This is a genomic window from Ruegeria arenilitoris (genome assembly GCF_013032445.1).
GTDB lineage: Bacteria > Pseudomonadota > Alphaproteobacteria > Rhodobacterales > Rhodobacteraceae > Ruegeria > Ruegeria arenilitoris_F.
The window spans coordinates 229,017-286,687 of the sequence record NZ_WQCA01000004.1 but is presented as its reverse complement, the minus strand read 5'-3'; the positions used below and the strand labels follow the sequence as shown (position 1 = coordinate 286,687).

At 58.4% G+C, this 57,671-nt stretch carries 48 protein-coding genes (1 of these 48 only partly in view); 20 read left to right on the top strand and 28 right to left on the bottom strand.

Going from position 1 to position 57,671, the window contains the following annotated elements; genetic code table 11:
* The 3 genes in view from napA to napF are tightly spaced (each overlapping or abutting the next) and all read right to left on the bottom strand, a layout consistent with a single transcriptional unit that may run on beyond the window.
* Window positions 1–1,835, bottom strand: the 5' portion of a protein-coding gene (gene napA, locus GOW98_RS07575; RefSeq protein WP_170330585.1) for a nitrate reductase catalytic subunit NapA. The gene continues 658 nt to the left of window position 1, outside the view; only the first 1,835 of its 2,493 coding nucleotides appear in the window; the start codon lies at window positions 1,833–1,835; its stop codon lies off the left edge, out of view.
* Entirely contained in the window at window positions 1,832–2,125 is a 294-nt protein-coding gene (locus GOW98_RS07570; protein ID WP_170330583.1) for a chaperone NapD, read from the bottom strand. Before GOW98_RS07570 ends, napA begins: the two co-directional genes overlap by 4 nt.
* On the bottom strand, window positions 2,122–2,637 hold the full coding sequence (gene napF, locus GOW98_RS07565) for a ferredoxin-type protein NapF (RefSeq protein ID WP_170330581.1): 516 nt from the start codon (window positions 2,635–2,637) through the stop codon (window positions 2,122–2,124). Before napF ends, GOW98_RS07570 begins: the two co-directional genes overlap by 4 nt.
* Window positions 2,638–2,969: 332 nt before the next feature.
* Here napF and fabI point away from each other — a divergent pair, with 332 nt between their 5' ends.
* The 4 genes from fabI to GOW98_RS07545 are packed head-to-tail and all read left to right on the top strand — an operon-like array spanning window position 2,970 to window position 8,722.
* Window positions 2,970–3,734, top strand: coding sequence for an enoyl-ACP reductase FabI (gene fabI / locus GOW98_RS07560; protein WP_170330579.1), 765 nt, complete (start codon window positions 2,970–2,972; stop codon window positions 3,732–3,734).
* 11 nt (window positions 3,735–3,745) lie between these two features.
* Entirely contained in the window at window positions 3,746–6,169 is a 2,424-nt protein-coding gene (locus GOW98_RS07555; protein ID WP_170330577.1) for a DUF3141 domain-containing protein, read from the top strand.
* Window positions 6,166–7,560: a bifunctional enoyl-CoA hydratase/phosphate acetyltransferase gene (locus tag GOW98_RS07550; RefSeq protein WP_170330575.1), complete on the top strand. Its 1,395-nt coding sequence runs from the start codon at window positions 6,166–6,168 to the stop codon at window positions 7,558–7,560. The genes GOW98_RS07555 and GOW98_RS07550 overlap by 4 nt, the downstream gene beginning before the upstream one ends.
* Complete coding sequence (locus GOW98_RS07545) at window positions 7,553–8,722, top strand: acetate/propionate family kinase (RefSeq protein WP_170330573.1); 1,170 nt, start codon at window positions 7,553–7,555, stop codon at window positions 8,720–8,722. The genes GOW98_RS07550 and GOW98_RS07545 overlap by 8 nt, the downstream gene beginning before the upstream one ends.
* Before the next feature lie 6 nt (window positions 8,723–8,728).
* Here the strand turns inward: GOW98_RS07545 and GOW98_RS07540 are convergent, their stop codons facing one another.
* The 5 genes from GOW98_RS07540 to GOW98_RS07520 are packed head-to-tail and all read right to left on the bottom strand — an operon-like array spanning window position 8,729 to window position 13,318.
* Entirely contained in the window at window positions 8,729–9,202 is a 474-nt protein-coding gene (locus tag GOW98_RS07540; protein WP_170330571.1) for a hypothetical protein, read from the bottom strand.
* A 10-nt stretch (window positions 9,203–9,212) separates the two neighbouring features.
* The gene (locus tag GOW98_RS07535) at window positions 9,213–9,539 is read right to left on the bottom strand and encodes a hypothetical protein (RefSeq protein ID WP_217359444.1); all 327 of its coding nucleotides are present in this window, start codon (window positions 9,537–9,539) and stop codon (window positions 9,213–9,215) included.
* Between the two features lie 43 nt (window positions 9,540–9,582).
* Window positions 9,583–10,254 (bottom strand): D-lyxose/D-mannose family sugar isomerase, encoded by a 672-nt coding sequence (locus GOW98_RS07530; RefSeq protein WP_170330567.1) that lies wholly within the window; start codon window positions 10,252–10,254, stop codon window positions 9,583–9,585.
* Window positions 10,255–10,270: 16 nt separating this feature from the next.
* Window positions 10,271–11,197, bottom strand: coding sequence for a carbohydrate kinase family protein (locus GOW98_RS07525; protein ID WP_170330565.1), 927 nt, complete (start codon window positions 11,195–11,197; stop codon window positions 10,271–10,273).
* Window positions 11,198–11,236: 39 nt separating this feature from the next.
* Window positions 11,237–13,318 carry a family 1 glycosylhydrolase gene (locus GOW98_RS07520; RefSeq protein ID WP_170330563.1) on the bottom strand — a complete coding sequence of 694 codons (2,082 nt, stop codon included), beginning with the start codon at window positions 13,316–13,318 and terminating at the stop codon, window positions 11,237–11,239.
* A gap of 305 nt (window positions 13,319–13,623) precedes the next feature.
* On the opposite strand from GOW98_RS07520, the gene GOW98_RS07515 reads away from it, so the two are divergent.
* The 9 genes from GOW98_RS07515 (at window position 13,624) to GOW98_RS07475 (ending at window position 24,620) form a co-directional block, all read left to right on the top strand.
* Entirely contained in the window at window positions 13,624–14,388 is a 765-nt protein-coding gene (locus tag GOW98_RS07515) for a sugar phosphate isomerase/epimerase family protein (RefSeq protein ID WP_217359443.1), read from the top strand.
* The gene (locus GOW98_RS07510) at window positions 14,388–15,434 is read left to right on the top strand and encodes a LacI family DNA-binding transcriptional regulator (protein ID WP_170330557.1); all 1,047 of its coding nucleotides are present in this window, start codon (window positions 14,388–14,390) and stop codon (window positions 15,432–15,434) included. The genes GOW98_RS07515 and GOW98_RS07510 overlap by 1 nt, the downstream gene beginning before the upstream one ends.
* A gap of 22 nt (window positions 15,435–15,456) precedes the next feature.
* Window positions 15,457–16,206, top strand: a complete 750-nt coding sequence (locus tag GOW98_RS07505; RefSeq protein ID WP_254437932.1) for a basic amino acid ABC transporter substrate-binding protein — start codon at window positions 15,457–15,459, stop codon at window positions 16,204–16,206.
* Between the two features lie 66 nt (window positions 16,207–16,272).
* Window positions 16,273–17,919: an amino acid ABC transporter permease gene (locus GOW98_RS07500; protein WP_170330553.1), complete on the top strand. Its 1,647-nt coding sequence runs from the start codon at window positions 16,273–16,275 to the stop codon at window positions 17,917–17,919.
* A complete protein-coding gene (locus tag GOW98_RS07495) occupies window positions 17,916–19,880 on the top strand; it encodes a beta-galactosidase (RefSeq protein ID WP_170330550.1) in 1,965 nt (654 codons plus the stop codon). Before GOW98_RS07500 ends, GOW98_RS07495 begins: the two co-directional genes overlap by 4 nt.
* Window positions 19,881–20,028: 148 nt before the next feature.
* Entirely contained in the window at window positions 20,029–21,153 is a 1,125-nt protein-coding gene (locus GOW98_RS07490) for an extracellular solute-binding protein (protein ID WP_170330548.1), read from the top strand.
* A gap of 118 nt (window positions 21,154–21,271) precedes the next feature.
* The gene (locus tag GOW98_RS07485) at window positions 21,272–22,384 is read left to right on the top strand and encodes an ABC transporter ATP-binding protein (protein WP_170330546.1); all 1,113 of its coding nucleotides are present in this window, start codon (window positions 21,272–21,274) and stop codon (window positions 22,382–22,384) included.
* An 11-nt stretch (window positions 22,385–22,395) separates the two neighbouring features.
* Window positions 22,396–23,316, top strand: a complete 921-nt coding sequence (locus tag GOW98_RS07480; RefSeq protein ID WP_170330544.1) for an ABC transporter permease — start codon at window positions 22,396–22,398, stop codon at window positions 23,314–23,316.
* A complete protein-coding gene (locus tag GOW98_RS07475) occupies window positions 23,313–24,620 on the top strand; it encodes an ABC transporter permease (RefSeq protein WP_170330542.1) in 1,308 nt (435 codons plus the stop codon). Before GOW98_RS07480 ends, GOW98_RS07475 begins: the two co-directional genes overlap by 4 nt.
* Window positions 24,621–24,656: 36 nt before the next feature.
* Here the strand turns inward: GOW98_RS07475 and GOW98_RS07470 are convergent, their stop codons facing one another.
* The 10 genes from GOW98_RS07470 to GOW98_RS07425 form a co-directional block, all read right to left on the bottom strand.
* Window positions 24,657–26,564 carry a beta-galactosidase gene (locus GOW98_RS07470; protein WP_170330539.1) on the bottom strand — a complete coding sequence of 636 codons (1,908 nt, stop codon included), beginning with the start codon at window positions 26,562–26,564 and terminating at the stop codon, window positions 24,657–24,659.
* Window positions 26,561–27,421 carry an SMP-30/gluconolactonase/LRE family protein gene (locus tag GOW98_RS07465; protein WP_170330537.1) on the bottom strand — a complete coding sequence of 287 codons (861 nt, stop codon included), beginning with the start codon at window positions 27,419–27,421 and terminating at the stop codon, window positions 26,561–26,563. Before GOW98_RS07465 ends, GOW98_RS07470 begins: the two co-directional genes overlap by 4 nt.
* Window positions 27,418–28,023, bottom strand: coding sequence for a 2-dehydro-3-deoxy-6-phosphogalactonate aldolase (locus GOW98_RS07460; RefSeq protein ID WP_170330535.1), 606 nt, complete (start codon window positions 28,021–28,023; stop codon window positions 27,418–27,420). Before GOW98_RS07460 ends, GOW98_RS07465 begins: the two co-directional genes overlap by 4 nt.
* Window positions 28,020–28,913 (bottom strand): 2-dehydro-3-deoxygalactonokinase, encoded by an 894-nt coding sequence (locus GOW98_RS07455; protein ID WP_170330533.1) that lies wholly within the window; start codon window positions 28,911–28,913, stop codon window positions 28,020–28,022. The genes GOW98_RS07460 and GOW98_RS07455 overlap by 4 nt, the downstream gene beginning before the upstream one ends.
* Window positions 28,914–28,917: 4 nt before the next feature.
* Window positions 28,918–29,685 (bottom strand): SDR family NAD(P)-dependent oxidoreductase, encoded by a 768-nt coding sequence (locus GOW98_RS07450; RefSeq protein WP_170330531.1) that lies wholly within the window; start codon window positions 29,683–29,685, stop codon window positions 28,918–28,920.
* Window positions 29,685–31,394, bottom strand: coding sequence for an IlvD/Edd family dehydratase (locus GOW98_RS07445; RefSeq protein ID WP_170330529.1), 1,710 nt, complete (start codon window positions 31,392–31,394; stop codon window positions 29,685–29,687). Before GOW98_RS07445 ends, GOW98_RS07450 begins: the two co-directional genes overlap by 1 nt.
* 13 nt (window positions 31,395–31,407) lie before the next feature.
* Window positions 31,408–32,748 carry an alpha-glucosidase/alpha-galactosidase gene (locus GOW98_RS07440; RefSeq protein ID WP_170330527.1) on the bottom strand — a complete coding sequence of 447 codons (1,341 nt, stop codon included), beginning with the start codon at window positions 32,746–32,748 and terminating at the stop codon, window positions 31,408–31,410.
* Window positions 32,745–33,593 carry a carbohydrate ABC transporter permease gene (locus tag GOW98_RS07435; protein WP_170326544.1) on the bottom strand — a complete coding sequence of 283 codons (849 nt, stop codon included), beginning with the start codon at window positions 33,591–33,593 and terminating at the stop codon, window positions 32,745–32,747. Before GOW98_RS07435 ends, GOW98_RS07440 begins: the two co-directional genes overlap by 4 nt.
* Window position 33,594: 1 nt before the next feature.
* Entirely contained in the window at window positions 33,595–34,518 is a 924-nt protein-coding gene (locus GOW98_RS07430; RefSeq protein WP_170330525.1) for a carbohydrate ABC transporter permease, read from the bottom strand.
* 98 nt (window positions 34,519–34,616) lie between these two features.
* Window positions 34,617–35,876: an ABC transporter substrate-binding protein gene (locus GOW98_RS07425; RefSeq protein WP_170330523.1), complete on the bottom strand. Its 1,260-nt coding sequence runs from the start codon at window positions 35,874–35,876 to the stop codon at window positions 34,617–34,619.
* 153 nt (window positions 35,877–36,029) lie between these two features.
* Here GOW98_RS07425 and GOW98_RS07420 point away from each other — a divergent pair, with 153 nt between their 5' ends.
* The 7 genes from GOW98_RS07420 (at window position 36,030) to GOW98_RS07390 (ending at window position 44,644) form a co-directional block, all read left to right on the top strand.
* A complete protein-coding gene (locus tag GOW98_RS07420) occupies window positions 36,030–36,836 on the top strand; it encodes an IclR family transcriptional regulator (protein WP_170330737.1) in 807 nt (268 codons plus the stop codon).
* Window positions 36,833–37,891: an ABC transporter ATP-binding protein gene (locus GOW98_RS07415; RefSeq protein ID WP_170330521.1), complete on the top strand. Its 1,059-nt coding sequence runs from the start codon at window positions 36,833–36,835 to the stop codon at window positions 37,889–37,891. Before GOW98_RS07420 ends, GOW98_RS07415 begins: the two co-directional genes overlap by 4 nt.
* A 159-nt stretch (window positions 37,892–38,050) precedes the next feature.
* Window positions 38,051–39,010 (top strand): dihydrodipicolinate synthase family protein, encoded by a 960-nt coding sequence (locus tag GOW98_RS07410; RefSeq protein WP_170330518.1) that lies wholly within the window; start codon window positions 38,051–38,053, stop codon window positions 39,008–39,010.
* Window positions 39,001–39,933 carry a proline racemase family protein gene (locus tag GOW98_RS07405; RefSeq protein ID WP_170330516.1) on the top strand — a complete coding sequence of 311 codons (933 nt, stop codon included), beginning with the start codon at window positions 39,001–39,003 and terminating at the stop codon, window positions 39,931–39,933. Before GOW98_RS07410 ends, GOW98_RS07405 begins: the two co-directional genes overlap by 10 nt.
* Window positions 39,930–41,168: an NAD(P)/FAD-dependent oxidoreductase gene (locus GOW98_RS07400; RefSeq protein WP_170330514.1), complete on the top strand. Its 1,239-nt coding sequence runs from the start codon at window positions 39,930–39,932 to the stop codon at window positions 41,166–41,168. Before GOW98_RS07405 ends, GOW98_RS07400 begins: the two co-directional genes overlap by 4 nt.
* A 9-nt stretch (window positions 41,169–41,177) precedes the next feature.
* Complete coding sequence (locus GOW98_RS07395) at window positions 41,178–42,203, top strand: trans-3-hydroxy-L-proline dehydratase (protein WP_170330511.1); 1,026 nt, start codon at window positions 41,178–41,180, stop codon at window positions 42,201–42,203.
* A 227-nt stretch (window positions 42,204–42,430) separates the two neighbouring features.
* Entirely contained in the window at window positions 42,431–44,644 is a 2,214-nt protein-coding gene (locus tag GOW98_RS07390; protein WP_170330509.1) for an NADP-dependent isocitrate dehydrogenase, read from the top strand.
* A 276-nt stretch (window positions 44,645–44,920) separates the two neighbouring features.
* Here GOW98_RS07390 and GOW98_RS07385 read toward each other — a convergent pair whose 3' ends face one another.
* The 10 genes from GOW98_RS07385 to GOW98_RS07340 form a co-directional block, all read right to left on the bottom strand.
* Complete coding sequence (locus GOW98_RS07385) at window positions 44,921–46,027, bottom strand: transporter substrate-binding domain-containing protein (protein WP_170330507.1); 1,107 nt, start codon at window positions 46,025–46,027, stop codon at window positions 44,921–44,923.
* Window positions 46,028–46,067: 40 nt separating this feature from the next.
* Window positions 46,068–47,177, bottom strand: a complete 1,110-nt coding sequence (locus tag GOW98_RS07380) for a LysM peptidoglycan-binding domain-containing protein (RefSeq protein ID WP_170330505.1) — start codon at window positions 47,175–47,177, stop codon at window positions 46,068–46,070.
* A gap of 44 nt (window positions 47,178–47,221) precedes the next feature.
* Entirely contained in the window at window positions 47,222–48,484 is a 1,263-nt protein-coding gene (locus tag GOW98_RS07375) for a transporter substrate-binding domain-containing protein (protein ID WP_170330503.1), read from the bottom strand.
* Window positions 48,485–48,506: 22 nt separating this feature from the next.
* Complete coding sequence (locus GOW98_RS07370) at window positions 48,507–49,292, bottom strand: PP2C family protein-serine/threonine phosphatase (RefSeq protein WP_170330501.1); 786 nt, start codon at window positions 49,290–49,292, stop codon at window positions 48,507–48,509.
* Between the two features lie 3 nt (window positions 49,293–49,295).
* Window positions 49,296–50,333, bottom strand: coding sequence for an FHA domain-containing protein (locus GOW98_RS07365; protein ID WP_367646821.1), 1,038 nt, complete (start codon window positions 50,331–50,333; stop codon window positions 49,296–49,298).
* 176 nt (window positions 50,334–50,509) lie between these two features.
* Window positions 50,510–52,633: a serine/threonine protein kinase gene (locus GOW98_RS07360; protein ID WP_170330499.1), complete on the bottom strand. Its 2,124-nt coding sequence runs from the start codon at window positions 52,631–52,633 to the stop codon at window positions 50,510–50,512.
* A gap of 338 nt (window positions 52,634–52,971) precedes the next feature.
* Window positions 52,972–54,258, bottom strand: a complete 1,287-nt coding sequence (locus tag GOW98_RS07355) for a dynamin family protein (protein WP_170330496.1) — start codon at window positions 54,256–54,258, stop codon at window positions 52,972–52,974.
* Entirely contained in the window at window positions 54,255–56,297 is a 2,043-nt protein-coding gene (locus GOW98_RS07350; RefSeq protein WP_170330494.1) for a dynamin family protein, read from the bottom strand. The genes GOW98_RS07355 and GOW98_RS07350 overlap by 4 nt, the downstream gene beginning before the upstream one ends.
* Window positions 56,298–56,364: 67 nt before the next feature.
* Window positions 56,365–57,234: a hypothetical protein gene (locus tag GOW98_RS07345; RefSeq protein WP_170330492.1), complete on the bottom strand. Its 870-nt coding sequence runs from the start codon at window positions 57,232–57,234 to the stop codon at window positions 56,365–56,367.
* Between the two features lie 24 nt (window positions 57,235–57,258).
* Window positions 57,259–57,660 (bottom strand): hypothetical protein, encoded by a 402-nt coding sequence (locus GOW98_RS07340; RefSeq protein WP_170330490.1) that lies wholly within the window; start codon window positions 57,658–57,660, stop codon window positions 57,259–57,261.
* Window positions 57,661–57,671: the final 11 nt, after the last annotated feature.

Sequence of the window (57,671 nt, the reverse complement as noted above, 5' to 3'; positions counted from 1 at the left end):
GCTGTTTCCGACAGCGGGAACTTGTCGATCTTGCCGTTGGCATAGAGCACGTCATACATGGTCTTGCCGCGATGTTCCGGCATGGTGGCCAGCAGCTCTTCGCCCCAGACCTCTTCAACGGTGAAGCGCTTGGAGAATTCCATTAGCTGCCACAGGTCCGACTTCGCCTCGCCTGGCGCTTGCACCTGTTGCCGCCAGAACTGAGTGCGGCGCTCGGCGTTGCCATAGGCACCTTCTTTCTCGACCCACATGGCAGTGGGCAAGATCAGGTCGGCAGACACGGCCGTGACTGTCGGATAGGGGTCCGACACGGTGATGAAGTTTTCTGGGTTGCGATAGCCGGGATAGCCTTCCTCGTTGATGTTGGGCGCGGCCTGCATGTTGTTGTTGCACTGCACCCAATAGGCGTTCAGATCGCCGTCTTTCAGCTTGCGGTGCTGCAGCACGGCGTGGAAGCCGGGCTTGGCCGGGATGGTGCCAGCGGGCACGTTCCAGGCGGTTTCGCAAATCTCGCGGTGCTTGTCGTTCATGACGACCATGTCGGCGGGCAGGCGGTGGGCAAAGGTGCCGACTTCACGCGCGGTGCCGCAGGCCGACGGCTGGCCGGTCAGAGAGAAGGGCGAGTTGCCCGGTTCCGAAATCTTACCAACCAGCAGGTGCACGTTGTACATTAGCGAGTTCACCCACGATCCGCGTGTGTGCTGGTTGAAGCCCATGGTCCACAGGCTCATGACCTTGCGGTTCGGGTCGGCATATTGCTTGGCCAGTTTTTCCAGCTTGTCGGCGGGCACGCCCGACAGTTCAGCGGTGTATTCCAGCGTGTAGGGCTCGACCGCTTTGGCATAGTCCTCAAAGCTGATCGGTTCCATCTTACCCGCATTGGGGTTTGCGGCCTCTTGCTGCAGCGGGTGGCTGTCGCGCAGGCCATAGCCGATATCGGTGGCGGTCTTGGTGATGTTGACGTGGTTTTTGACGAACTCTTCGTTCACCGCGCCGGTCTGGATGATGTGGTTGGCGATGTAGTTCAGGATCGCCAGATCGGTCTGCGGTTCGAAAACCATACCATTGTCGGCCAGCTCGAACGAGCGGTGTTCGAAGGTGGACAGTACGTGCACCTCACAGCCCGGCTTGGTCAGGCGGGTGTCGGTCAGGCGTGACCACAGGATCGGGTGCATCTCGGCCATGTTCGAGCCCCACAGCACGAAGGTGTCCGCGTGCTCGAGGTCGTCATAGCAGCCCATCGGCTCGTCAATGCCGAAGGTGCGGATAAAGCCCACCACAGCCGATGCCATGCAGTGCCGCGCGTTGGGGTCGATGTTGTTAGAACGGAACCCGGCTTTCATCAACTTGGCAGCGGCATAGCCTTCCCAGACGGTCCACTGGCCCGAGCCGAACATGCCAACGCTGGTCGGGCCTTTTTTGGCCAGCGACTCTTTCCATTTCTCGGCCATGACGTCGAAGGCTTCGTCCCAGCTGACCGGCTCGAATTCACCGTTCTTGTCATAGACGCCGTTCGATTTACGCAGCAGCGGCGTGGTCAGACGGTCTTTGCCGTACATGATTTTGGACAGGAAATAGCCCTTGATGCAGTTCAGGCCGCGGTTGACCGGCGCATCCGGGTCGCCCTGAGTGGCAACAACCCGGCCGTCCTTGGTGCCGACCAGAACCGAGCAGCCGGTGCCGCAGAACCGGCAGGCGGCCTTGTCCCAGCGGATATCGGGGGCACCGGCCTGCGCATTGGCCTGACCTGTGGCCAGAGGGATGCCTGCGGCTGACGCAGTGGCAGCGGCCGCTGAGGCCTTGAGAAAAGTCCGGCGAGATTCTGAAGTAGTCATAGCGTGAGCCTCCGGCTGGTGGTTTGGCTTGGGGCCTCGGGATGCGGAGCGCTTTCCGCGAGATCCTCGAAATGGTGATAAGTCAGCGTCAGAGAAATCACTCCGGGGATCTGATGCAGATCCATGATGATCTCGGACGCAAGGCGGTCGGGTGTGTCTTCAACAACGACGACGAAACGGCCGTCTTCGGCTTGAGCGTGAATTTCGACGCCCGGCGTGTCCCGCATGGTTTGTGCCGCGGCTTCGGTCTGGTCTTGTGCAACATGTGCAAGGCAACCGCAGATATTCATTGAACCGTTTCCGTTTTGGTTAGGGGCTGGCGTTCAAGCGCGACGGCATCGACAGGGCAGAGCGCCACGCAGGCACCGCATCCGGTGCAGCTATCGGTATCTAGCGTGGGTTCGGCGCGTCCGCCCAACTGCAGCTTGAATCGGATTGCGTTTTGCTCGCAATTGTCCTGACAGACGCGGCAGCTGACACCGGTCATGGACAGGCACGAGGTATCCTGAATGGCCGCGCGCCACGGCCAGTCGGCCAGACGTTCGATCAACAGGGCGTCCGTCGGGCAAGCCTTGGCGCAATCGCCACAAAAAGTGCAGGGATCGTCGCCGGGTTGAAACACCGGAAAACCATCCTGATCAATCGCAATCACATTTTCGGGGCAGGCCTCGGCACAGTCACCGCATTTGGTGCACTGATCCACAAAGCCCGGCACAACCGAACCCGGAGGGCGGACAGTATTACTGTCCTCCCGGAACATGCTGGCGCTTAGAAACGCCCTGCGGCTCGTCATCTGGCTCATATGGCTGGACTGTTCGCGTCTGATTCCTCTTCTAGGTTACCCCAATACAGATTTTGAATGTGATGAATTTTGATCCAGATCATAAACAAGAGCATTATTTTTCATCAATTTTTGAACATTTGACGATTCAAAGCTGTTGCCAAAGTTGCGCGGAGTGGATGGGGCTTCGGTTCGGCGAGATTTTTAGGCGCAGAAGCAACCACAATTCCCTGTTCGGCTGGTCAATGTGCGTTTGTTACATTTCCTTGCTATGCGGCGTTGCAGCATTGAAATTGAGTCCCATATTGAAATTCAGTATGCTGCACCGCAGAATGCGTGAAAGGATCGGCTGAATGTTCAGACTGGACGGAACCAAAGCGGTTGTCTTGGGCGTGGCCAATCACCAGTCGATCGCCTGGGGCATTGCCCGTGCACTTCATGCGCAGGGGGCCGAGGTGGCGCTGACCTATCTGAACGAAAAAGCGGAACCGCATGTTCGGGCACTGGCCAAACAGATCGACGCCCCGATTGTAATGCCGCTGGACGTGCGTGACCCGAACCAATCCAAGGCCTTGTTTGATGAAATTGCCCTTCAGTGGGGGCGGCTGGATACGCTGGTGCATTCCATCGCTTTTGCGCCGCATGATGATCTGCATGGGCGCGTGGTTGACAGCTCGGCCGAGGGATTCGGGCTGGCCATGGATATCTCGGTGCATTCCTTCCTGCGGATGATCCGTCTGGCCGAGCCGCTGATGACGCAGGGCGGCACCTGTATGACGGTTTCTTTTCTGGGTTCGACCCGGGTTATCGAACATTACAACGTGATGGGCCCGGTCAAGGCTGCGCTGGAGGCTTCGGTGCGATCGGCAGCGGCCGAACTGGGGTCGCAGGGTATATCCGTTCACGCGCTGTCGCCGGGGCCGATGCAGACGCGGGCGGCGTCGGGGTTGCCCGAGTTTGACGCGTTGCTGCAAGACGCCGCCGCGCGGGCACCAACCCACCATCTGGCAACGATCGAGGATGTCGGCGCCTACGCTGCATTTCTGGCCAGCCGCGAGGCGTTCAACGTCACCGGCGGCATTCACCTTATTGACGGCGGCTACAACATCGTCGGGTAAAGGACAGGCTCATGTTTTCCAACGTGCAAGAGAACTCGCTGAAACTCGGATCCGAAATGGCGCAGGATGCGGCCGCGGTTCAGGACCGAACCTTTGATATCGTAACCCGTGCGCTGGATCAGTCGGGCGTGCAGTGGCACTTGCTGGCGCAATCCACTCGGTTGCAATCGACAAAGATTGCCGAAGCCCACGCGGAGCGTACCCGCGACCTGATGCAGGGATTTTCCGATGTGTCGCAGCGCCTTATGCGTTCGCAATCCATGGCAAAGGACTGGGCTGAATATCTGAAAGACGCCTCGCAGCGAGTGGTGCTGACCATGGACGCGCTGCGTGAACGTGGCGATGTATTTCTGGAGCATGAGACCGCAGGCTGCCCTCCAGTTTTGGTCTATGATTACGAGGTCATCGTTGATGGGAAGACCCTAAAACGTGCCTGCAATTACCAACTGTTACGTATCCTGCCGCCTGAAGGCGTGACTGTGGATGACAAAAAACGCCCCTATATCATTATCGATCCGCGTGCGGGTCATGGTGGTGGGATCGGGGGGTTTAAACCGGACAGTCAGGTGGGCGTTGCCCTGTCCAAAGGGCATCCGGTGTATTTTGTCAGTTTCGGGCGTGATCCTGTGCCCGGCCAAACCCTTGCCGATATCATGCACGCTGAAGCTGGGTTCGTCCGCACCGTGCGGGCGCGACATCCCGACAGTCCTCAGCCCGTGGTGACCGGGAATTGTCAGGGCGGGTGGGCGACCTTGCTGATGGCTGCCTGCGACCCGGACCTGACCGGACCGCTGATCCTGAACGGAGCCCCGGTCGCGCCGTGGTCGGGTGAGGTGGGTGAAAACCCGATGCGCTACAATGCAGGCGTTCTGGGGGGCACGTGGCAGCCGATGCTCTGGTCCGATCTGGGCGCAGGCAAGTTCGACGGTGCCAATCTGGTGATGAACTTCGAACAGCTTAACCCCAGCCGGAACTATTTCGGTAAGTACTTCGACCTTTACCGCGACCCCGAAGCGGGCTGGAAACGCTTCATCGATTTCGAACGCTGGTGGGGTGGCTATTTCATTCTGAACGAAGAGGAAATCCACTGGATCGTCGAGCAGCTGTTTGTCGGCAACCGGCTGGTCAAGAACACCGCACAGCTGGAACCCGGCGTGCCGGTGGATATCAAGGCCATCAAAGGCCCGATCTTTGTATTCGCTAGTCAGGGCGACAACATCACGCCGCCGCAGCAGGCGCTGAACTGGATTGCCGCCACTTATGCGGATGAAGAGGAAATCCGCCTGCGCGGGCAGAGGATCATCTATATGCTGCATGACGAGGTCGGGCATCTGGGCATCTTCGTCTCGTCCAAAGTGGCGCGCAAGGAACATACCGAGCTGGCCTCGACCCTGGAAACGGTCGAGGCGATGGCACCGGGCCTCTATGAGATGGTGATCGAAAACACCGAAGGCGAGGGCCAGGACAAGCGGTTCGAAGTCCGGCTCTACGACCGAAACCTCGAAGACCTGGCGGCGTTGGACGACGGGCAGGAGGACGAAGCCAGCTTTGCCGCCGTGGCGCATATGTCCGAGGTTCAGGCCAACGTCTATGAAACCTTCGGGCGCCCTGTTGTACGGTCCATGTCAACGCCGATGGGCGCGAAAGCCCTGCGCGATCTGCATCCGCTGCGGGTTCAGCGGGCTGCGATGTCATCCGCGAATCCGATGATGAAAGGCGTGGAGCATCTGGCTGACACAGTGCGCGAGCAACGTGAACCCGCCGCGCCGGATAATCCTTTCCTTGAGCTTGAGAAACTGACCGCCGACTGGATCGAACAGGCCATGGACCTGAACCGGGACCTGCGCGATGCGTGGTACGAGGCCACGTTCTTCACGCTCTGGGGAGGGCCGCTGGCCGCTTGGTTTGGTAAGAAATACGCGGCGCATCGCACCTTGCCCGATCCCGAAAACCTACGTTCCCTGCCGCAGGTGGAGGCTGCGCTGGCGCATATGAATCAGGGAGGTCTGCCTGAGGCTGTGATCCGCCTGCTGCTTCTGCTGGGTGTTAGCAATCAGAGCTTCCGGGCCGAGATTCTTCACCGCTGGGCGCATGTGTTCCGGAATGAGGCGCCGTTTAAGAACCTGACCGTCGACCAACGCCAGCGGATGCTGCGCGAACAGACTGTGATCGTGACCTTTGATGAACAAGGTGCGATTGAAACGCTGCCCGATCTGCTGCCGCGCGCCGCGGACAAAAAGCAGGCCGTCGATCTAATCAAGCGTATTTTGGGCGATATCCCGAACCCGTCGCCCGAGCTTGTAGAGATGGCGCAGGCGCTGTACGAGACACTCGATCTTGCTGAGATCGAAAAGAAATCCGATGCCCCGGCCAAACCTGCCCCCAGATCCCGGGCACGCAAGGCTGCCGCTGTGAACAAGGCCAATCCGCAATGAAGATAGAAGAAAACCGTACTTACGCGCAGGTGAAGGTCGGGGACGAAGCACAGGTGATGCGCCTGTGCACAATCGACGATCTTTATGCCTTTGCCTCAGCCTCGGGCGATCACAACCCGCTGCATCTTGCGGGCTATGACGGCGATGGCGATGGCCGCCCCGAGGCGGTCGCTCCGGCCCTGTGGCCTGCTGGTCTGATTGCGGCGGTTCTGGGTAACATTCTACCCGGTGCTGGCACGCAAACCCGATGGGCGAACCTGTCCTTCCACCTTCCCGTTGTGGCGGGTGATGAAGTTACCGCATTTGTCACTGTACTTGAAAAGCGCGAGGATGGTGACTTGCTCTGTGCCGCCGAGGTGCGCCGCGTTGGCGATAACGCTTTGGTCCTCAGCGGAGAGGTGCAGGTCACGCCACCGGCAAAGCATATGGCCTTCGACTCGGTCGAGGTTCCGGGCCTGATCGTCCAACGCCACCGTCATTTCGACGCGTTGATCGCAAAGGCCGAACCGATGGACCCGATGCCCACTGCGGTGGTCGCCCCGGAAGAGCCGAACTCGCTGGGCGGTGCGCTGCTGGGCAAGGCCAAGGGCATCATCACGCCGATCCTGTTGGGTAATCCGGACAAGATTGCGGCAGCAGCAGCGGAACTGGGCGCCGATCTGTCGGCTATCGAAATCATCGAGGCCAACAGCCACGAAATCGCCGCCCACCGTGCCGTGGACCTTGTGGTTGAAGGCAAGGCAGAGACCTTGATGAAGGGGCATCTGCATACTGATGTGTTGCTGCATGCGGTTTTGCGCCGGGACCGGGGGTTGCGGACCGGGCGGCGTCTGTCCCATGTGTTCGTGATGGACGTGCCGGGTATGTCACGACCGATCATGGTGACGGATGCGGCGGTCAACATCGCCCCCGATTTGGAAACCAAGGCCGATATCGTCCAGAACGCCATTCATCTGGCGCAATCCATCGGGATCGAAACACCCAAAGTTGGCGTGTTGTCGGCAGTTGAGACGATCAACCCGCATATGCCCTCGTCCGTCGATGCGGCGCTGCTGTCGAAAATGGCCGAGCGCGGCCAGATCACAGGCGGTCTGGTCGATGGCCCCTTGGCGATGGACAACGCGGTGGACCTGAACGCAGCCCGGACCAAGGGGATCACCTCTGAGGTTGCCGGGGCGGCGGACATTCTGGTGGCGCCGAATATCGAGGCGGGCAATATGGTGGCAAAGCAGCTTACATTTATCTCGCATGCCGAGGCAGCTGGGATCGTTGTTGGCGCCACCGTGCCGATCATTCTGACATCGCGGTCGGATGATGATGCGTCGCGGTTGGCATCTTGCGCGGTGGCGGCGCTGCACGCGCAGGCGAACAAAGGTAAAATCCATGGCTGACTACGTTCTGGCGCTGAATGCCGGTTCTTCTTCGTTGAAGTTCGGACTGTATGAATTGGTCGAAGGCAACCGACCCAGTATGCGCTGGCATGGCCAGATCGAACGTCTGGGCGACGCGCCCCGGCTGCTGGCGCAATCCGCCGGAGGGCGCTCGGTCGACCGGCCGCTCGTCAATGCCAAGAACCACGATGAGGCTATTCAGGCCTTTTTGGACATGGCCCGAGAGTATCTGCCGAGCTTCAATATCCGTGCTATCGGTCACCGGGTCGTGCATGGCGGGACAGTTTATTCTGAACCCGTTCTGATCGATGATAAGGTCATTGAAACCCTGACCGGGTTCATCCCCTTTGCGCCTCTGCACCAACCCTACAGCCTGGCTGGTATCCGCGCCGCCAGCGCTGCGTTTCCCGACACCGTGCAGGTCGCCTGTTTCGACACCGCGTTTCACCGGACGCATCCATGGGTCAACGATACCTTCGCTCTGCCGCAGAGCTACTATGAAAAGGGCGTGCGCCGATATGGCTTTCATGGTCTGAGCTACGACTATATCTCGCAGAAGTTGAAAGAGATCGCCCCGGGTCTGCACGATGGCCGCGTGGTCATCGCGCATCTGGGCAACGGCGCTTCGATGTGTGCGATATCGGGCGGCCGGGCCGTGGCGTCGACCATGGGCTTTTCGGCGCTGGACGGGTTGCCGATGGGCACCCGCAGCGGTCAGCTGGACCCCGGCGTCGTGCTGTACATGATGCAGCAGGAAGGCATGTCCGCGGACGAAATTGCAGACATGCTCTATCGTAAATCGGGCTTGCTTGGCTTGTCGGGCATCTCATCGGATATGCGCACCTTGCTGGCCGCCGACACGCCTGACGCGCGCAAGGCCATCGACTATTACGTGTTTCGCATTCGCCGCGAACTGGGCGCGCTCTCTGCCGCGCTGGAGGGGATCGACGCGCTGGTCTTTACCGGCGGAATAGGAGAGAATTCGGCCCAGATCCGTCAGCAGGTGTGCGACGGGATGCGCTGGATCGGGATTGACATGGACCACAACAGAAATGCCGATGGCGGCACAGTTCTGTCGACCGACTTCAGTCGTGTGCGTATCCTGACGATCCCCACGAACGAAGAGATGGTGATCGCCCGCGCCGCAGCGCAGATGACGTAACCGCCGCTATTTGTCCGGCTTGTTTTTCCGCCGCCGGGCATATCGGACTAGAGTCCCCAGAATCGCGCTGATGACATCGGGCGTCAGCGCGCCCAGCGGGTCGCGTCGAAGGCCTGCCACGGTGCCGCGCGCCTCTGACAGGGTGTCTTTGATGTCGGTTTCAATGTCCTGCAAGGCCATATCGCGCAACTCGACCGCCGCCGTGGTATCGGCCTGCGCGTTCTGTGTGTTGGCCAGCAGGGCCAGGATAAGCGCCAGCAGCAGGTTGGCCCCGGCTATGATCAGCGCCGCCAACGGTTTCGACAGGCTCGCCGACAACCAGAAAAACCCGGCCACATTCAGCATGATGACCGCCAGCCCGACGGCCAGTCCTGCTGCGGCGTAGAACCCGGTGCGACGGGCCGCCACCGCGACATGGCGTTGGGCGATCAGCCGTTCGGCGCGCAGAATGATTGAAATATTGCGGGAAATGCGGCTCATGATCGGGCTCCTACCGGGACCGGCCTAGCAGATAGCCAAGCGTGAAGATACCAAGTGCAAACAGGATTGGCCGTTTGTGCGGCAGGTCCTCCAACTCGGTCAAAGCTTCTTCCAACTGGCCGGACCAGTTGTCGAAGTTTTCCGCAATCCTGTCGGCAACCGTGTCATGTGGCTCGGGCTCGGGTGGCTGTTGGCTGGCCGCGGATTGCTCGGCCAGTTGGCGGCGCAAATCAGCGACCTGGGCTTCAAGCTCGGCTTTCGTGACCATGGAACCGGTCCTCTTGCAATTGGTGCGCGGGCTGAGGCTTACACCTTCAACCCCGGCTTCAAGGACCATGTTAATGCGCTTTTCCGTTTTTGGAAAAGGGACTTATCCTTTTTCAGGAATAGTAATCCGCGACCAGCAGGAAATCGGCTGCGGTATCTTCCTCGATGGTGGCGAAGCGGGGGATCGGGTCTTCGAACACGTTATCGGTGCGATCATCATTGACGGTTGAGACCTCTCCGATCAGACAATCTCCCTTTTCGGCCCAGAAGGCGTGCCAGATGCCGGGCATCAGGGTGACACTTTCGCCCGGTTTCAGGCGCAGCAGTTCGCCGGGTTTGATCGTGACCGGGCAGCCATCGCTGGGCACGACAACGGGATTGTTGCGGTCGATGCCACCTTCGGCGTCCGAGGCGTAAATCTCCATCACCAGATCGCCGCCGCCCCGGTTGATGATATCCTCGGCCTTGATGATATGACGGTGCATCGGTGATAGCTGTTTGTCGCGCGAGACAAGTAGTTTTTCGGCATAAAGCATACCGCGACCGCTGTTCAGATCGCCCACATCGCCGTTGCGCAGGGTGAATAGAAACAGGCCCAACTCATCAAAGCGCCCCTGCCCATAATCGGTGATGTCCCAACCCAGCCCGCGCTCGCGAATGCCTGCAGCTTTTTCACTGCGCATCTGTTCCGGGGACCAGTTGGCAAAGGGTGGCAGCACAGCACCGAACGAACGGATGAAGGCTTCGGCCTCGGTCTTGATAACGTTGATGTCAGATCTTTTCATGTCTGTCTCTTTAAGGTCAAAGCTCGTGCGCCCAGGGCGGGTTTGCCCCGGCGCGGGATACGGTGACAGCGGCGACCTCGGCCCCCTTGGCAAGGGCTGCGCGCAATTGGTCGGGGGTCAGGGCGCGAAGGGCGGGTTTGCTCAGGTGACCCGCCTGTTCCAGCTCAGCCAGAACGCCGGCGTTGAAAGTGTCGCCTGCACCGACTGTATCGACCACCTCGACCGGCGGAACCGGGACGGAGGTTTCGGACTCATCCGCCAGATAGCCCGACGCACCATCGCTGCCCCGGGTGACGATGACAACCGCCGGACCAGCCTGAAGCAAAAGCGGCACTTTCTCAGCGATGGTTTCGGGGCCGGGGACGATCCAGTCCAGATCCTCGTCTGACACCTTCACGATATCCGCCTGCGCAATCATCAGGTTCAGCCGGGTGCGATAGCGGGTCTGGTCCTTGATGAAATCGGGCCGGATATTCGGATCGATCATTACGGCTCGATCCGCCCCATGCTTGTCCAGCAGCGCAGCATAGGCATCCGCGCAGGGTTCGCAGGCCAGACTGATCCCACCGAAATACAGCGCCGACACGGCGGGCAACTGGTCGGGCATGTCCTCGGGCGTCAACATCCGCCCGGCCGAGTTTTCATCCACAAAGCTGTAGGTTGCGTGCCCGTCCTTCAGCTGCACAAAGGCCAGTGTGGTCGGTCGATTCGAGCGGATCACATGGCTGCCGTCCACATGGCTGGCCTGCAGGGCATCGGCCAATTGCTCCCCGAACATATCCGAAGACAGCCCCGTCAGCAGCCCGACCGGAGCCCCCAACCGCCCCAGCGCAATCGCCGTATTAAAAATGGCGCCGCCGGAATGGGGCACAAACCCTTCACCGCCCGAAACGGTCGGGGTGGGGATCATGTCGATCAGGGCTTCACCGCAGCAAAGGATCATGCCGTGGTCCTTTCTGTTTCATGAGGTCAGGTGCGTATTCTACCGCGCGAGCGCACTTTTGCAGAAATTGTTAGCGCCAACAATGCCAAATTCGTCCTGTTCCGAAACATACAAGTTGAATGAGCGCCGCAAATCGCTAAACCGCCCACCTGCGTTGAATGCATCGCGGAACGCGTCCTTGAACAGCCAGCGGTTCTTTTCGGCGACGCCACCCAAAAGAAACACTCCGCCCGAGGGAATAAGCACGACGGCCAAATCGCCCATCACCGCACCCAGATGGGTGGTGAACATATGCGCCGCTTTCACCGCAATCGGGTCGGTTTGTGCGCGGGCGTCCTCCAGAATGTCTCGGGCGCTGCGCACTGGTGTATTGGCTTGACCGGCGGCCATCCCGGCGGCTTGGTACAGGATCGGCAGGCCAGTACCGCTGAGGAACATTTCAGCCTCAAGCACCAAGGTATCGTCAAAAAAGCAATCTGGTGAGATGTGACGGGCGGCGCGGAAAACCTCGACCTCATCGACATGGCGGGGCGACAGGCCTACATGGCCTCCTTCTCCCGAAGCTGTGTGGTAGCGACCTTCTGAATAGAGCAGGGCACCAACGCCAAGACCGGTGCCCGGCCCTACGACCAGCCTTGTTCCGCGGGGCGGTGTCGCGGCGCCCTGCAAAACCTCGACGTCATCACCGGTGATCTCTGCCACGGACCAGGCGGCAGCGGTGAAGTCATTAATGACAAAGGTGTGCTGTGCACCGGTTGCTTTGCCGATATCATGTTCGGACAGATCGAGATTGGCATTGGTCAGGCGGATCGTTCCGTCCTTAACCGGTCCGGCCCCGGCGGCCACCACGGCGCGCGGATCGGTTCCGATCTCATCACGCAGGCTGTGAAACGCCTCAAGCAACTCGGGCAGGGTGCCCGTCGGGTATTTCCGCAGATCGGTCAGCTTGCCATTCGAGATCACGCCCAACCGCGTATTGGTGCCGCCAATATCGGCGACCAGATTCCAATGTTCGTGCATGGCGCCGGCGGGCTGCGCGAGGGGCAGCGAGACCGAGCTTCCTGCTAACATGGTTTCCAGAGCGGGCAGGTTATCTTTCCCAGATGTTCGGATGAAGTAGCCTTTCACTGGCGTGCCGAGTTCCAGAGTTTTTTGCACGACTTTCAGGTTCTGATTGAGGCCTTTGTCATCGTGCGGGGGTTCAGAGCCATTTTCGCCGTTTTCCATGAGATAGATAGGCAGCTCCTTCGTATAAGCCTGCTGGATGGAGGTCAGGGCATTGGGATCAATCGGCTTGAGTGAGTTGAAACGTAGGCCGCACCAATCAATCGGCGTGCCAATGGCTTCGAAATCATCCCGCCATGCCGTCGGCAGGATAGGTTCAAGAATCTCCAGCAAAACGTCCGGGTAGGCGTTGTTGAATACGCCGCCCAGAAAGCACTGGCTTAAGATATCGTCCAACTCAACGGCAATGTCAGGGCTGGAAGCAGCGGAGGAGGTAAGGTCCAGACTGAACACCGCGCCCAGATTGGTCATCCCCAAACCACGCATTGCCGCGATTGCTTTTCCATGGGCCACCAAAAGGTGATGCATCATACGTGCTTTGGCCCGGTTCTCGTTCAAACCTGATGTTTGAGCTTCGCCTAGCATGCTGAAAGATGAGGGCATTTCAATTGGCGCAACACTATAAATGCGGTCACCGATGTTGCTCATGACAATCTCAGTGAAGTCGGAAAACCAACCAGCACAATCGCGGTTCCGCCATCCGCCCAGGTCTGCCAGTGCCTCAGGAAGGGTGTTGTCATAAAGCGTCGCACAAGGTCGAAGCTCGCGCTCTAACAAGGCATCGGCCAGACTGTCGTAATAGTCCAACCCTTTCTGGCTTACCACGCCACGACCATTGGGCATGACATGCGCCCATTTGACCGAAAAGCGGTAGCAGTCAAACCCGGCTTCGCGAACCAGATCCAGTTCCCGCGGATTAAAGCCTCCATGTCCACAGGCCTGATTGCCATTCGCGCCCGGTAACACGTCGCCCAGAGTAGAGCCTTCGTGCTGCCCACCAAGGACGGTACTGCCAAAGAGGAAATCTTTGGGGAAATCTGCGCGTTTAAATAGCATGATCAGTTCCTGTTTTGGCCGGGCACGATTGCGCGGCCAACTATCAACTTGGCCTGTGGTATTCCAGTTTCATGGCTCCTTTCGGTACATTGCCACCTTGAATGGGCACTTTGCCACAACTCCATAAGGGGCGATGATATGGGAAAATGATAGCGCTAACAACAGAAAAACCGACTGCTTATTCGATGGGGAAGTCAACGCAACTCGAATTACACGGAGTTTCGTGACGAGGATGCGCGTCGAAACCCTATGCTTGACAAGTGGCGTATTGCTGTTTCAACCTAATTGAAACGTTTCAATATGGTTTGACCGGGGATATGCGGATTGCAGCGCAGTTATATACGGTTCGGCAGATTGGGGGGCTAGCCTCTCAACTGGATCTCGTTAGCGCCTGCGGATTCACGGATATTGAGACGATTGGTTTTCACGATCTGACCCCTCAGGACATGGTGCGCCGGGTGGAACGATCAGGCTTGAACGTGCGTTCAGCACATTTCGACTGGGAGGAGTTTGAGACTCGCTTTGACGAAATTCTCGATCTGCTAAGGTTGTTAAGATGCCGGGTGGCCGTCATGCCGTGGCTGACGCCCGAGGCGAGGCCCGACACGTCCGAGGGATGGATGGACGTGTCGGGCCAGTTGGCAGATTGGGGTGCCCAGCTGGCAGAACATGACATTCACCTTGCCTACCACAATCATGATTATGACCTTACCGAACTTTCTGACGAAACGCCGTTGGACTTGATCCTGGCGCAGGAGAATCTGTACTGGCAACCCGATATCGGGTGGTTGGCGGTGTCTCAAAAGGATCCGACACGACTGTTGCAGCGCTATGCGGACCGGATCGTTTCGGTTCATGCCAAGGATGCCGAACCCTCGGCAGGCCAAGGCGATGAGCGCTGGCGCAACCTGGGGCAGGGCGTGGTGGATTGGCCCCGCGTACTGCACATTTTGGAATCAAGCCCATGCACTGATCTGTTTGTCGAACATGATGAAACGACCAAACATGCCGAAACCCTTCAGACCGGGCACAGATTTCTTGAACGTCATCTCTCGGCAGAGGTCGGATAGTGGCGCGCGCGACGATCAAGTCGATTGCCAAAGAGACCGGCTATTCCGTCGGCACCGTCTCAAATGCGCTGCGCGGGGCAGCATCTGTCAAGTCAGAGACACGCCAAGAGATTCAGGCCGTTGCGACCCGATTAGGTTATCGCGTCAACATGGATGGGTTGAAGTTGCGCACCAACAAGTCCTATCGCATCGCAGTTTTGGTCAGCGTGTCGCCGGACGCGGCAGAGGAATGGGAAGGGGTGGAGTTCACGCGTATTCTGGCCGGAATTTCAGCGGCCTTGCAGGGGTCACGTTATGAAATGAGTGTGTTCAATGTGGCCGATATCCCGGATGCCATGACGACATTGGCGCGGATCGTTCAGGATGGGCTGGCGGATGGCGTTATATTCTCGGGCACCCTCCATGATGACCCTCGCATTGCTTTTCTACAGCAACATGCCTTCCCGTTTGTCACCATGGGGATGAGCGATAGCAAAATGGAGCACGCCTATGTGGACTTCGACAGTCAGGCGGCAGCGTTCGACGCCACCGCGCGGTTGGTGCGTCTGGGACACCGTCGTATTGCCTTGGTGAACCCTCCGGCTGAGCTGATCTACGCCACCCAGCGCCAAACCGGATACGAACAGGCCCTGACTGATGGTGGAATTCCGATCGACTCGGCCCTGATTTTCAATGGCTCTACTACGGCACGCACGGGGCAGAATAGCTTTGACGCGCTGATGCGGCTGCCGGATCGCCCGACGGCCTGTATCTGCGCGAATGAGGCTATGACCTTGGGCGTGTTGTCCGCCGCCCATGCCGCCGGGGTTCGGATCGGCAGGGATTTAGTGGTGATTTCGACCGATGATTTGCAACTCAGCCGCTATTTCGTGCCACCGACCAGCACTTATTATGTGCCGATCGAAGAGACCAGCCGCCTTCTAGGCGAATACATGTTGAAAGCTTTGGACGGGGCCAACCCGTCCGAGACCCAGAAAAAGATCAGGGCCACACTCATCGAGCGCCAACCTGACACCCCTGCGCTGCACACAGCGCCCACAAAATAGACCAACAGAAGGAGTAATGAAGATGTTCAAGAATCTACTGGCCGCAGCCGCTCTGACTGCGATGGCCGCCCCAGCGGCTTTTGCCGCCGATCTGGAAGGGCGCGTTCTTAAAATCGGAACCGACGCCACCTATCCGCCGATGGAGACAGTCGATGAGACGACTGGTGAGATCGTGGGCTTTGACGTGGATGTGATGAACGCGATTTGCGAAAAGGTGAATTGTGTTCCGAATTTCGTCAATACTGCATGGGATGGCATCTTTGCAGCGCTCCAGCAGGGAGAGTTTGATCTGGTGATTTCGGGCGTGTCAATCACACCGGAACGCGAAGAAACGATGGACTTCTCCGAGCCCTACATCGTGGTGAGCCAAGCCATTATTTTGCAAGTTGATAACGCCGACCTGACGCTGGACGATTTCAAGGCTGGTGGCCTGAAACTGGCCGCACAGACCGGCACCACCAATGCGCAACTGGCCGAGGAACTGGTCGGGCGTGAGAATGTCAGCCTTTATGACAACTTTTCAGCCGCGATCCTGGCACTGCAGAACGCCGATGTTCAGGGTGTGATCATCGACGGCACTTCGGCCTCTGCTTACGAGCAGGAATTCGCGGGCGAACTGACGGTCGGCATCACCGGATTGCAATCCGATCCGCTGGGCATTGTTTTCCAGGAGGGCGACGCCACGGTTGACGCGATCAACGCAGGGCTTGAGGCGATCAAGGCCGACGGCACTCTGGACACGTTGATAGGCAAGTACTGGAGCACCGAGTAACACCGGTCTTTCCCGTAACGGCCCGGCGCAAGTAGCGACCGGGCCGCATATCTGCAGAGAGGTCCCATGTCGCGCCTAAGCTCGATCCGCCCGAGCAACCTTGTGTTGCTCGCCGCTGCTCCGTTCATCATCTACTTGTTTGCCACTTCGTCGAAATACCTGCGGTCACTGATTGCGATCTTAGGGATCGGCAATAACGCAGGGCCGATTTTTGTTGGGTTTCTGATCATTATCGCGGTGGCAATTCTGGGGTATCTCTGTGCTCGATACGCGCGCTTTCACGACGCCGCGCCGGGCTGGCTGCGGGTTGCGGCGCTAGTGGCATTGCCATCAGCGTTGGTGTTGGCGGTTTTGGGGCTCGCGGCGCCGCAGGTACTGATGCCCTTTGCCGAGTCTGTCTTTTTTCACGCCCTCAGCGAAAACACATCGACTCTGATCGACAGATCCTCGCAAACGTGGGTGCTGTTCCCCGAGGTGGTCGATAAGGTTCAGACCGGGCTGCAAATCGTGCTGGTAATTTACGCTCTTGTCGTTGCCGCGATCCTGATGTCCTCTCGTCTACCAAACGGGTCGCGGGCCTATGTGCGTCTGGGGTTTGAAATCCTGACAGGCGCGGTTCTGTTCTATCTGATGTTCATGGCGCATTGGCAATTCGCCACCGGGGTGGCGATCACGTTCCGGGCGGCTATCTTCGCCTATATCTTCGCAGCCATTCTGGGCCTGATCTGGGTCGGGCTGCAATCGTTCAAACCCAAGGCCCGCACGACCGTCACCTATGGCTGCATCAGTCTGGCCTTGCTGGCCATCTCGGCGTTTTTCTTCATGCAGCCACAGGTCAAATATGAGCTCATCGGTACGCTGGACGCCCGCATCGCCATCGTACGCGGCACTCCGCAAGCGCAGGCCGACATGATCCGCTTTGGTGAGTTTCAGGAAGGTGAAAGCCCGCAATATCGTATCCGCAGCGCCCCGGATGCGGCCAGCGCGCTGGAGCAGATCGAAACCGTAGACAGTGTCTCGGGTGCATTTGTTCCGGTTGGCACCAACACCAAGGGGTATCCGGTGATCTGGCGGACACAGTTCCTGCCGGACAAATACCGTAACCCGGCGCTGGCTTTTGCCGTCTTTGGCTTTCTGCTGCTGACGCTGACCGTTGGCGGGGCACAACACAAACTGCACCCGCTGGCCGTGGGGGCCGAGTTCTTTGTCGACACGATCCGCGGCATTCCGATGCTGGTGATCATTCTCTATATCGGCCTGCCTCTGGCGGGGGCGGTCAAGGACGCCACCGGCGGCGGCATCGACATGACCAATATGACGCGCGGGATCATCGCCATATCTGTGGGTTATTCTGCCTATATGGCCGAGATTTTCCGGTCCGGCATCGAGGCCATCCCTCGTGGACAGATCGAAGCGGGTGGCTCGCTCGGCCTGTCCCGCTGGCAAACCGCGCGGTTGATCATCCTGCCGCAGGCGTTGCGGATCGTGACGCCGCCCTTGGGCAATGAATTCATTGCGATGATCAAGGATACTTCGCTGCTGTCGATCCTGTCGGTCCGCGATATGACCCAGCGGATGCGCGAGTTTCAGGCCGCCAGTTTCCTGCCCTTTGCACCGTTTAACACCGCGGCGATCCTCTATGTCGTGATCACGCTGGGCTGCGCCAGCTTCCTGAAATGGATCGAACGCCGCACGGCAAGGGAAAACCGATGAGCAAGCTTGAACTGGGGGTTTGCTACTATCCCGAACAATGGGATCAGTCGCTTTGGCGCGAGGATGCACGCCGGATGGTCGAGATGGGCCTCGACTGGGTGCGCCTTGCAGAATTTACCTGGAGTCTGATTGAACCCGAGCGGGGGCAGTTCAACTGGGGCTGGCTGGACGAGGTGATAGACATTCTGGGTGATGCGGGCCTGCGCGTGATGATGTCCACGCCGACGGCCGCGCCGCCGAAATGGCTGATCAATGAGTACCCGGAAATCCTGCCGGTTGGTCCGGATGGGCGCGTCAGGGGGTTCGGGTCCCGCAGGCATTATTGTTTTTCCAGCGACGTTTATCTGGCCGAGTCGCGCCGGATCGCAACCGAATACGCCCGCCGTTATGGAGAAAACCGTCATGTCCACGCCTGGCAGATCGACAATGAGTATAACGACCATGACACGGTGCTCAGCTACTCGGATGCGGCGCGCGACGGGTTCCGCCGCTGGTTGGAGCAGCGTTACGGCACCATCTACAATCTGAACCGGACATGGGGCACCGTGTTCTGGGCATCCGGCTATACAAGCTTTGACCAGATCGAGCTGCCCAATGGGCTGGTGGCCAATCCCAACCCGACCCATGCGCTTGATTTCGCGCGCTATTCTTCGGAACGGGTGCGGTTGTTCAACCGGGCGCAGGTGTACATCGTTCGGCAATTTTCCCCAGGCCGGGATATCACTCATAACTTCATGGCGGGCAGTTTCGAATTCGATCATCACGCCGTCGCGACCGATCTGGATATCGTCGGCTTCGACAGCTATCCGTTGGGCAACCTGCTGGGCTCGACCCTGTCCGATGAGGACAAGCACCGATACCTGCGCACAGGTGCGCCGGATTATCAGGGGTTTCACTGCGATCTCTACAGGTCACAGGGCAACGGGCGCATGTGGGTGCTGGAACAGCAGCCCGGCCCCGTGGACTGGGCGGAAAAGAACCCATCCCCGGCAGATGGCATGGTTCGGCTGTGGACGTGGGCAGCCTATGCCCACGGCGCGCAGGCGGTGATGTTCTTCCGCTGGCGACAGGCCAAATTCGCGCAAGAGCAGTTTCACACCGCCCTGTTGCGCTCGGACGGCAGTCCAGATCAGGCCGCGCTGGAACTGGCGCAGGTGGTTCAGGAGCGAGCTGTATTGCCTTCGGCAACACGCCAACGGGCGTCGGTTGCCATTCTGCTGGATTATCCGTCCATCTGGGCCGCCGATATCCTTCCCCACGATGACGCGTTCCCGAATGCACAGATTTTCCGAGAATGGTATGCGGGGCTGCGATCTCTTGGCGTTGATCTGGATTTTGTCGGGCCAGAGGATGACCTGACCGGCTATGCAATGATCGTTTTGCCGCAAAGCATGATCGTCTCTAAAGATCTGGCGAAACGGTTGCGGGACAGTCAGGCAAAGCTGCTGATCGGTGCCCGCGCGGGCAGTAAGACCGCCGACATGCACACACCCCAAAACCTCGCCCCGGGTGAGTTGGCCGATTTGGTGGGTGTCCGGGTTCTGAGGGTCGAATCATTGCCCGATCTGGCGCGGGAATCGGTGCGTCTGCAGGACGGCACACAGCACGAATTCACCGGATGGCGCGAAATCATCGAGACTGAACATTCGATAGCAGCCTGTTTTTCAAGCGCTTACCGGGATGGCAGCCCGGCAATTGTGCAGTCGGATCGGGCGATGTACCTGGCGATGATCCCGCGCGGGCCGCTGTTGCAGACTATTCTGACCGAGGCGCTGAACTGGGCGGGAATCCCAGTAACGGAAAACAACAGGGATGTGCGCCTCGCGCGCCGGGGCGCTTTGGTCTTTGCCTTCAATTTCGGCGCAACGCCGCAGATATTGTCCGACCCCGAGGATCGCCAATATCTTGTTGGTACTTCTGAAATCCCGCCCTATGGTGTCTCAGTCTGGATAGAGCCGTGACGCGATCCCGGTTCTGACAGATTCGATCGCAAACTGGACCTATGAAAACTGGAAACTGTCACTTTTGGACTGACAGCACTGCCGCAAAGGTCTAGCCTGCACTAACAAAACAAAAAAACTACAAAGTCCAACAACGGGAGAAACGAAAATGGCTGAACGGAAAACGCTTTCCAGACGCTCTGTCCTGAAAGGCGCAGGTGCTGCTGCGCTGGCGGCACCGCTTTATAGCAAAAGCGCGCTGGCGTCCTCGGGTGAGATCAACATTCTGATGTGGTCGGATTACCTGCCGCCCAGCTTCATTCAGGAATTCGAGACCCTGACCGGTATCAAGGTGAATTACACCGGTATCGGGTCGAACGAGGAAATCATCAACAAGATGAAGGCGACCAAGGGTCAGGGTTTTGACATCGTGTCGCCGACCAACAACCGCTCGCTGCAGTGGGAACCGCTGGAACTGTTGCAGCCCTTCGACATGAGCAAGGTGCCGATCGATCTGGTGAACCCGGCGATGGCCGCGATTGGTACGGATGCATGGAACTTCGGTGACAGCGGCGTACATTGGCTGCCGCATATCTGGGGTACCGAAGGCATCGCCTATCGCACCGACCTGTGGCTGCCCGAAGGCGACGCGCCCTCTTATGGCGATGTCTGGTCCGAAGAAAACGCCGGTAAGACAATGGGCCGGGCACATTCGATGATGCTGGGCGCAGGCCTTTATATGGAACGCGCTGGTGAGATGGAGCCGGGCTCGGTCTGGGCCGCGTATGGCGATGAAGAGACCATGCGCAAGGTCTGGGGTCAGATCACCGACTGGTGCATCGAGCGCAAGAACCGGATCAAGCTGATCTGGAATGACGCCGATACGCAGAAAAATGGCCTGCTGAACGAAGGTGTTGTGGTCGGTCAGACATGGGACGGCCCGCCGCTGGCGCTGAAATCGGCAGGTGAGCCGGTACACTATCAGGCCCCGATCGAAGGTGCGATGGCTTGGGTTGACGGTATGGCAATGCCGACGGGCGCGGCCAATATCGATCAGGTCTATGCCTTCATCGACTTCGCCTTCCAGGCGAAACCGGCCGGTGTTGCAATTGACAGCCACGGCTATAACTCGCCGGTTCTGGGCGCCGATCAGTATTCCGGCGACACCTACAAAAAGAACTTTGCCGAGGCCTATCCGGGCGACTCGCTGGCGAACCTGAACCCGTGGCCGGCCGAAGCCCCGTGGTATGCGGAAACCCGCACCGAGTTCGTCAACAAGTTCAAAAGCGCCTGATTGCTTTGAAACGCTGCCCTCCGCCATTGCGCGGGGGGCAATTTACCCGCACGCCGTTTCGGCGTGACGGAGGCTTTTTTGGTGCGGTTAGCAAACGCACCTGACGGAGATACCAAAAATGAGTGCAGGGGTCGGTGTAGATCTTGAAAACCTGTGGATCCGTTTCGGTGACTTTGTCGCCGTGCGGGACGCCAATGTGAACATCAACGGGGGCGATTTCTTTTCGTTTCTGGGCCCCTCGGGCTGCGGCAAGACGACGATCCTGCGTGCGGTCTCGGGCTTTCTGGATCCAAGTGAGGGCCGGGTTTTGATCGGTGGCAACGATATGCAGGGCATCGGCCCGAACAAGCGTCCGACGGCCCTGATTTTTCAAAACCTGGCGTTGTTCCCGCTGATGAAAGTTTGGGAGAACATTACGTTTTCCATGGAGATCAAAGGCGCCAGTGCCAAGGAACGCCGCAAGCGTGCCGACGAATTGCTGGACATGATTGCTCTGCCGGGGCAGGGCGACAAGCTACCCAGCGAATTGTCCGGTGGTCAACGTCAGCGGGTTGCGATTGCCCGCGCCCTTTGCGCCGAGCCGGATGTGCTGCTGCTGGATGAACCACTGTCGGCACTGGACCTTAAGTTGCGTCAACACATGCGGACCGAGTTGCGGGAAATTCAGCAGCGTGTCGGCATCACCTTCATCTATATCACTCATGATCAGGGCGAAGCGCTTACTATGTCGGACAACATCGCCGTCATGCGGGCCGGGGTGATTGACCAGATTGCCGATGGCAAGACGATCTATAATGACCCGAATACGGCCTTTGCGGCCTCATTCGTGGGCGAAAACAACGTGTTCCGCGGCAAGATCAAGCAGGTCATGGGGGCCGAGGCACTGATCGAGACCAACCGCTCTGGCGATCTGGTCGCGCGGATCTCATCCGCCAATCAGGGCAAGATGAAAGAGGGTGACGACGCGATGATGTTCATCCGCCCCGAGGCCTTTGCCATCGCACCCGATGGTGCCACCGGCGATCACTTTGTCACCGCGCGGGTGAACCACGAAGAATTCGAAGGCAATGTCTTCAACATCTTCACCGAAGGCGAGGGCGGCAAAGAGATCAAAGTGTCGATCCCGAACCACGGGCAGTCCTTTCAGGATCACACCGGGCAGAACATCACGCTGGAATATGAAACCCAGAACGCGGTTCTGGTTCCGGCGGGTGAGCTGGCCGCGGAATAGGGGGAAAACACATGCCCCGCTTTCTGAAAGAGTTTTTCAACCGCAACGGCACCGGCATGGGGCTGGCGATACTGGGTCTGGTCCTGTTCTGGACCATCGGTCTGATTATTCTGCCACAGCTGTCGATGCTCGATTTCTCATTCCGTCCGAACCTGCCACCGCCTGAGATTGGCGGGCCTAAGGACGTCTATACGCTAGAGAACTACAAATACTTGATCTACGGCCCCGAGGGCGGCAGTCAGGACTATAACGCCGTCGATCTGCGTGTGTTCTTCCGCACGCTGCTCGCGGCGGTCTGTGTGACGATCTTCAACCTGATCATCTGCTACCCGATCGCCTATTATCTGGGTCAGTCCAAGGGCAGCCATATCCGCATCTTTGCGATCATGCTGATCATCCCTTACTGGATCAATGAAATCCTGCGGGCCTTTGCACTTCGGATTATCTTTGGCGAGACCGGTGTGCTGAACACCCTGTTCATGGGTCTGGGCATCTGGGACACGCCGTTTGACTTCATCCGCAACGACATCGCGCTCTATGCGGGTTTGGGCTATGCCTACATCCTGCTGATGATCTTCCCGATCTACAACGTGATCGAAAGTTTGGACGGCAATCAAATCGAGGCAGCGCGTGATCTGGGAGCGCCCTGGTGGCGGATTCACTGGCGGGTGGTCATTCCCTACGCCAAGCCAGGGATCAGCTCGGGCTGTACCATGGTCTTCATGCTGTCCGCAGGCGCACTGGCCGCACCGCAGATTCTAGGCGGGCCGTCCAGCTTGTGGTTCACGCAGCTGATCTATCAGCAGTTCAACGACAACAATGACTGGCCGCAGGGGGCCGCCTACGCCATCGTGCTGCTGGTGACCTGTATCCTGTTCGTGCTGGCGATGATGCGCCTGTTCAAGGTGAACATGGGGGATATCGGGAAATGAACAATTCCTTCCTCCGCCTAAGCATCTGGGCCTATCTGGTCATCTTCTTCCTGTACCTGCTGGGCCCGCTGGTGATCATGTCGGTCACAGCTTTCAACTCTTCGGCCTTCCCGAGGATGACGCCGTGGGAATGCCTGACTTTCCAGTGGTTCGGCGAGCTGTTTCAGGATCAGCGTATCCTGAACGGCATCAAGAACTCGCTTATCATCGGAGCCGGGACGGTGGTTCTGTCGGTTGCGATGGGGCTGGCGGGCGCGCTGATGCTGACACAGATCTGGCCCAAGCTGCGGGCGACCTATTACACGGTCATCATCGCGCCAATCCTGATCCCGGGCGTGGTTCTGGGTATCTCAACGCTGGTGTTCTGGGACCGGATCAACCGGATGCTTGGGCTGGGCGCGGACAGCGTATTGTCGAACGGAATTTTCCTGACGGTGATTGGCCAATCCACCTTCATAGCCAGCTATTGCATGTTGGTGCTGGTGGCGCGGTTGCAGCGCTATGATATCGCACTGACCGAGGCCGCATTGGACCTCGGCGCATCGCACGCGCAGGCATTCCGCAAGATCCTGCTGCCGTTCATGCGCCCGGCGATTGCGTCGGCGGCGGTGTTGGCGTTTCTCGCCTCGTTCGAGAACTACAACACCACCACCTTCACCTTTGGTGAATACCCAACGCTGACCATCGAACTGGCGCAAAAAGTGCGCTACGGCATCACGCCGTCAATCTCGGCACTGGCCTTCATCATCGTGGCAATGACCGTGTTCTTTGCATTGCTGAACGAGGCCAAGCTGAAACGGCAGGAACTGGTTGCCGCCGCGCGCAAGAATGCCACCGTCGAGGAACTGGCGGGCAAAATCAAACTGCCCAGCTTCTTCTCCGGCAACATGGCTGCGGTTCTTGTTGTTGTGTTCGCCGTGGCCACGATCACCTTGATTGGCACCGCGACGGCCTACAACCCGGCGCAGTGCATTGCCGACGTGCGAGAGCAGAAGCAACTGGAAGCCCAGCAGCGCATCGAAGAGTTGCGCAAGCAGCGTGAAGAGCAGCGCAAGCAGCGTGAGGAAGAACGCAAACAGCGCTTTGAAGGTGTGTTTGAGCCCGGTGACCTACAACCCGGTGCTACGGAAGAGGGGGCGGAACCGGACTCTGGCACCAATAACTCGGGCTTCGGTAACGTGTTTGATCCGAACGCACTGGGCGGTGACGATGACGAGGGCGCCTCGGATACCGAAACCCAGCCCTCAAACAATGGTGGGTTTGGCGGGGCCTTCGACCCCCACAGTCTGCAAAGTGACCAGTAAGCTTCGCGTCTGACGGAAGACAACGCGCCCGGAGAGTTACCCCTCTTCGGGCGCGTGTTTTTTCAGGATGAGTGCTTCACAGGCACCAATCTCATGCCCGTTCCAAGAAACGCGGGAAGAATTGTAGTTGATCAGAAAAACGTGCTGTTCGGTCTCGCGCCGCCGTAGTCCTTCGGGCATAGGATGCAAGGTCAGTCCAACCTCATGTGCGGCCATTGAGATCACCCGATCCCACAGGGTTTCATCCGAGCACCCAGACAGATACCAGAGCCCGTTTTCACCCTTCAGTGCGGATGTTCCGTCGGTATAGGTCAGTAGGTCCGGGGCACTACCGGACAAGCGATCAATCCAGTGCTGGGCTGCGCCGCCGCCAACAACCTCGCGGCATACGTTCGGAGGCAGGGTTTCGACTAGTTCAACTTCGCAATCCAATCCGGAAAGGCCGGGGCGAGTTTTGGGGATCTGAAAGTCGTGCGTGATAGCGCCGCTGCGGGGGCCAAAGAGTGTCAGCTGGTCCGGGCGCTGTTCTACCATATCGCCCAATGTTGCCAGCCCGGGGGCGAGGATCAGCTTGTACCCGGACTTTGGCGTTTCGGACGCCGAGAGGAAATCCACGGACAGCCCGGCCCGACGTAGCGCGCGATAGGCCGAAAAGACCAGCCGGAAATAGTTGAACCCGGCCCCTTGCGGCTGTGTCGTCCAGGCCCAGTCCGAGGCGTAGTCGAAAAGAATGGCCACGTCTGCCTGTGCCTGCGTGACCGCGCCCAGTTCCGCCAGATCATCGGCGGTCTGACGAGCCTCGGCCAAAGCTGGGGCAGCGGCGTTGTTCGGGGTCAGCAATCCCGCATGCATCTGCTCCTGTCCGAAGGGGGCCTGCCGCCAACGGAAGTAACTGACCACCTCGGCGCCATGTGCCACCGCCTCAAGCGACCAAAGGCGCACCATGCCGGGCAGGGGGGCGGGATTGTACGGGGCCCAGTTTACCGGGCCGGGTTGCTGCTCCATCACCCACCAGCGCCCGCGTCCGACAGCACGGTAGAGGTCGTGGTGAAAGGCCTGCATGTCCGGATCACCCTGTTGCAGGAATGCCGTCTTATGCGCTTCGTCGGCCTCAAGCCGGTCCGACAGAAACCCGATCGGATAACTGTCCCAGGTGGCGATATCCAGATCCTTACCGACCTTGAAGTGGTCGAAATCCAGTATCCGCCCCATATAATTGTGCAGCAGTGGCGCATCGGTCAGTGGTCGCAGCACATCCACTTGCGCCTTATTGAACACTGCCACCTGATCCGAGCTGAAGCGGCGAAAGGCCAGAACATGGGCCGGGTTGGGCTCGGTCACGGTCAGGTTGGGCAGATCGATCTGATCAAAACTGTCGTATTCCATCGACCAGAATACATTGCCCCATGCGGCATTCAGCGCGTCGATGGACCCATACTGATCCGCCAGCCACCGCCGAAACGCCTGCAAGGCTGCTTGGCTGTAACTCACCGTGGTCTCGTGGCAGCCATATTCATTGTCGATTTGCCACGCTGCGATATGCGGGTTGCGTCGGTAACGCTCGCCCATGATCCGGGCAATTCGCTCACACTCGGCGATATAGCCCATATGGCTAAAGCAATAGTGCCTGCGCGATCCGAACTTGCGCGGCTGCTCCTGAGCATCCACGGCCAGCATGTCGGGGTGTTTGTCCAGCATCCAACGCGGTGGCGTTGCCGTCGGCGTACCTAACACCACCTTCAGCCCCGCGGCCCCTAACACCTCAATTGCGCGATCCAGCCATTCAAACTGCAGATCGCCGGGGCTTGGCTCCATCCGGCTCCAGGCAAACTCACCGATCCGCACCCAGCTCAAGCCGGTTTCCACCATGCGGGCCGCGTCCTCGGCCCACATCTCTTCGGACCAATGTTCGGGATAGTAGCAAACGCCAAGTTCGGGCTTCATAGAAGGACTCTGTGTTCGGCCTGTCCCTTGCCTGCGCCAGGGGCGGCAAAGGTCATGCCATTGGTTGGGAGTTTGGCCAAGGTCCCTGCATCCAGCCCCTCGCGGGCAGTGGTGCAAAACAAGATCTTCAGGTCGCCGCCGCCAAAGGCGGGACATGAAGTATGAGTAGCCTCAAACGCGACCGCCGTCAGGAACTGACCCGTAGGGGTATAGGCCGCCACACGGCTCGCGCCCCACTGAGCGATCCAGATATTGCCGTCGACATCAACCACGGCACCATCGGGGTTCAGTCCCTCGTCGTGCAAGTCAAGGAACACCGCGCTTTCACCCTCGGGCCAGCCGGTCTCCGGGTTCAAAGGCCAGCGCATGACCTGCTTTGTGACTGTATCTGCGTAATAGGCGCAGGACCGGTCCGGAGAGAAACAGATCGCATTTGAGATCGTGACGTTTGCCACCAGTTGCCGCAATTCGCCCTGACGGTAGCGATAGATCGCGCCTGCGCCAGGTTCGGCGCCTTTGCCCATGGTTCCGATCCAGAACCCGCCCCAAGGATCCGCGCGGCCGTCGTTCGAGCGTGTGACTGGATTGTCCGCTTCTAGCGAGGCTATCAGCTCTTTCTGTTCGGTCTTCAGGTTGAACCGCAAAAGTCCCGTTTCTGAGGCGATCAACAGCGTGTCCCTGTCGACCCAACCCGCGGCCGAGACATGTTCGTCGAATTGCCAGCTGTGCTGTTCGCCGTTTTCCCGCGTCATCAGGCGTTTGCCGACGATATCGAACCAGAAAAGCTGTTGCCGCTCGGGATGCCAAAGCGGTCCCTCGCCCAGCTCACAGGCGCGGTCGTCGTAGACGGTGCTCATCCGGCGGCCTCGTCATAGGCAGCCACGATCCGTGCGGCGAGGTCAGCAACCTCAGAGATGGCCATGCCGGGCTTGAACAGGGCCGATCCGATGCCGAACCCGTCGGCGCTCGCCTTGATCCATTGGTCGAAATTCTCAGGCCCCGCGCCGCCAACGGCATAAACCAGCGTGCCCTTGGGTAGTACCGCGCGCAGGGCGGACAGCCCCGCCGGGCCGGCCAGTGCGCCGGGGAAGAGTTTGAGGCCAGAGGCGCCGGCCTTGAGGGCTGCAAATGCCTCGGTCGGGGTAAATATGCCCGGCCAGCTTTCCAGACCCAGTTGATGGGTGCGCGATATGACGTCAGGGTCGCAGTTCGGCGATACGATTAGCCTGCCGCCTACCTTGGCCACCCCATCCACCTGATCCGTAGTCAGAACGGTGCCCGCGCCGATCAGGGCGCGGTCGCCGAACTTTTCGACCAGAATTCCGATCGATTCCAGCGGGTCGGGAGAATTCAGCGGGACTTCTATCTTATCGATCCCGGCGTCGATCAGGGCCTGTCCGGTGGAGGCGGCATCTGATGGGTGCAGACCGCGCAGAATGGCTATGATGGGACGGCTCATGCGGTTTGCCTCGTCAGGTTACGGGCCTGCAGAAGGCCGGCCAGAGTACATTGCGTGCTGTTGGCGGTTTCGACAAACGCGCCCTGTTGTTGCAGGGCCTTGGCGTAGACGTCGGACAAACCCTCGGCCCCGATGATCGCCAGTTGCTGGCCCAGCCAATAGGGGCGGGTCGCGGCCAGTTCCGCGCCGATCAGAAAGCCTGATAGCTGCGCCCGTGTGATATCACCATCCTGTCCTTGCAACAGATCAGCGGCACGCAGGCCAAACATCCGCGCGGCCAGTTGTTCGGGCTTGGACTGTGTGTCTGCCACGGCGTCGGCAAAGGCGGCATCGTCCCAGCCCTGGCCAACCGAGTGTTTCAGCACCGATTGCCCGGCCAGCAGATCGAACATCTCTCCGGTCATGAAAGTGCGGAAGCTGACGACTTCTCCGGCGCTGACCTGCACCCATTTGGTATGGGTGCCGGGCAGACAGATCACCCCGTCCCAGTTTTGATGCGAGGCCAGAAAGCCCGCAATCTGGGTTTCCTCGCCGCGCATAACATCGGGTGGTGTGGCTTGTTTCAGACCGGGCACAACGAAGGCGCGTATACGGGGGCCGGTCCCCGGCACACGGAACGGAGCAACCGGTGTTGGTTCGCATGGAACGGCGGAGTACGGGGCCTCGACCCAGCCTTGTCGCGCGCCCACCATGCCGCAGGCTATCACATCTGTGGGTCCGCTACTCAACCAGCCTTCGATCAATTCGAACAAGGCGGACTGGAACCCATCTTTTCCCACTCGTGCCATGCCTTTGTCCGATTGCGCGTGGTCCAAAACGCTGTCGCCCCGCATCGCCCAGGCCCGCAGATGCGAGGTTCCCCAATCGACCGCAATCCATTCTGTATTCATGGCTCTACCCCGTTACGACAACGCCGCCATCGACGGCCATGCATTGCCCGGTCATCGCCCGGCTGGCGTTTGAGGCCAGGAACAAGGTCGGCGCGATCATGTCCTCGGGCGTCAGGTGTTCTTTCAGGCATTGGCGGTCCATATGCGCGGCCAGATCCGCGGGCGTGGCCCACATATCCAGCTGTTTCTGCGTCAGAACCCAACCGGGGGCCAGCGCATTTACGCGAATGTTCTGCGGCCCCAACTCGCGCGCCAAGGACCGTGTCATCCCGGTGATTCCGGCATTTGAGGTGGTATAGATCGGATAGCCTGCATTGCCCATCATGTAGCTGATCGAGCTGAAATTAACGATCGCCCCACCCTTACCTTGCATCTGGCGCGCGGCCTCCTGACAGGCGAAGTAGTAGGCCTTGAGGTTCACCTCGATCATCCAGTCCCAGAATTCGGTGGTGGTTTCCTCAAGCGAATGGCGTTTGTCATTGGCGGCGTTGTTGACCAGCACGTTCAGGGAGCCATTCGCTTCGGCGGCTTTTTTCATGGTGACGTGCAGCAACTCGGTGTCGGTCATGTCACCCTGCATGAACAGGGGCGCGCGGCCGTGTTTGTCGCGCATTTCCTCGACAAACCCACTGGCGTCGGACCGTCCAATAAAGGCGACATTGGCACCTTGCGCAAGGAACCCATCCGTTAGTGCTGCGCCAACGCCCGAGCCGCCGCCGGTGATATAGACCGAAGCGCCGTTCAGATCATGGAAGGTGGCTGGTTGGTCCATCAGTGGCTCTCTCTGGTCACAAGGCGGGTGTCTTTGCCGACAAGAAAATCAAGGTCCGCACCCTGATCGGCCTGCAGCACGTGGTCGATATAGAGTTTCGCATAACCGCGGGTGTAGTGCGGGTCGTCCGGTTGCCATGCGGCACGGCGGGCGTCCAGTTCCTTTTCGTCCACCAAAAGCTCCAACTCGCCCTTGCTGGCCGACACGCGGATGCGGTCTCCGGTTTTGACCAGCGCCAACGTACCACCCGCTTGCGCCTCGGGGCTGACATGCAGGATGACCGTGCCATAGGCGGTGCCGGACATGCGCGCGTCCGAGATGCGGATCATATCGCGGACGCCGTCTTTCACCAGCTTGGCGGGGATCGGCATATTGCCGACCTCAGGCATCCCTGGATAACCCTTGGGACCACAGCCTTTAAGTACCAGAATGGTTTCGGGCGTCACCGGCAGGTCTTCGCGGTCGATATTGGCCTTGAGGTCTTCGATATTCTCGAAAACGTAGGCTTCGGCTTCGGTCTCCAGCAGTTCATCTGTTGCTGCCGAGGGTTTTACAATGGCACCGTTAGGAGCCAGATTCCCGTGCAGGACACGCAGGCCCGCAGCGGGTTTGACTGGGTCATCAAAGGGGCGGATGACGTCGTCGTTGAAACATTCAGCGCCTTCGTAATGGGCCGAGATGTCCTTTTTCAGCACCGTTCGTGCTGGCCGTAGGAAGGATTTGAGTTCGTTCAGCACAACTGGCACGCCGCCGGCGTAGCAGAAGTCTTCCATCAGGTATTTTCCCGAGGGCATACAGTTCACCAGCAAGGGGATTTCCGAGCCGATCTCAAAATCCTTGAGCGTCAGGTCCACGCCCACACGACCGGCAAGCGCTAGCAAGTGAACCACCGCATTGGTCGACCCACCGACTGCGGCATTGGCGAGGATGGCATTTTCGAACGCCTCTTTAGTCAGAATGTCCGAAGGTTTGAGGTCTTCGTCCACCATCTCGACAATCCGCTTCCCGGTTAGATGCGCAAGGGCCATGCGGCGGGCATCAACGGCAGGCAGGGCGGCGTTGGTGGGTAGGCTCATGCCCATTGCTTCGACCAGCGAGGCCATAGTCGAGGCCGTGCCCATGGTCATGCAAACCCCAGCGCTGCGGGACATGCCGGATTCGGCGTTCATGAAGTCTTGCAGGGTCATTTCCCCGGCCCGCACGGCCTCGGAGAATTTCCAGACGTCGGTGCCCGAGCCGATATCCTGCCCGCGATATTTGCCGTTCAACATCGGGCCGGAACTGACGACGATCGAGGGCAGATCAACCGAGGCCGCACCCATCAACTGCCCCGGGGTGGTCTTGTCGCAGCCGCCCAGCAGAACCACGCCGTCGATGCCGTAAGCACGGATCGATTCCTCGACATCCATAGCCAGCAGGTTGCGGAACAGCATGGCGGTGGGTTTCATCTGGGTTTCGCCCAGAGACATGACGGGGAATTCGACCGGGAAGCCTCCGGCCTCCCACACGCCGCGTTTTACACCTTCGGCCAGATCACGCAGGCCCGAGTTGCAGGGGGTAAGCTCTGACCAGGTGTTGCAGATGCCGATGATCGGCCGCCCGTCAAAGGCGTGATCTGGAAAGCCCTGGTTCTTCATCCAAGACCGGTGGATGAAGCCGTCTTTGTCGAGCTTTCCATACCAATGCTGTGAACGGCGTTTCTTGGTCATTCGCTGAGCCCTTTCAAGCGGCTTTGGCGGGCTGGCACCAGTCAGGCAGCCAGTCTGAATGTGCGGTTAGAAGATCTGTCACCAGATTGCGGATCTGGCGCAGGTCCAGTTCGGCTGCGGTGTGCGGGTCCATCATGGCGGCGTGATAGATGTATTCCGGGTTCTGATCGACTAGCGCCCGAACGGTCAGCTCCTGAACGTTGATCTGCGTCCGCATCAGCGCAATCAATTGCGGCGGAATCGCGTTGACGACCGAAGGCTGCACGCCGTTGCTGTCCACTAGGCAAGGCGTTTCCACCGCCGCGCCCAAGGGCAACTGTGGAATCTGTCCGGTGTTCGGCAGGTTGCCATAGGCCACATAGGGTGTGTCGGTAACGATGGCATTCATCAGGTCGGCTGCAAATTCGTGGCTACGGGTCACCTCGATATCGCGGCCGTCGGTCAGGGTCTTGGCCTGTTCCTTCCAATTGGCGACCTGTTCTACGCAGCGGGTAGGGTATTCGTCCAGCGGGATGGAGAACTGTTTGATCAGGTCCTGCCGCCCCTCCTTGATGAACCACGGGACGTATTCCGCCAGATGCTCGGAGCTTTCGGTGCAGAAATAGCCCAGGTGATCCATAACTTCATAGCGCACTTTGTTGGGGCAGCGTGGCATCAGCAACGGGGCCTTGGGGTACTGACCGCTGGCATAACCCTGCCGCAACGCGGGGTAGAGATCGCGGCCTTGATGTTCCAGTTTCAGGAAAAAGGCGACGTGGTTGACACCTGCGACCTTGTAACGGAACTCATCCTTGGGCAGGTCGAGATCATGCGCGAGCTCCTCGACCGTGTTTTGGACTGAATGGCACAGGCCCACATGTTTCAGCGCCGGGAACTGCTCGGCCAAAGCCCAGGTGTTGATGGCCATCGGATTGACATATTGCAGTAAGGTTGCGTTGGGACAAAGCTGCATCATGTCGCGCGCCACATCCCACAGAACCGGAACAGTGCGCAGGCCGCGCATGATGCCTCCGACCCCCAACGTATCGGCGATGGTCTGACGTAGCCCATATTGTTTGGGGATTTCGAAGTCGGTCACCGTGCAGGGCTCGTACCCGCCGACCTGAAAGGCAGTGATCACGAAATCGGCCCCGTCCAGCGCCGCGCGGCGGTCGGTATGGGTCGAGACAGTTGCGCCGGTTCCAACCGACCGGATCATTGCCTTGGCTACAGCTTCGCTTTCAGCCAAACGCTCGGAGTCGATATCCATCAAGGCAAAGTGGCTGTCGGCCAACGAGGGGGTCAGCAGGGCGTCGCCCACGATGTTCTGCATGAAGATCGTGGAACCCGCTCCGATAAAAGTGATTTTGGTCATTTGACAGCTCCGAGGGTCAGGCCCGCGATGAAGTGTTTTTGCATAAGGAAGAACATGGCGACCGGCGGCAAGGCCGCGACGATCGAGCCGGCGCTCATTAATTGATAGGCGGCGCGGAATTGAGCATTGAAGCTGGTGATCCCTGCGGTAACGGGCTGGCTTTCGGCGCCTTGGGTCAGCACCACGGCCCAGAAATAATCATTCCAGATGAAGGTGAAGATCAACACGCTGAGCGCTGCGATGGCGGGCTTCATCAATGGCAGAACAACGTACCAGAAAATGCGCCATTCGCTGATGCCCTCGACGCGGGCGGCTTCGATCAGTTCAAACGGAAGCGCGCGGATGAAGTTGCGCATGAACAGCGTGCAAAAGCCGGTCTGGAATGCGATGTGAAACAGGACCAGACCGGTTTTGGTGTTGTAGAGGCCCAGTTGCAGGGTCAAGTCGCGCACTGGCACCATAAGGATCTGGAAGGGTACGAAGTTGCCCGCTACGAACATGAAGAAGATCCAGAGGTTCGACTTGAATTTGTAGATGCCGAGCGCGAAGCCGGTCATGCAGCTAAGCGCAACCGCTCCGATCACTGTGGGTATGGTGATCAGGAATGAGTTCAGCAAGTACCGTGGCATGTCCGAGTTGAAGAAGACCTGCCCGTAGTTGAACGCACCCTCAAAGCTGGATGGCATACCCCAGTAGTTTGCGTTGGTGAAATCCGCCGCCGGTTTGACAGAGAACAGTGCGACCGCCAGCAAGGGGCCGAGCCATAGAAGCAAGGCTAGCGGTAGCATAGCCTGATAGCTGATCTGCGCTGCGCGGGATTGTTTTTCGATAGGTTTGGGAAACATCTCAGTGCCCCCTTTCTTCGCGGTACATCGACCACAGGAAATAGGCGATGAAGCAGAGCATGATCAGGAACAGGACCACCGCGATGGCAGCGCCATACCCCATGCGGAAGCCGTATTCGGACAAGGCGACCTCGAACATGTAATAAGCCAGCACGCGGGACGAGCCGAAGGGGCCTCCCTGTGTCATGATAGAGATCAGGTCGAAACTGCGAAGCGCGCCGATGATGGTCACGACGAAGGCGATGAATGTGGCGGGGCGAAGTTGCGGCAGGATGATGTGCCACAGCATCCGTAGTCCCTTGGCGCCGTCCAGACGTCCGGCCTCGATCTGTTCGGGGTCCACTGCGTTCAGGCCAGTGAGGTAGAGGATCATGCAATAGGCAGTCTGCGGCCAGAGACCAGCAAAGATGATGCCGTAGGTGACGAAGCGTTCGTCACCCAGCACGTTCAGCGGGCCGAGGCCGAACAGACCGAGGAATTCGTTCAGCAGGCCGAAGGTCGGGTCGTAGAACCACGTGAATACGAGGCCGACAACGACCTGAGAAATGACGAATGGAAAGAAAAACAGCGATTTGTACAGGCGGATGCCCCAGACTGTCTGGTTCAGGAACAGTGCGATGAACAGCCCCGCTGGGATCGCTGCCAGATAGAGGATCAGCCAGATCAGGTTGTTCTTCAGCGAGGTGTAGAACGCATCCCGGTCCACCCATTCCCAGTAGAGATCTTCGTAGTTTCTGAACCCCACATATTCAGCTGCACCGAGCCCATCCCATTCGTAGAGCGACAGGTTGAAGGATTGGAAAACCGGGATGATCACATAGACCATGAAGAACAACAGGCCGGGGGCCAGAAACAGCCAGGGCGCGATGCGCTGTTGGTTTCTGTGGAACCAGCTTTCCTGATCGGGGACTTCAACGGCTGACATGCGGACACTCGGGGTTTTAGATCAAAGGAGTAAGACGGGTTATCACCCGCCTTACGCAGGATTAGGTGCAGGCCGGGCTTGGGCCCGGCCTGACCGGTTTAGTTCTCGTAGATACGCTGACGGGCGCGTTCCAGTTTGGACAGGATGCGGTCCAGATTGTCTGGCTTGACCATGAACTCTTGGAAGCCTTCCATCGATACTTTGGCCATTTCCGCCGGTGCGTCACGATCCCAGAATTGGGCGACGCCGCCGGGACTGTTGGACGAGAGCATCTCAAAGCCCTGTTGCAGGAACTTGTCATCATCCACCTTAGACTGCGCGTTTACTGGCAGCTGACCGAGGTTCGCGCCATTGTTGATCTCGGTCTGTTCGTCTGCCGAGACGACAAAACGCAGGAATTCGCGTGCGGCTTCTTTATTTGAAGCGTTTGTCGGAATGTGGAATGTATCGGTCGGCGCGTCTTCGGCCAGTTCAACGTCGGGGTTGATGGCGACGAACTGGTAGAAATCCAGTTGATCATCAGTCAGACCAGCCTCACGTAGGGGGGCCACTGCAAAGTTGCCCATCAAGTAAGCCGTGGCATCGCCGTTGACCATGAAAGGCAGGGCCTCTTGCCAGCTGTAGGTCTGGTGGTTGTCGATGAACGCGCCCATGTCAATCAGCTGTTTCCAGTTGGCGAAGGTTTGCTTGACGCGGTCGTCCTCCCAACTGACTTCGCCATTGGCGAGCTGATTGTGGAAATCAAAGCCGTTGGTACGCATGTTCAGGTAGTCGAACCAACCACCGGCGGTCCACAGGAACTTGGTGCCGATAGTGTAGCAGGCGCGGCCTGAATCGACGATCTTCTGGCAGTTGGCCAGTTCTTCTTCCCAAGTCGTTGGTTCGGTCAGGCCCAGCTCGTCAAAAATGTCTTTGCGGTAGTAAACCCCCCATTGGTAATAGGTATAGGGCACGCCCCATTGCTTGCCGTCGATGGTCATCGCGCCTTTGGTCGATGCGAGGTTGTCGGCAATCTCGGGTTCGGCCCACAGGTCCGAGACGTCTTCGAACAGGCCAGCCTCGACATAAGGTTTCATCCGGTTGGCTGCGTACCAGTTGGCGACGTCCGGAGTATCCGCAGTCAGAAAGTTGCGGATTTGCGTCTTGTAGGCCTCGCGGTCGATCACCGTGGTTTCGATCTCCAACCCTGGGTGTTTGGCCGCGAACCGCTCGATCATCGCTTCCATCGTCGCGCGCGGCGCCGGGTTCGATGTATCGAGGAAGATTCTCAGCTCGCCGGTCAGTTCTGCCGCAACAGGCGCAGCAAGTGCCACACTGGCCGCCAGCGCCGCCGCTGTGCGCTTGAACATGGAATGCATGGTTTCCTCCCTTAGCTTCCATTTTTGTAGCTTTGTAAAGTTCCAAATAATGAAACCGTGTTTTACATATTGAAAACTACACATCGACTCGGTTAGTCTTGTCAAGACCCTCGTGAGGATGGCGGTGGGTTTATGGGAGGAGAACAGGCGCCCGTGGCTGGTGACGGAACAATAGGAAAAGCATGTGACGTGCTGGATCAGGTGGCGGCCTTCGCCCGCCCGGTCCGATTCGCGGAATTGCTGGAGAACAGCGATTTTCCCAAGGCGACGCTGTATCGGTTTCTGCAGACGCTGACCAATCAGGGGATGCTGTCTTATGATCCTGAGCGGCAGACCTATACGCCGGGATTGCGGTTGGTGCGGCTGGCCCATGCGGCGTGGACACAAAGCTCGTTGGCGCCGATTGCGCGGCCGTTTTTGGATGCCCTCAGCCGGGAGACCGGGGAAACGGTACATCTGGCGCAGCTTGATTCCAGCCAAGTGCTGTATGTCGACAAGCGCAACGCTGCCCAACCTATCGAGATGTATTCGCAGGCCGGCAAGGTTGGTCCGGCCTATTGCACCGGTGTCGGCAAGGCGATGATGGCTTTTCTGGATGAGGCGGCGCTGGATCGCGCGGTGTCGCAGCAAAGCTATCACCGGTTTACCGACAAGACACTGACCTCCGAGGCGGCGCTGCGGTCTGACCTCGACCTGATCCGCAGCCGCGGCTATGCTGTCGATGATGAGGAGCATGAGCCCGGCATCATCTGCATTGCCTGTCCGATTCTGACTTCGGGCGGGCGGATGCTGGGGGCGATTTCCGTGACCGGATCGACAGAACGCATGAATTTCGAACAATTGGAAACCTGGGTTCCCCGAGTTCGCCGCGTGGCCGAACAGATTGGAGCCGAAGCACAGGCCTGGCGGTTCCCCGAGACCCGTCCAAGCGCTGAAACAGACAGGATGCAAGCGACATGACGGGTGTGACTCTGAATCAGGCGATCAAGCGGTATGGTGAGACGCAGGTAATCCACGGCATTGATCTGGAGATTGAGGACGGAGAGTTTTGCGTCTTCGTTGGCCCCTCGGGCTGCGGTAAGTCCACCTTGTTACGGATGATCGCGGGGCTTGAGGAAACCACCGAAGGGCAGATCCAAATCGGTGCACGCGACGTGACCCATGTGGACCCTGCCAAGCGCGGCGTCGCGATGGTGTTCCAGACCTATGCGCTGTACCCGCACATGACCGTGGCCGAGAATATGGGCTTTGGTCTGCGCATGAATGGCGTTGCCAAGTCTGAGATCGACCAGAAGGTGCAGCAGGCCTCAAACATTCTGAAGCTGGACCAGTACCTCAAGCGCAAACCCAAGGCGCTGTCTGGTGGTCAACGTCAGCGGGTGGCCATCGGGCGTGCCATCGTGCGGGGCCCCGAGGTGTTTCTGTTCGACGAACCTCTGTCCAACCTCGACGCTGAGTTGCGCGTCGAGATGCGGGTCGAGATTGCGCGGCTGCACAACGAGATCGGCGCGACGATGATCTATGTGACCCATGATCAGGTTGAGGCGATGACCATGGCCGACAAGATCGTGGTGCTGCGGGATGGACGGATCGAACAAGTCGGTGCGCCGATGGACTTGTATCGTGATCCAGACAACCGGTTTGTGGCGGGTTTCATTGGCTCTCCGGCGATGAATTTTCTTGAGTGCGACTATGCCGACGGCAAGGTCTCGCACCCGGCACTTGGCGCGCCGCTCGACGTGGCGGCCAATGTGCCAGCGGAGCTGAACAAGGTCACGCTGGGTATCCGCCCGGAACATATTGAGGTCGACCGCACGGGCGATACCTGCACCGTTGATCTGACCGAGGCGCTAGGCGGGGTGAGCTATTCATACCTGCTAACGCCGAATGGCGACAAACTGATCGTCGAAGAGCGTGAAGACCAGCGCAGCAAGCAAGGAGAGCGGATCGGACTTGTTGTTCGTCCGGAACGCGTGATGCTGTTCGATCCAGAGACCGGCCAGCGGTTCCGGTAACCACCGCACAGCACCCCAAACGAAACGCGCCGAGCCTGTGGTCTGGCGCGTTTTTTATTGGTTTCATTTGTTCTGGATTTTGTATCCAATATCCGTTATGGCGATTTGAAAGGGCCCATTCCGCCCGTCCTGACCCTGCATTTTCAAAGGATAGATCCGATGTCGACCAATGTTTTCACCGGCACCATGCCTGCGCTCATGACCCCCTGTAAGGCGGATCGCACCCCGGATTTTGATGCGTTGGTGCGCAAAGGGAAACAGATGATCGACGCGGGCATGTCGGCGGTGGTTTATTGCGGATCGATGGGTGATTGGCCGCTGCTGACGGATGAGCAGCGGATGGAAGGTGTCGAGCGTCTGGCCGCTGCCGGATTGCCCGTTGTGGTCGGCACCGGAGCCATAAACACCAAGTCCGCCGTGGCCCATGCAGCCCACGCGCAGAAAGTTGGGGCAGTGGGCCTGATGGTGATCCCGCGCGTGTTGTCGCGCGGCACGTCCCCGGCGGCGCAAAAGAACCATTTCAAGGCGATCCTCTCCGCTGCGCCAGATGTGCCTGCGATCATCTACAACAGCCCGTATTACGGTTTTGCCACGCGCGCTGATCTGTTCTTTGCCCTGCGCGCTGAACATTCCAACTTGATCGGCTTCAAGGAATTCGGCGGCAAGGATGACCTGCGCTATGCGGCGGAAAACATCACCAGCCAGGACGACCAGGTGACCCTGATGGTGGGCGTTGATACCGAGGTTTACCACGGTTTCGTCAACTGCGGTGCAACCGGGTCGATCACCGGTATCGGCACTGCTCTGCCGCGTGAGGCCCTTTTGCTAGCGTCCCTGTCCAAAAAGGCGGCGCAGGGGAGTGTCGAGGCGCGCCAGCGGGCGCAGGAACTGACCGAGGCGATCCAGGTGCTTTCCAGCTTTGACGAAGGCTCTGATTTGGTGCTGTATTACAAGCATCTTCTGGTGCTGAACGGCGAACAGGAATACCGTCTGCACTTCAACGAAACGGATGAGTTGACCGATGCTCAGCGCAACTATTGCGAACAGCAATACGACCTGTTCCGCACATGGTTCGCCGATTGGTCCAAACAGGGCGGAGTGATCGCAGAATGCATGTGATCGACAGCCATACCGGGGGTGAGCCGACGCGGGTCATCCTCGACGGCGCGCCGGATCTGGGTTCTGGCCCCTTGGCCGAACGCGCCCGCAGGCTGGCGACTGAACATGAGGGGTTTTATCGATCGATCATGCTGGAACCACGCGGCCAGCCTGCCATGGTGGGCGCGCTGCTCGTTGAACCGGTTGATCCATCCTGCGTAACAGGCGTGATCTATTTCGACGTGGACGCTGTGTTGGGCATGTGCGGCCACGGCACCATTGGCCTGACCGTGACGCTGGCGTATCTGGGGCGGATTGGCGTCGGCTGTCACAAGATCGAAACCCCCGCCGGAGTTGTTACGGTTCAACTGCACGATACCAACACCGTCACCGTCACAAACATCGAAAGCCGCCGGGTCCACTCTGATGTGACACTGGATGTGCCGGGTTATGGCGCTGTGACGGGGGATGTTGCTTATGGCGGGAACTGGTTCTTCATCGTCGATCCCAGCCCGATACTCGTCGAAACTGGGAATATCCGGCGGTTGACCGATATGACAATTGCGATCCGTAAGGCCTCGATCGCGCAAGGCATTGGGGGAGAACTGGGTGAGCCAATCGACCACGTGATCTTTCAGGACGCTTCGCCCGACCCAGCGGTCCACAGCCGCAACTTTGTGCTGTGCCCGGACGACAACTACGACCGTTCGCCCTGTGGCACCGGCAGTTCAGCGCGGCTGGCCTGTCTGGCCGCGGACGGTGCGTTGCCCCCCGGCGAGGAAATCGTCCAGCACAGCGTCATCGGCAGCGCCTATCGCCTGTCCTATCAGCCGGGTCCGAACGGAGGGGTCATCCCCTCGATCACCGGGCAGGCGCATATCATGGCCGAAGCTACGCTGATATTTGACGACACTGACCCATTCAAAGAGGGCATAGAACTATGACCAAACAGGTCGTTGTGATCGGGGCCGGTATCATCGGCGTCACAACGGCGCTGGAGCTGCAGCGCCGGGGCCATTCCGTTCTGGTGCTGGATCGAGAAGGTATCGCCGCGCAGGCCTCGGCCGGAAATGCGGGCGCTTTTGCCTTTTCCGAGGTGGAACCGCTGGCAACTCCCGGCATCATGAAAAAGGCACCGAAATGGCTGCTGGACCCGCTGGGGCCGCTGTCCATTCCGCCCGCCTATGCCTTGAAGATTGCCCCGTGGATGTATCGGTTCTGGCGGGCCAGCCGCCCGAGCCGTTATAAGGACCTCTTGCGCGCCCAAGCCAGCCTGATGGCACTGTCCAGTGCCGCTCTGACGCGGCTGAGTACATCGGTAGATGGCGAGGCGATGATGCAACGCGACGGGCAGATGCAGCTTTACGAAAGCGAGGCCGAGTACCGTGCCAGCCTGCCCACATGGGAACTGCGCCGCCAGCATGGAATAGACTTTGAACTGCTGGAAAGCCGTGAAGCGATTGCCGTACGACAGCCTGGCCTCAGTCCCCGGTTCACCCATGCCGGTTTTACGCCGAACTGGATCAACACCGTCGACCCGAAGAAATGGGTCGAACATCTGGCGCAAGCATTCCGTGACCGAGGTGGCCTGATCGAACGTCAGGAAATTCGTACACTGACTCCCATAGACAATGGTGTGAGGATTACGTTGGCAGACCGTGAGGTCGAGGCGGACAAGGTCGTTCTGTGCGCCGGGGCGTGGTCGCATCACCTTGCGTGGACACTCGGCGATCACATCCCGCTGGAAACCGAACGCGGCTACAACACAACCCTTCCCGAGGGCGCGTTTGATCTGAGGATGCACCTGACATTCTCGCGCCACGGATTTGTGGCCAGCCGGATCAACGGCGGCGTCCGGATCGGCGGTGCGGTTGAACTGGGCGGTCTGGAACTCCCCCCGAACTTCAAACGGGCCGATACGCTGTTGCAAAAGGCGACGCAGTTTCTACCGGGTTTGAATACCAAGGGGGGCAAACAATGGATGGGGTTCCGCCCGTCGCTGCCCGATAGCCTGCCGGTGATCGGGGCCTCGCCGCGCGCAAGGGACGTGATCTATGCGTTTGGACACGGCCATTTGGGCCTTACGCAATCGGCAGGAACCGCCGAACTTGTCGGCGCTCTGATTGACGAGCAACCTGCTCAGATTTCCCTGACGCCCTTCTCGGCCACTCGCTTTTGAGGACAGAACATGCGCAGCAGCAAGACCATTCACGTGATTTCCGCCCATGCCGAAGGTGAGGTGGGTGATGTGATCGTCGGGGGTGTTCAGCCGCCGCCCGGAGAAACCATATGGGATCAGCGCGCCTTCATAGCGCAGGACCAGACCCTGCGAAATTTTGTACTGAACGAGCCGCGCGGCGGTGTGTTCCGGCACGTCAACCTTTTGGTGCCGCCTAAGCATCCCGATGCGGACGCGGCCTTTATCATCATGGAGCCCGAAGACACGCCGCCCATGTCCGGTTCGAACTCGATCTGCGTGTCCACAGTGCTGCTAAATAGTGGGAACATTCCGATGCAGGAACCCGAGACCCTCATGACGCTTGAGGCCCCGGGTGGGTTGGTAAAGGTCCGGGCTGAATGCCGAAACGGCAAGGCCGAGCGTATTATCGTGCAGAACCTGCCCAGTTTTGCCGATAAGATATCTGTTCCGTTGGAGGTTACAGGCATCGGCACGCTGACCGTTGACACGGCCTATGGTGGGGACAGTTTCGTGGTAGTCGATGCGGCCGCATTAGGATTTGAGATCGTCGAAGACGAAGCCCGCGACATCGCCCGCATGGGTGTGGCGATCACCAACGCGGCCAATGAACAGCTTGGGTTTACGCATCCCGAGAATCCGGATTGGGATCACATCTCATTCTGCGCGTTCTGCGGACCGCTTGAGACAACTGAAACTGGTCTGACGGGCAAGTCCGCAGTCGCCATCCAGCCGGGCAAGGTTGACCGATCTCCGACTGGAACCGCAGTCTCGGCACGCATGGCGCTGATGTCGGCGAAGGGCCAGATGAAGATTGGGCAGACCTTCGAGGCGGTCTCAATCATCGGGTCCCGCTTTACGGGGCGAATAGTGGAAGAGGCCCGTGTCGGTGACCGGGCAGCCATCATCCCCGAAATCAGCGGGCGAGGTTGGATCACTGGCACGCATCAGCATATGTTGGACCCGGACGACCCCTGGCCCGGCGGGTATCGGCTGAGCGATACGTGGGGCGTTTGACGGAAAACTGCGCACGAATATTGGGCGAGTTCTCGTTTTTCCCAACCCCGTGTCAATTTGCACCCCCTCTAAAGGATTGATCCGAAACCCAACCTGTTCTATGGGAGGCCCTGTCAAATCAGAGTCACCATTGGGGCGGTAGGATTCTCGCGCCCCATCCGCAGCCACGAAGACGTGGCACACTCTTGGATCGCACGCCCCGAAAGGCTTAAAAAAGGTAAAAGAATATGGCAGAAAAATCGAACTTCGATATATTGTATACCATTGTAGACGAAGCGCCCGAACTGGCCAGCGCGTCCTTCCTGCCCATCATTCGCAAGTTCGCCGGCGCCGCGGGTGTCAGCGTTGGCACCAAGGATATTTCGCTGGCGGGCCGTATTCTGGCGACCTTCCCGGAGAACCTGACCGACGCACAGCGCATCACTGACGATCTGGCGGCACTGGGTGAACTAGTGAAAACGCCCGAGGCCAACGTGATCAAACTGCCGAACATCTCGGCCTCGGTCCCACAGCTGGTGGCGGCGATCGAAGAGCTGCAGGCGCAGGGTTACGACATCCCGAACTACCCCGAAGAGCCAGCGAACGACGCAGAAAAAGCGATCCGTGCGCGTTACGACGCTATCAAAGGCTCGGCCGTGAACCCGGTTCTGCGCGAAGGTAACAGCGACCGCCGTGCGGCAAAGGCTGTGAAAAACTACGCTCAGAACAACCCACATTCGATGGGGGAATGGGCTTCGTCCAGCCAGACCAAAGTCTCGTCGATGTCGGATAACGATTTCTACGCAAATGAGAAATCGGCCACCATCACCGCTGCGCAAGCTGGCGATGCAAAGATCGAATTCGTCGGCAAAGACGGCAGCGTGACCGTTTTGAAAGACGGCTGGACGCTTGACGAAGGCACCGTGGCTGACGCGACCTTCATGTCGGTCAAAGCTTTGTCTGCGTTCCTGGCTGAAGCCATCGAAGACACCAAGAAAGACGGCACCATGTTCTCGCTGCACATGAAAGCGACCATGATGAAAGTGTCGGACCCGATCATCTTTGGCTATGCAGTCAAAGCGTGGTTGGCCCCGGTATTCGAGAAATTCGGCGCCGAGCTGGACGCGCTGGGTGTAAACCCGAATTCGGGTCTGGGTGACCTGCTGGACCGCGTCAAGGACAATGCCGAGATCGTTGCTGCCATCGACGCGCTGAAGGGCGACCGTCCGTCGATGTATATGGTCGATAGCGACAAGGGCATCACCAACCTGCACGTGCCGTCGGACGTGATCATCGACGCCTCGATGCCTGCCGTGATCCGTGCGGGCGGTAAGGGCTGGGATGAAACCGGGGCCAAGGGCGATACCAACTGTGTGATCCCCGACCGCTGCTATGCCGGTGTCTATGACGAGACCATTAACTTCTTTAAAGCCAACGGTGCGCTGAACCCGGCCACTGCCGGTGCCGTCGCCAACGTCGGCCTGATGGCACAGAAGGCTGAGGAATATGGTTCGCACCCGACCACCTTCCAGGCTCCTGCAGACGGAACCATACGTATCGTTCTGGCCAATGGCGAGACATTGCTCAGCCATGATGTCGAAAAGGGTGATATCTGGCGGTCCTGCACCGTTAAAAAAGCGCCGATCGAGAACTGGATTCAGCTGGCGATGGACCGTCAGCGCCTGACCGGGTCCGAGGCGATCTTCTGGCTGGACGCAAACCGCGCCCATGACGCTGAGCTGATCAAATACGTCAAACCGGCGCTTGAGGCCGCTGGCGTGGCTGACAAGTTTAAGATCTTGGCGCCGCGTGAGGCAACCCGTCAGTCGCTGGAAACCATTACAGCGGGCAATGACTCGATCGCGATCACCGGCAACGTGCTGCGGGACTACCTGACCGATCTGTTCCCGATCCTGGAACTGGGCACTTCGGCCAAGATGCTCTCCATCGTCAAACTGATGAATGGCGGCGGTTTGTTCGAAACCGGTGCTGGTGGTTCGGCCCCGAAACACGTGCAGCAGCTGGTCGAGGAAAGCCACCTGCGCTGGGACTCGATGGGTGAGTTCTGCGCACTGGGTGAATCGCTGAACTTCCTGGCCGACAGCAAGGGCAACGCCAAAGCGGGTGTTCTGGGTGCCGCGGCCGAGGCCGCAACGCAGGGCATTCTGGACAACAACCGCTCGCCCAGCCGCAAGGTTGGCCAGCCCGATAACCGCGACAGCCACTACTGGTTTGCGCGCTACTGGGCTGAGGCTCTGGCAGCGCAAACCGACGATGCGGAGCTGGCTGCTGAGTTCGCGCCCATCGCTAAGGAACTGGCCGACAAGGAAGGTCAGATCCTGGGTGAACTGGCCGCTGCACAAGGCGCGCCTGCTGATTTGGGCGGGTACTATCACACCGACCCCGCCAAGACTGCAGCAGTGATGCGCCCCAGCGCGACTCTGAACGCGATTATCGGCTGATCCATCATGGCCACGCCGAAAGGCGTGGCTTTTTTGCGTTTCAGATTAAAGTGTTGAATAGAAAAAGGGGCTGACCCCCAAAGTCAGCCCCTTTTTGAGTGAGTGGGGAGGCTGGGCCTCACCGGTATAGTTACATTCAGATTATCACTTTGGATTTTTCCGGGTATTAGGGGTTTCCCGTAGTTAATGCTGACCAGATCACGGACTCAGAAGATTCCGGACAAAAAAGAGGCCGGTCCTGAGACCAGCCCCTTAGTTGTCAGGTGAACCGAGGGATCAGTTCGACGCTGCGTTCAGTTTTTCGTTCTGCTCACGCAGGGTATCGGAAATGATCGCGTACCATTCGCCGGATTCACGCATTTCGTTCAGACCCTTGTTCATCATCGCAACATACTCACGCGCGAACGGGTTCGAACGGTGCGCGAGGAAGCTCATCGACGACAATGTGGATACATAGGGGTTTTCAACGATTTCCTGAGAGGTCAGGCCCATGTCATTCATTGTGGCGGCGAACAGTTCCACTTCAAATGCGGCCACATCGGCTGAACCGGTCAATACTGCATCAAGACACTCACGCGCCGAGTTGGGGTGGACCAGATTCAGGTTTTTGTTGTTCAGGCCGACTTCCTCCAGTACAACCATGCTCCAGCCGGACATACGGCACAGGGTTGCGCCTTCAAAGTCTGCAAAGGTCGTCGCGTTTGTGTACTCGCTTTCGGGCAGAGTGAAAAACCCACCGACAACATCGTAGACCGGAACAGTGGCAACAAACTCCGTACAACGGGATTTGGTTGCTTCCGACCATTCGTAAGTGCGGTTGGTACAATCTGGCAGCGTCCACGCAATCGAGATATCGAACGCGCCGAGCGGCAAAAGGGTGTCGAGGTGCGATGACCAGTCGTCAACGAAGCTGACTGAATAGTCGCGTTGGTTGCCCGCACGTTGAAGGCTGGTTGTTGCCAAACGGGTCATAATCCCGCCGCCGTTCAACGATTCAGTTGTAAACGGTTCCCATCCGTTCCCGGCCACAAGCTTGATCGGCGGCGCGTAAATGTTGGAACGTTTGACGTTAGCCGCACGTTTTTCTTCTGCGGCGATAATTTCCTGTGCGGACTGGCCGTTGGGCAGGCTGCCGTCTTCACAAGGCAGTGCCAAAACCAAGCCGGGCTCCAGGTCGTTGGGGTTCGTGATCAAGTTGCGGTTTGCGTTGAAGATCGGCTGATAGTTCGATGTGCCATAGGCCGCGATTGCGATAGTGGCCATCGTATCGCCGTCTTCGACAGTATAGTTTGTACAGGCTTCCTGCGCTGCGGCTGCGCCTGCGGTGAGTGTGAGGACGGCCGTAGCCGTCATCACTTTGGCATTTAGTTTTTGATTAAGCATTTGTTATTCCTCCCATAAGTTGGAATTTGGAATTGAGGTTTTAGTTGATCGCTTCTAGCAGTCTTTCGTTGTGTTCATTCAGGGTGTCCGAGATGATGGCGTACCATTCCCCCGTTTCGCGCATTTCGTTCAGGCCTTTGTTCATCAGGGCGAGGTATTTTTTGCCCTGAGGATTGGACCGGTGGGTGATGAACCGGAGTGCGGATAGCGTTGAGACATAGGGGTTTTCGACGATGTCGTTAGTGTTCAAACCCATTTGGCTCATGGCGTCTGCGAACAGCTGTACTTCGAACGTGGCGACGTCAGCTGTACCGGTAATGACCGCGTCCAGGCATTCGCGCGCAGTAGCGGGTTGCAGCACGGTCATTGTGTCATCGCGAAGCAGACCTTCCTGTTCAAGATCGTGCAAGGGCCAACCTTCCATTCGGCAGATGGTGGCACCGTGCAGATCCTCGAAGCTGGTCGCGCTTGCGAATTGGCTTTCGGGAAGACTGTAGAAACCAAAAACGATGTCATAGACCGGCGCCGATGCGTGGAATTGGGTGCAGCGAACTTCGGTTTCCCAGGACCATTCATAGCTTCTGTTGGTGCAGTCCGGGATATTCCAGGCCATCGAAATATCGAACGCGCCCAAGGGCAGCAGTGTTTCGATATGCGAGTTCCAGTCGTCGACGAAGCTGATCGAGTATTGCTCGTTGTTGCCAGCACGTTGCAGGGTCGTTGTGCCCACACGGGTGATAAAGCCACCACCGTTCAGAGTTTCGTCCGCGAAGGGCGCCCAGCCATTACCGGTGACCAGTTTGATTGGTTGCTTGAACGCACTATTCGTCGAAGAATTGGCGTACCGTTCCTGTTGTGCCTCGATAATGTCGCGTGCACTTTGGCCGTTCGGCAGGCTTCCGTCTTCACACGGAAGCACAAGAGACAGCCCAGGAGTCAACGCGTTCGGATTGCTGATATTTTCGCGGTTGGCGTTAAAGATTGGCTGGTAGTTCGATGTGCCATAGGCAGCAATTGCGATCGATGCCATGGTGTCACCATCTTCCACGGTATAATTCGCACACGCTTGCTGGGCGGCAGCGGCTCCGGCGCTTAGAGCGATGACAGCAGCAGAGGTCATCACAACGTTATGGAGCTTTAGTTGAGACATTAGTTAGTTTCTCCAGATAGTATTTGAGGCGGCTTGTTGTTGTTTCAGCCGTTTTCCATTTGATAGCGTAGGGCGGTCGAGACGATGTCTCGCCATTCTCCGGATTGCTGCATGATCGCCAGACCCTGGTTCAACGTCTCAAGGATCGCTTCTCCATCCGGATTATCTTTGTGGGTCATGACGTTAAGCGACTTGATTGCCGCTAGGTTGGGGTTTTCAATAATGCGATGTTCATAGCCCAAACGTGCGATTGCCTCGACGGCCAGATGGGCCTCGATCGCGACGATATCTGCTGTACCTTCCATGACCGCGTGAAAGCACTCATCTGGGGAAACCGGGCGCATCAGAGTGATTGCCGGTTCATAAAGGCCCACGGCATCCATATGCGACAGCGACCAACCTTCGGGACGGCAGATCGTGGTTCCTGCAAAGTCGGCATAGGTCAGAGTCTGCTCATAGCCCGAGCCATCGCGGGCAAAGAACGTATCCACAACCTCGTAGAACGGGTTCGAGAAGTTGTAGGTTTCGCAGCGCTTGCGGTCTTTCTCGGATAGTGCCGCAGTCTCTTCGCAATTCGGGCGCGACCATGGGAACGTGGCGTCAAATGCCAGCGTTGGCATCAACAGGTCCAGATGCGACGACCAGTCGTTGACGAACTGAATTTTATAGCCTTGTTCAGGTGCAGCCCGCAGCATCGCGGTCTCCACCAGATTGGTGTAAAGCCCGCGATTGGGCAGCGCCTCATCAGTGAACGGCGCATAGTCGCCACCGGTGATCAGCAGCAACTGACGGTCCCGGATTTCCGGACGCTCGCCTTCATCGGCGTTGCGGATCAGGGCCGCACCTTCGGCGCGGGCGGCTTCGATCTCTTTCTTGGCCTCGGCCTTGGCAGCGATCACTGCGTCTTCACTGGCCTTTTTGGCTTCGGCTTCAGCTTCGGCGACCCGGGCTTCGGCTTCTGCAATGGCTTTTTCAGCGCGCTTTTCCGCGGCCTGTACCAATTCTGCAGCCATTTCCGCAGCCATCGCTTCGGCTTCGGTTTGCGGAGCAGCAGGTGCGCGTCCGATATCCTCAAGGCAGGGCATGGTCAGGACGTCGCCAACGCGGATGATGTTCGGATTGTTGCCAATCACATCGCGGTTGGCGTCAAAGATGATGCGAAAGTCTTCGGTCGAGTACACCTCGATTGCCAACTCACGCAGGCTGTCGCCGCGCTGGATTTCGTAGGTGGAGCACGCTTCTTGGGCCGAAGCGGCTCCGGTTGCGGCAGCCAATGCCAGGCTGGATATGAACAGATGGGGTTTCATGAGTCCTGTAGCTTTGCCTTCGTTAGTTTTTTGTAAGTTTCACAACGCCAATCGAGGCATTGTCCTGATCCGGGTCGTTTTTGGCCCGAAGGGCCTTCCACAGCGCGTCGGCGATGTCCTGCGCCAAAGCGTGCTTGTTGCTTTGTAAAATGGTCTCGATTTCCGTATTGCTGAGATATTGCAGCCCGTCGCTGCCCAGGATCAGCAAGTCCGAAGCCGTCAGTTCCAACGGTTTTTCGGGGCAATCGACCTTGGGGATCGGGCCCCCCATGATGACCGATGTCAGCTGGTTACGATCAGGATGGGCCTGTGCTTCAACTTCTGTCAGTTTGCCCTCGGCAACCTGCGCGTCGATCACCGGAGCCATGGAGTGGTCTTCGTTGATCTGCTGCAGTACCCCGTCGCGGAACAGGTACAACGGGCTGTCGCCGATCGAAATCCAGAATGCGCGCTTGTCCAGCAAAAGGAGCCCCAACAGGGTCGATCCCATGTTGAAATTGTCGCCTTTGCCGTCGCAGTGGAGTGCAATGGCAGCGTTGGCCTGCAGGGCCGCCAATGGCAACGCGTCAATGGCTGCGGCTTCGGACAAGGGGGCATCCTCAAGCTCTGTGTCCAAAGCCTCGCGCCAGGATGAAACCACGTATTCCGAAGCAACCTCGCCGGCCGCGTGCCCGCCCATGCCGTCCGCAATTACGACGTAGCCTGCATTGGCAGCATCGAACATGCGCGCGGCAATCGCGTCTTCTTGTGTCTCCCGCTGACCCTGATCCAGGATCAGCGCAATATCATATGCCGGTTGCGCCAGCATCTATCAGGCATCCCGCCAGTCAAAGCCGTCATCGCAGAAAGCAGCAAAACGGATTGAGGTTTCGCTGATGCGGATCAGGTCGCCGCTTGAAAGAGCCACGGTGCTGAGCACTGGTTTGCCGTTCAGGCGCACCAGATTGGCCTTGCCGCCGTGACCCAGGTAGCATTTGCGATCCTCGGGATCATAGGCAATCACTGCATGGCTGCTGCGCGAAATGCCTGTGTCACCAAAGTCCAGTTGAATGGCCTGATCATCATTGCGCCCAATCTGCATCAGGCCTTCGGTCAGCGTGATGCACGATCCACGTCCCGGTCCGGCGGTTACAACCAACCAACCAACAGGAAAGGTTTCTTGCGCAGTTTCCGTTTTGGCAACGGGTTCAGAGGTTTCGATAAGATCCTGAACGTGAGTGTCGGCGCGTTCGAAGCCAAGGAAAGTGGTTTTGACGCGACCACGACGGTCTTCCGCTGGGGCCGCAGCCGCCACCGGTTGTTGCGGTTCGGCCTGAACTTCCGCTACGGGCTCTGCCTTCGCTTCGGGTTCGACCTCTGCCACCTGCTCGGGTTGAGCGGGTTCAACCGTTTCAACGATCACTTCGACAACCTGTTCATCCTGAACCGGTTGTTCTGCTACGGAATCTTCTGCAGTGGCCACGCGTAGGGTCACGACCGGCTCTTCCGGTTCGGGTTGAGTTTCCGGAGCCTCGAAAATGTTATCCTGAGTTTCGGCGACGACCTCTGTTATCACAACGTCGTCTTCCGCAGTGTCGGTCTCGTCTTCCGAAAACTCAGGCATCTCTTCTTCAGGGAGCAGATCATCCGAGTCTTCGTAGCTTTCCGATGTCGCGGACATGTTGCCACCGCCCAGAGCGGCACGCAGCGCGTTGAAGTCCGCGATCGGCTGGGGATTTTCGGCCTCGGGGGCGGCTTCTTCCACTTTGGTTTCGGCTTCGGGTTCTTTGGCTTTGCCGGCACCTTCGAGAAGCCGGCTGAGAGGGCTTTTGTATTTGAACATGGTGTCGACACCTTTGCTTCTTTTCACGGCACTGAGTTCCGTGGGGCTGCTACTCGCCTCTGCGCGCATCGGCACAACGGCACTTTTGTTGTGGAAATCAAACCATCCTTTTTTCGCGACGAGTCGACCCTCGTCAGAGTGGCGGATTTCCGGGCACCACCCTCAGCATTCGCTAGCTTCAGATCACATATGAACCGATCAGATTACTCCTGCGCCAACTGCATCACGGCATCGGTTTCAGCGCCGTTGCGCATTACAGTCAGTTGAGCCTGTGCTTGTTTGTCTGCGACCAAAGCGTCCAGCATGGCGTCCAGGCTTTCCTGACCATCAATGGCCGCGCCGGTCTGTGCTTCAGAGATCAAAACATCACCGCGCTGCAGGTCTCCGGCTGCTTCGGCAGGGACGGTGGTGACGACTGTTTCCCAGTTTTGCCCATCGTCGTTGCGGATAGTGAAGCCATAGCCGTTTTCCAATCCGACCATGCGGATGGCGGGCAGGGCTAGCAGGCCGTTCTGGGCAAGAGTTTTGCCAAGCGGGCGATAACGGGCCGTTACGCGGATGTATCCGTCAGGATCAATTGCGAGTTCGTCCAGCACCTGTGCTGCAAAACTTGCATTCTCGCGGACGGGTTCACCATTCAGAGTGTAAATCGCGGCGCCGCGTTTGACCCAGTCACCGATCACCGACATATCTTGCGACGGATCAACACCGGTAACTGCGATGATGCTGCCCGTCGACGCACGCCGTCTGGATGTCTGGAAAGGAATTTCGACATCCCAGTGCGCAAAGGATACCTGTGTCTCTGCCGGGATCGCGGTTTCAACGGGGGCAGTTGTGGTTTCGACTGTTTGGGCTTGGGCCTCTTCTGTTTCAGTCGTCTGGGCCTGTGTCTGCTCGACAGGCGCCTGAGCTGGTTCTGCCTTTTCGGGTGCCGGATCAGCTTCGTCCGGCGTGATATTTGCGGTGGCGACCTGCTCGACAGGTTCGGGCTTTTCTGCCACCTGATCTTCCGTTTCTTGCGCCGCAGGTGCGGATGCAACTGCAACGTCCTGAGCGGGTTCGGACTTGTCACCAGCCATCAGGAAATAACCGCCCGCAGCAAGACCAACCGCGACGACAGCTGCACCGGCAAGCAGCTTGCCACTGCCACCGGAACCGCTCTTGACTACAGTGTCCACTGCGGTGTCTTTGTCTTCTTTGGACGTGAACTTGGCAAGTTCATCTTCGTCTTTGTCTTCATTCCCAAGTGTAAGATCTGCGTTACCTGCCAGAAGGGCGGTAACCACAGCTTCGGCATTCTCGCTTTCGGCCTTGATCCGGGCCTTTTCGGCCTCTTCATCTTTGCGGTCCATGCCCACGATGACCGAGACAGGACGGTAGGCAAAAGTATCGAACATGACGTCCGGACCGCGGAACATGCGCAGCCAGTCCAGCGCGCTTTGCAGACGGTCGGTAACGTGCACCTCCATCGCCTTGTCGATCGCCTCAAGGAACCCTTCGGGATAACCATTGAACCGACCGGCCAGCGGGGTGTAGGGGTCTGCCTGACTGTTGTTGAAGGCGCTCAGGCGGGTCTGGCCGTCAATCGGGCGCTCGCCGCTGATGGCGTGGTACAACGTGGCGGCCAGCACATAGAGGTCGCTGCTGGGTCCTTGATCGGCCCCGCGAACGTAGAACTCATGGGGCGAGTACCCGTCCTTGATCACCCGCAGGGTCAACAACGCAGCGGACTGGTTCGCGGCCTGCTCGCGCGCGGCACCGAAGTCGATCAGAATCGGCTCGCCGTTTTCATCGATCAGGATATTGTCGGGCGAGATGTCCCGGTGCAGCATGCCGCTCTGGTGGATGAACGACACGGCCGACAGCATCTTTTCGGTGACCTGAACGATGAAGTCAGGGCCGGCCTTGTTGTCGGCGTTTTCGACATAGTCCAGCAGGTCGCAGCCCTTGATGAAGTCCATCGCGATATAGGCTGTGTCGTTGTCCTCGAACACCTGATGAACGTCGACGATATTGGGATGAACCAGACGTGCGTGGTTGCGCGCCTCTTGAATGAACAGCTCGATGATCGCGCGCAGATCGTCTTTATGATCCGGATTGGTGGCCTCGACCAAGTCACCGTTCCGTTGGCACAACGCACCCGGATAGCACTCTTTGATTACGACCTCACGGTCCAGACTGTTGCGTGCAAGATAAGTGATCCCAAAGCCGCCATTGCTAAGGTATCGCAGGATTTCATACTGCCCGTGCAACAGTTTGGCGCCGGGTTGAAGTCCTTCAATTTTCGGTTCGTCGTGCGATGCACCGACCGCCTGGTTGTGGCTCATTTCTTTCCGCCCGTTCTAATCGTTTTGCGGTTTTCTTAACTGGGCAAATCTACCCGCGAACTCACAACCAAACACAACCGCAGGACACTTGAGACCGTTAGACGTTTCAAATTTGACTTTATTGGGGCCGCCTCATGGCTTCACTATGGACCGTTTTCGAGAGTGAGCTATATATTGCTGTATGGTGCGTTGAGTATACTAAATATTGAAAAAAGGCCTGCACAAAATGCAGGCCATCGGTCGTTTGTCCCCGGTTGGTCAACGGACTCGAAAAACTCAAAGCGTGATTCCACGAGGTTCGAATCGTCGCAATGCGGCGCAATCTTAACAGAAGGTTTCTACGTGCCGGTCTTGGGCTGAACCGAATCCACACTGCTGCCTGCCCATGCGAGATTGTCGCTGAGCTGCGCAAGTATGCTAACTGCGTCCTTCAGTGGCGCTTCACCAGATTCGAATTGAAGCAACAACAACAGATCCGTCGCCTTTTCGAATTCACCGGGTATCCAGTCGGCCTTGGGGTCAATCTCGTCCCCTTGTTCCAGACGTTCGGCAAAATCTTCGACGATTTCCTGACAGGCATGCAGGAATGCCGAAGGTTCGATATCGGATGATTCACGAAGATCTTCGTAGATGCTGGCAATCGCGGCCAGCCAGTCCTCGAGGATAGGGTTTTCCAACGGCGGCAACGCGGATTCCAAAGTAGCATGCATGGACATGGAGTCCGATTGCGTTGCCTCGGGTTCAGGGCCGGCAATGGTTTCCAAAAACGGCAGGAAATCCTCTTTCAAATCGGCCCGCGCAGCCTCCAAGTCAGCCACCCGGCGGTCGGAAGCAATCTGCAGGACCTGTTCAGCTAGATCCTGACCTCCGCATGTCTCCCAGAGAGCGAAATCCGGCTCGGGCTCTTGCGCCATAGCGCGCACGGCAACCGGGGTGCCGATTGGCACGACCGAGCGGAACAGATCACCCTTTTCCTTATTGAGGCGTGACAGAACACGGTCAAGCGCGTCTCGGACCGGCGGCAGATCGGCGTGGGTCACAGCCAGCAGACTGTTGACACGCAGCTCTTGCGGCACCCGCGTCCAGAGATGACGCTCGGTCTCGCGCCAGGCGTTGGTGCCGTTGGTGCACCATATCGCGCAGTCCACAAATTTCAGCAGATCCAGCGTTTCTTTATAGGTGTCGTCCAACGCCCCGGTTCCGGGGAGATCGAACAAGGAAATCTCCTGCAGCGCAGGAGTGTTGAGCCCGACGGAAATAAAGTCAGGTTCATCTGCGGCGGCTTTTTCCAACGCTATACCGGAATAGACTTTGGGTTCTTTGTCCCACCAGCCAACGGTGGTTTCCGGCGTGTCGGAATAGGCCACGATCACCAAAGGCAGTTTCAGGTGCTGTGGTCCCGTAGGTAGAATATCCGCCCCGGCCAGCATGTTGGCGAGGCTGGATTTACCCGCCCCAAACTCCCCGGCAAAACCGATATTGACCGCGTTGGACAGCCGCCCGGCATGGGCAAGGGCGCGTTCGCGCATCTCATCCAGCATCGTGTCGTTCGGCAGGTTTTCGGTCGCGGTCAGAAAGCGTTCTAGTTGCCTTACTTCCTGTTCGGTTCCGGGAAATTCGATCATTCCGCAGCCTCTGCTAATCTTTTGTCTATGTCATCCGAGCCAAAGACGGCACCCAATTCTTCGGCGATGCGTTGCGCGTTGTCAAAGGCCGCCTGTGCCTTTGCCCGCTCATTGGTTTCACCGTTTCCGGTGCGAAGTTCAAGATGACCGGCCAACAGCGCCAGATAATGATCCAGAACCGTGTTTAAACGCTCAAGCAAATCACCGCGTGCGGTGTCTACCAGATCGTCGCCGATCATTTCGAATTCTTGTACAATCATGCGTTCGGCCCGAGAGACAACGCTCTTGCGCGAAATGAGCCGCGAAAGCCAGCTGACCCGCAATTCAACAGTGATGCCACGGGTCAGCGCCGTTGTATCCGGGCGGAACCACCGAACAGCGCTGGTGTTCATCCGGTTATCGGTCGGATCTTGCCAACCGGGCAGGGCGCGCAGGGCCGCGTTGCTTTGCATGTCGATTGAATACAGTTCGCTCAGCATGCGTTGGCGCACGACCTGAGTCGCACCCTGCACAAGCTCGCGCATGCGGTCCCGCAGCGGCGTGAAATTCAACTCTGTATCGCCGCCCTTTGCCAGCAACGGTGAATCTCCGTTCGGACCTCGCACCACTACCGACACGGCCTCGGCAACAGTGTCGTCCATGACTCCGCGCAGATTGGCCAGAACATCATCCATGTCGTTGACGATTCCAGCTGTCTTCTCGGTTACAAGCGCGCGTAAATCCGCCAGGGTTTTGTTGTTTTCGCTCCCGTTTTCAGCGGTCGGGGTGCTTTCCTCCTCGATAGCGCGCAGATGTGCTCTGCTGCGCTCAACGTCGCCTTGCGCGAAAGTGTTAAGATGTTGCCAGGCCATCCGAAGATGCTCGTTGCGAGGTCCTTGGGTCAGGGCATTTGTGACGTGCCGACGCAGGTCTGGCAGACCCGAGGCGATCATTGCGGCAAACCGCAGCACACCTTCGCGGCTGATCGGTCCCGGACCCTGTTTGATCTCTTCCACGCCGTCCAGGTATTGCTTCATCTGCTCTGGATGTGCGCGCAGCCAAGCAAGGATTTCATCGTGGTTGATGCCGGTTTCATCACCCGTCAATGCGTAGTGCGCCCATTGTGCGCTACCCATCAGAACATCGATGTTTGAGTTCCCAAGAGCCTGCTCAAGACCCTCCATAACATCGGCCCGGACTTTGCCAGCATCTTCTGCGCCACCACCCAGTTCATCGACTCGGTTAATGAACACCACGATCTGACCCAATTCCAACGCCTGCATCAGGCGGAACAGTTTCAGGTCTGCCCGCGACAACGCCTGATGCGCGGATAGGACAACCACAAAGAAATCGGATTCCTTAAGATACTGACGCGAGATTTCTTCGCGGATCAAAAGCGGGTCATTCACGCCCGGCGTGTCTGTCACCGTCAGCGGAAACGGGAAATGACCGATGTCGAAAAAGACCTCGGCCTTGCGGGTGATGTCGCTGTAAAGGCCGCGATCCGAACCCGGATCGTGTTCGCCTTCTTCGGTTGGATCATCTCCGGCGCAGACATAGCGCGCCAGGTCGTCCGAGGTTAGTTTTTCAAGGTCGTGATGTTGCCCCAGCAGGTGTTTGTAGCTTTCGCCCAAACGCAGTTTGGCGCGGGTCTTCATCGCTTCGACCTGCTCTTCGATCATCTCGCGTTTATAGCTGTCCTCGTCATCGGGAAACATGTTGCGCAGTTCTTCACCTTCGGCGATCAGCGCTTGCCACTGGCGGTTGTCGAAGAAATGGAACTCGGCCCCCGAGGTCCGCCCAGAGGGGTGGCCGAAATGCATGTCGGTGATCACTGTCGTCCAGGGGTTCACATCTGACGGCAGATATTCTGCCTGACCGGTGAAACCGTTGATCAGACGGGACTTACCCGCCTTGATCTGCCCGACAAAGGCGATCGAAGGTTTCAGATTTGTCAGATCTCCGACAATGCGCGAGATGAACTGGCGGGTCTCGTCATTAGACGACCCATTCATGTCTTCGGCAATGCGGATTAACTCGCGACGATTGATTTCACTCATAAAACTTACCCTGGTAACTCATAATCACAGATCGAATTCATCGAAAAATTGAACGAATGGGGAGTAATCATCCGTCTGGCCTTTTCAAAGTGGCCCACAAATTGACAACAGCACCCAGCTTGCGAGTCTCGTGTACGGCGATTGAAAAACTCTCACCGTCATTCAGAATGGCCAGCCCGGCGCCCTTACCACCCGAGGGGCGCATGACAATCAACTGCGGATGGTCCATCACGTTGGCCGTGTCGTTGTCCCATCCCGCAAGGTCACTGGCGAACCGGGCCAGCAGATCGGAACTCGGGTGCAGCGGCCCCCCCTCATCACAGGTACCATCCATACGCAACGATGCCCCGTCTGTGGCTTGGACCAGAACCCGGCCCTGGGCAAACCTTTCCGAACCGTCATAAAACCGCTGCGCCAGCGAGTCGGCGGGTTCTTCCGTTACTGCTTCGTCAGCGGGCGCGGTTTCTTTGGGCTCATCCGGGACAATGGAAATGACCGGGTCCACAGGCAGTTCGATCTTTTGGCATGCGCTTTCGATCTCGCTGAAGGTAATGCCCACATCGTCGGCCTCAAGCGCGGTGTCGGGTTGTAGCGAAATCAACTCCAATGGACCGGGGGCGGCGGCAATGTCGGTCACCAGTTTTGCCAGTTTGTCAGCCAGTTCCTCGCGAGGTTCGGTTTCGAAATCCGGAGCAATGCCGGATTGAACCCTGAACACATCCGTGATGCGGGAACTGTTGACCTCGATGGCAAGGCAATCACCATTGGCGGCGGTAAACTCCAACCGGCGCGGCAGAATAGTGCCACGAATGGTATTCAACACCTTTTCGCGCCGAAGTCGGGCAGTTTCCCCAGGGATCGTTACCGCCGGGTTCAGGCGCGCCACAGCCGAGCGCCCGATGTCGTCGAGCATCTCGAGTATGTTCGTATCCACCATGCCGTGACCCCCTCTGGTCCCCATTTATACTGCGGCCGCGACCGGCCCCAGGCTAAGATGTGATTTAGTCAGCGCCAACCCGACATTGGCGCTGCTGCGACAGATGTAGCAGACCACATGATCGGGATATTCCCGGGTCCGCAGAAAGATATTCAACCGGTCATTCGAAAACACCGCGATTTCCCCAAATCCCGGATTGTCGCTCTCTTGGGCACCGGCCATTTGAAGCAATTCTTCAAAGGCTTTGACCCCGCGACCTTGAAATAGGTTAGCCACGGCCAGGGCCAGGCTGTCCAGCACGTCCGCAGCGTCAGGATCCAGGGTGTTGGTCCCCAGCAACATCCCTGTTTCCATATCGACATACCCGGCTGCAATACAGTCGGGTATGGTTTCCATTGCGGCGTTCAGTGCGGCTTCGATCGTCATCGTTTGCTACC

Coding starts and splice junctions, on each gene's coding strand:
- GOW98_RS07570 (WP_170330583.1), bottom strand. CDS start 2,125: ATGAATATCTGCGGTTGCCTTGCACATGTTGCACAAGACCAGACCGAA.
- napF (WP_170330581.1), bottom strand. CDS start 2,637: ATGAGCCAGATGACGAGCCGCAGGGCGTTTCTAAGCGCCAGCATGTTC.
- fabI (WP_170330579.1), top strand. CDS start 2,970: ATGTTCAGACTGGACGGAACCAAAGCGGTTGTCTTGGGCGTGGCCAAT.
- GOW98_RS07555 (WP_170330577.1), top strand. CDS start 3,746: ATGTTTTCCAACGTGCAAGAGAACTCGCTGAAACTCGGATCCGAAATG.
- GOW98_RS07550 (WP_170330575.1), top strand. CDS start 6,166: ATGAAGATAGAAGAAAACCGTACTTACGCGCAGGTGAAGGTCGGGGAC.
- GOW98_RS07545 (WP_170330573.1), top strand. CDS start 7,553: ATGGCTGACTACGTTCTGGCGCTGAATGCCGGTTCTTCTTCGTTGAAG.
- GOW98_RS07540 (WP_170330571.1), bottom strand. CDS start 9,202: ATGAGCCGCATTTCCCGCAATATTTCAATCATTCTGCGCGCCGAACGG.
- GOW98_RS07535 (WP_217359444.1), bottom strand. CDS start 9,539: ATGGTCCTTGAAGCCGGGGTTGAAGGTGTAAGCCTCAGCCCGCGCACC.
- GOW98_RS07530 (WP_170330567.1), bottom strand. CDS start 10,254: ATGAAAAGATCTGACATCAACGTTATCAAGACCGAGGCCGAAGCCTTC.
- GOW98_RS07525 (WP_170330565.1), bottom strand. CDS start 11,197: ATGATCCTTTGCTGCGGTGAAGCCCTGATCGACATGATCCCCACCCCG.
- GOW98_RS07520 (WP_170330563.1), bottom strand. CDS start 13,318: ATGCTATTTAAACGCGCAGATTTCCCCAAAGATTTCCTCTTTGGCAGT.
- GOW98_RS07505 (WP_254437932.1), top strand. CDS start 15,457: ATGTTCAAGAATCTACTGGCCGCAGCCGCTCTGACTGCGATGGCCGCC.
- GOW98_RS07500 (WP_170330553.1), top strand. CDS start 16,273: ATGTCGCGCCTAAGCTCGATCCGCCCGAGCAACCTTGTGTTGCTCGCC.
- GOW98_RS07495 (WP_170330550.1), top strand. CDS start 17,916: ATGAGCAAGCTTGAACTGGGGGTTTGCTACTATCCCGAACAATGGGAT.
- GOW98_RS07490 (WP_170330548.1), top strand. CDS start 20,029: ATGGCTGAACGGAAAACGCTTTCCAGACGCTCTGTCCTGAAAGGCGCA.
- GOW98_RS07485 (WP_170330546.1), top strand. CDS start 21,272: ATGAGTGCAGGGGTCGGTGTAGATCTTGAAAACCTGTGGATCCGTTTC.
- GOW98_RS07480 (WP_170330544.1), top strand. CDS start 22,396: ATGCCCCGCTTTCTGAAAGAGTTTTTCAACCGCAACGGCACCGGCATG.
- GOW98_RS07475 (WP_170330542.1), top strand. CDS start 23,313: ATGAACAATTCCTTCCTCCGCCTAAGCATCTGGGCCTATCTGGTCATC.
- GOW98_RS07470 (WP_170330539.1), bottom strand. CDS start 26,564: ATGAAGCCCGAACTTGGCGTTTGCTACTATCCCGAACATTGGTCCGAA.
- GOW98_RS07465 (WP_170330537.1), bottom strand. CDS start 27,421: ATGAGCACCGTCTACGACGACCGCGCCTGTGAGCTGGGCGAGGGACCG.
- GOW98_RS07460 (WP_170330535.1), bottom strand. CDS start 28,023: ATGAGCCGTCCCATCATAGCCATTCTGCGCGGTCTGCACCCATCAGAT.
- GOW98_RS07455 (WP_170330533.1), bottom strand. CDS start 28,913: ATGAATACAGAATGGATTGCGGTCGATTGGGGAACCTCGCATCTGCGG.
- GOW98_RS07450 (WP_170330531.1), bottom strand. CDS start 29,685: ATGGACCAACCAGCCACCTTCCATGATCTGAACGGCGCTTCGGTCTAT.
- GOW98_RS07445 (WP_170330529.1), bottom strand. CDS start 31,394: ATGACCAAGAAACGCCGTTCACAGCATTGGTATGGAAAGCTCGACAAA.
- GOW98_RS07440 (WP_170330527.1), bottom strand. CDS start 32,748: ATGACCAAAATCACTTTTATCGGAGCGGGTTCCACGATCTTCATGCAG.
- GOW98_RS07435 (WP_170326544.1), bottom strand. CDS start 33,593: ATGTTTCCCAAACCTATCGAAAAACAATCCCGCGCAGCGCAGATCAGC.
- GOW98_RS07430 (WP_170330525.1), bottom strand. CDS start 34,518: ATGTCAGCCGTTGAAGTCCCCGATCAGGAAAGCTGGTTCCACAGAAAC.
- GOW98_RS07425 (WP_170330523.1), bottom strand. CDS start 35,876: ATGCATTCCATGTTCAAGCGCACAGCGGCGGCGCTGGCGGCCAGTGTG.
- GOW98_RS07415 (WP_170330521.1), top strand. CDS start 36,833: ATGACGGGTGTGACTCTGAATCAGGCGATCAAGCGGTATGGTGAGACG.
- GOW98_RS07410 (WP_170330518.1), top strand. CDS start 38,051: ATGTCGACCAATGTTTTCACCGGCACCATGCCTGCGCTCATGACCCCC.
- GOW98_RS07405 (WP_170330516.1), top strand. CDS start 39,001: ATGCATGTGATCGACAGCCATACCGGGGGTGAGCCGACGCGGGTCATC.
- GOW98_RS07400 (WP_170330514.1), top strand. CDS start 39,930: ATGACCAAACAGGTCGTTGTGATCGGGGCCGGTATCATCGGCGTCACA.
- GOW98_RS07395 (WP_170330511.1), top strand. CDS start 41,178: ATGCGCAGCAGCAAGACCATTCACGTGATTTCCGCCCATGCCGAAGGT.
- GOW98_RS07390 (WP_170330509.1), top strand. CDS start 42,431: ATGGCAGAAAAATCGAACTTCGATATATTGTATACCATTGTAGACGAA.
- GOW98_RS07385 (WP_170330507.1), bottom strand. CDS start 46,027: ATGCTTAATCAAAAACTAAATGCCAAAGTGATGACGGCTACGGCCGTC.
- GOW98_RS07380 (WP_170330505.1), bottom strand. CDS start 47,177: ATGTCTCAACTAAAGCTCCATAACGTTGTGATGACCTCTGCTGCTGTC.
- GOW98_RS07375 (WP_170330503.1), bottom strand. CDS start 48,484: ATGAAACCCCATCTGTTCATATCCAGCCTGGCATTGGCTGCCGCAACC.
- GOW98_RS07370 (WP_170330501.1), bottom strand. CDS start 49,292: ATGCTGGCGCAACCGGCATATGATATTGCGCTGATCCTGGATCAGGGT.
- GOW98_RS07360 (WP_170330499.1), bottom strand. CDS start 52,633: ATGAGCCACAACCAGGCGGTCGGTGCATCGCACGACGAACCGAAAATT.
- GOW98_RS07355 (WP_170330496.1), bottom strand. CDS start 54,258: ATGATCGAATTTCCCGGAACCGAACAGGAAGTAAGGCAACTAGAACGC.
- GOW98_RS07350 (WP_170330494.1), bottom strand. CDS start 56,297: ATGAGTGAAATCAATCGTCGCGAGTTAATCCGCATTGCCGAAGACATG.
- GOW98_RS07345 (WP_170330492.1), bottom strand. CDS start 57,234: ATGGTGGATACGAACATACTCGAGATGCTCGACGACATCGGGCGCTCG.
- GOW98_RS07340 (WP_170330490.1), bottom strand. CDS start 57,660: ATGACGATCGAAGCCGCACTGAACGCCGCAATGGAAACCATACCCGAC.